Source organism: Streptomyces sp. NPDC029014 (assembly GCF_055564695.1).
On sequence record NZ_JBVHVT010000030.1, the window covers coordinates 1 to 41,127 of the forward strand.

At 73.4% G+C, this 41,127-nt stretch carries 39 protein-coding genes and 7 tRNA genes; 15 read left to right on the forward strand and 31 right to left on the reverse strand.

Going from position 1 to position 41,127, the window contains the following annotated elements:
• Nucleotides 1-110: 110 nt before the first annotated feature.
• The 14 genes from ACZ4VL_RS18115 to pgsA all read right to left on the reverse strand — a co-directional run bounded on the left by ACZ4VL_RS18115 (nucleotide 111) and on the right by pgsA (nucleotide 12,731).
• Entirely contained in the window at nucleotides 111-662 is a 552-nt protein-coding gene (locus tag ACZ4VL_RS18115; protein ID WP_404241439.1) for an adenine phosphoribosyltransferase, read from the reverse strand.
• The gene (gene secF / locus ACZ4VL_RS18120; RefSeq protein WP_468200643.1) at nucleotides 659-1,720 is read right to left on the reverse strand and encodes a protein translocase subunit SecF; all 1,062 of its coding nucleotides are present in this window, start codon (nucleotides 1,718-1,720) and stop codon (nucleotides 659-661) included. Before secF ends, ACZ4VL_RS18115 begins: the two co-directional genes overlap by 4 nt.
• A 1-nt stretch (nucleotide 1,721) precedes the next feature.
• Nucleotides 1,722-3,485 carry a protein translocase subunit SecD gene (gene secD, locus ACZ4VL_RS18125; RefSeq protein ID WP_468200646.1) on the reverse strand — a complete coding sequence of 588 codons (1,764 nt, stop codon included), beginning with the start codon at nucleotides 3,483-3,485 and terminating at the stop codon, nucleotides 1,722-1,724.
• A gap of 157 nt (nucleotides 3,486-3,642) precedes the next feature.
• The gene (gene yajC / locus ACZ4VL_RS18130) at nucleotides 3,643-4,086 is read right to left on the reverse strand and encodes a preprotein translocase subunit YajC (protein WP_468200649.1); all 444 of its coding nucleotides are present in this window, start codon (nucleotides 4,084-4,086) and stop codon (nucleotides 3,643-3,645) included.
• Nucleotides 4,087-4,251: 165 nt separating this feature from the next.
• On the reverse strand, nucleotides 4,252-5,337 hold the full coding sequence (gene ruvB, locus ACZ4VL_RS18135) for a Holliday junction branch migration DNA helicase RuvB (protein WP_468200651.1): 1,086 nt from the start codon (nucleotides 5,335-5,337) through the stop codon (nucleotides 4,252-4,254).
• A gap of 153 nt (nucleotides 5,338-5,490) precedes the next feature.
• On the reverse strand, nucleotides 5,491-6,126 hold the full coding sequence (gene ruvA, locus ACZ4VL_RS18140; protein ID WP_468200653.1) for a Holliday junction branch migration protein RuvA: 636 nt from the start codon (nucleotides 6,124-6,126) through the stop codon (nucleotides 5,491-5,493).
• Nucleotides 6,123-6,725, reverse strand: coding sequence for a crossover junction endodeoxyribonuclease RuvC (ruvC, locus tag ACZ4VL_RS18145; RefSeq protein WP_468200655.1), 603 nt, complete (start codon nucleotides 6,723-6,725; stop codon nucleotides 6,123-6,125). The genes ruvA and ruvC overlap by 4 nt, the downstream gene beginning before the upstream one ends.
• A gap of 123 nt (nucleotides 6,726-6,848) precedes the next feature.
• Nucleotides 6,849-7,601 (reverse strand): YebC/PmpR family DNA-binding transcriptional regulator, encoded by a 753-nt coding sequence (locus tag ACZ4VL_RS18150; RefSeq protein ID WP_179176434.1) that lies wholly within the window; start codon nucleotides 7,599-7,601, stop codon nucleotides 6,849-6,851.
• Between the two features lie 59 nt (nucleotides 7,602-7,660).
• On the reverse strand, nucleotides 7,661-8,254 hold the full coding sequence (gene pdxT, locus ACZ4VL_RS18155; RefSeq protein WP_468200657.1) for a pyridoxal 5'-phosphate synthase glutaminase subunit PdxT: 594 nt from the start codon (nucleotides 8,252-8,254) through the stop codon (nucleotides 7,661-7,663).
• A 13-nt stretch (nucleotides 8,255-8,267) separates the two neighbouring features.
• Nucleotides 8,268-9,179, reverse strand: coding sequence for a pyridoxal 5'-phosphate synthase lyase subunit PdxS (gene pdxS / locus ACZ4VL_RS18160; protein ID WP_361091618.1), 912 nt, complete (start codon nucleotides 9,177-9,179; stop codon nucleotides 8,268-8,270).
• A gap of 128 nt (nucleotides 9,180-9,307) precedes the next feature.
• Entirely contained in the window at nucleotides 9,308-9,847 is a 540-nt protein-coding gene (locus ACZ4VL_RS18165; protein WP_468200660.1) for a LemA family protein, read from the reverse strand.
• Nucleotides 9,848-9,994: 147 nt separating this feature from the next.
• Nucleotides 9,995-11,164 (reverse strand): glycosyltransferase family 4 protein, encoded by a 1,170-nt coding sequence (locus ACZ4VL_RS18170; RefSeq protein ID WP_468200662.1) that lies wholly within the window; start codon nucleotides 11,162-11,164, stop codon nucleotides 9,995-9,997.
• A complete protein-coding gene (locus ACZ4VL_RS18175) occupies nucleotides 11,161-12,066 on the reverse strand; it encodes a phosphatidylinositol mannoside acyltransferase (protein WP_468200665.1) in 906 nt (301 codons plus the stop codon). The genes ACZ4VL_RS18170 and ACZ4VL_RS18175 overlap by 4 nt, the downstream gene beginning before the upstream one ends.
• Nucleotides 12,066-12,731: a phosphatidylinositol phosphate synthase gene (gene pgsA, locus ACZ4VL_RS18180; RefSeq protein WP_468200668.1), complete on the reverse strand. Its 666-nt coding sequence runs from the start codon at nucleotides 12,729-12,731 to the stop codon at nucleotides 12,066-12,068. Before pgsA ends, ACZ4VL_RS18175 begins: the two co-directional genes overlap by 1 nt.
• Nucleotides 12,732-12,984: 253 nt before the next feature.
• Between pgsA and ACZ4VL_RS18185 the strand changes: the two genes are divergently transcribed.
• Nucleotides 12,985-15,189, forward strand: a complete 2,205-nt coding sequence (locus ACZ4VL_RS18185; protein WP_468200671.1) for an elongation factor G-like protein EF-G2 — start codon at nucleotides 12,985-12,987, stop codon at nucleotides 15,187-15,189.
• A 127-nt stretch (nucleotides 15,190-15,316) separates the two neighbouring features.
• Nucleotides 15,317-16,981: a hypothetical protein gene (locus tag ACZ4VL_RS18190; RefSeq protein ID WP_468200673.1), complete on the forward strand. Its 1,665-nt coding sequence runs from the start codon at nucleotides 15,317-15,319 to the stop codon at nucleotides 16,979-16,981.
• A gap of 87 nt (nucleotides 16,982-17,068) precedes the next feature.
• On the opposite strand, the gene ACZ4VL_RS18195 is transcribed toward ACZ4VL_RS18190, so the two are convergent.
• Nucleotides 17,069-17,629 (reverse strand): HIT family protein, encoded by a 561-nt coding sequence (locus tag ACZ4VL_RS18195; RefSeq protein WP_468200676.1) that lies wholly within the window; start codon nucleotides 17,627-17,629, stop codon nucleotides 17,069-17,071.
• A gap of 67 nt (nucleotides 17,630-17,696) precedes the next feature.
• Between ACZ4VL_RS18195 and ACZ4VL_RS18200 the strand changes: the two genes are divergently transcribed.
• Nucleotides 17,697-18,377 carry a potassium channel family protein gene (locus ACZ4VL_RS18200; RefSeq protein ID WP_468200679.1) on the forward strand — a complete coding sequence of 227 codons (681 nt, stop codon included), beginning with the start codon at nucleotides 17,697-17,699 and terminating at the stop codon, nucleotides 18,375-18,377.
• Nucleotides 18,378-18,474: 97 nt separating this feature from the next.
• Here the strand turns inward: ACZ4VL_RS18200 and thrS are convergent, their stop codons facing one another.
• The gene (gene thrS, locus ACZ4VL_RS18205) at nucleotides 18,475-20,451 is read right to left on the reverse strand and encodes a threonine--tRNA ligase (protein WP_468200682.1); all 1,977 of its coding nucleotides are present in this window, start codon (nucleotides 20,449-20,451) and stop codon (nucleotides 18,475-18,477) included.
• 134 nt (nucleotides 20,452-20,585) lie between these two features.
• Between thrS and ACZ4VL_RS18210 the strand changes: the two genes are divergently transcribed.
• Complete coding sequence (locus ACZ4VL_RS18210; protein ID WP_468200684.1) at nucleotides 20,586-21,134, forward strand: GNAT family N-acetyltransferase; 549 nt, start codon at nucleotides 20,586-20,588, stop codon at nucleotides 21,132-21,134.
• Here ACZ4VL_RS18210 and ACZ4VL_RS18215 read toward each other — a convergent pair.
• Together ACZ4VL_RS18215 and ACZ4VL_RS18220 are read right to left on the reverse strand one after the other, a co-directional pair.
• Nucleotides 21,131-22,375, reverse strand: a complete 1,245-nt coding sequence (locus ACZ4VL_RS18215) for a hypothetical protein (protein ID WP_468200686.1) — start codon at nucleotides 22,373-22,375, stop codon at nucleotides 21,131-21,133. The two genes, ACZ4VL_RS18210 and ACZ4VL_RS18215, sit on opposite strands and share 4 nt — an antisense overlap.
• Nucleotides 22,372-22,962: a DUF4365 domain-containing protein gene (locus ACZ4VL_RS18220; protein ID WP_468200689.1), complete on the reverse strand. Its 591-nt coding sequence runs from the start codon at nucleotides 22,960-22,962 to the stop codon at nucleotides 22,372-22,374. Before ACZ4VL_RS18220 ends, ACZ4VL_RS18215 begins: the two co-directional genes overlap by 4 nt.
• A gap of 213 nt (nucleotides 22,963-23,175) precedes the next feature.
• On the opposite strand from ACZ4VL_RS18220, the gene ACZ4VL_RS18225 reads away from it, so the two are divergent.
• Nucleotides 23,176-23,901, forward strand: a complete 726-nt coding sequence (locus tag ACZ4VL_RS18225) for an exonuclease domain-containing protein (protein ID WP_468200691.1) — start codon at nucleotides 23,176-23,178, stop codon at nucleotides 23,899-23,901.
• Between the two features lie 91 nt (nucleotides 23,902-23,992).
• Here ACZ4VL_RS18225 and ACZ4VL_RS18230 read toward each other — a convergent pair.
• Both ACZ4VL_RS18230 and ACZ4VL_RS18235 read right to left on the reverse strand, forming a co-directional pair.
• Nucleotides 23,993-24,064, reverse strand: a tRNA-Val gene (locus ACZ4VL_RS18230).
• A gap of 39 nt (nucleotides 24,065-24,103) precedes the next feature.
• Entirely contained in the window at nucleotides 24,104-24,586 is a 483-nt protein-coding gene (locus ACZ4VL_RS18235) for an SRPBCC family protein (RefSeq protein ID WP_468200694.1), read from the reverse strand.
• Between the two features lie 103 nt (nucleotides 24,587-24,689).
• Between ACZ4VL_RS18235 and ACZ4VL_RS18240 the strand changes: the two genes are divergently transcribed.
• The gene (locus tag ACZ4VL_RS18240; protein WP_468200696.1) at nucleotides 24,690-27,239 is read left to right on the forward strand and encodes an SCO7613 C-terminal domain-containing membrane protein; all 2,550 of its coding nucleotides are present in this window, start codon (nucleotides 24,690-24,692) and stop codon (nucleotides 27,237-27,239) included.
• Between the two features lie 121 nt (nucleotides 27,240-27,360).
• Here ACZ4VL_RS18240 and ACZ4VL_RS18245 read toward each other — a convergent pair.
• A tRNA-Val gene (locus ACZ4VL_RS18245) sits at nucleotides 27,361-27,432 on the reverse strand.
• A 46-nt stretch (nucleotides 27,433-27,478) separates the two neighbouring features.
• Nucleotides 27,479-27,946 (reverse strand): TIGR02611 family protein, encoded by a 468-nt coding sequence (locus ACZ4VL_RS18250; RefSeq protein ID WP_468200698.1) that lies wholly within the window; start codon nucleotides 27,944-27,946, stop codon nucleotides 27,479-27,481.
• 177 nt (nucleotides 27,947-28,123) lie between these two features.
• On the opposite strand from ACZ4VL_RS18250, the gene ACZ4VL_RS18255 reads away from it, so the two are divergent.
• The gene (locus ACZ4VL_RS18255; protein WP_030011909.1) at nucleotides 28,124-28,537 is read left to right on the forward strand and encodes an SsgA family sporulation/cell division regulator; all 414 of its coding nucleotides are present in this window, start codon (nucleotides 28,124-28,126) and stop codon (nucleotides 28,535-28,537) included.
• A gap of 291 nt (nucleotides 28,538-28,828) precedes the next feature.
• Nucleotides 28,829-29,449, forward strand: coding sequence for a CGNR zinc finger domain-containing protein (locus ACZ4VL_RS18260; RefSeq protein WP_468200701.1), 621 nt, complete (start codon nucleotides 28,829-28,831; stop codon nucleotides 29,447-29,449).
• Here ACZ4VL_RS18260 and ACZ4VL_RS18265 read toward each other — a convergent pair.
• Complete coding sequence (locus tag ACZ4VL_RS18265; RefSeq protein WP_256987697.1) at nucleotides 29,390-29,569, reverse strand: hypothetical protein; 180 nt, start codon at nucleotides 29,567-29,569, stop codon at nucleotides 29,390-29,392. The two genes, ACZ4VL_RS18260 and ACZ4VL_RS18265, sit on opposite strands and share 60 nt — an antisense overlap.
• Nucleotides 29,570-29,678: 109 nt before the next feature.
• A complete protein-coding gene (locus ACZ4VL_RS18270; protein ID WP_468200812.1) occupies nucleotides 29,679-30,143 on the reverse strand; it encodes a hypothetical protein in 465 nt (154 codons plus the stop codon).
• Between the two features lie 182 nt (nucleotides 30,144-30,325).
• Between ACZ4VL_RS18270 and ACZ4VL_RS18275 the strand changes: the two genes are divergently transcribed.
• Nucleotides 30,326-30,829, forward strand: a complete 504-nt coding sequence (locus tag ACZ4VL_RS18275) for a DsbA family protein (RefSeq protein WP_468200704.1) — start codon at nucleotides 30,326-30,328, stop codon at nucleotides 30,827-30,829.
• Between the two features lie 50 nt (nucleotides 30,830-30,879).
• Here ACZ4VL_RS18275 and ACZ4VL_RS18280 read toward each other — a convergent pair whose 3' ends face one another.
• The 3 genes from ACZ4VL_RS18280 to ACZ4VL_RS18290 all read right to left on the reverse strand — a co-directional run bounded on the left by ACZ4VL_RS18280 (nucleotide 30,880) and on the right by ACZ4VL_RS18290 (nucleotide 33,693).
• Nucleotides 30,880-31,704 (reverse strand): GNAT family N-acetyltransferase, encoded by an 825-nt coding sequence (locus ACZ4VL_RS18280; protein WP_468200707.1) that lies wholly within the window; start codon nucleotides 31,702-31,704, stop codon nucleotides 30,880-30,882.
• 92 nt (nucleotides 31,705-31,796) lie between these two features.
• A complete protein-coding gene (locus ACZ4VL_RS18285) occupies nucleotides 31,797-32,621 on the reverse strand; it encodes an aminotransferase class IV (RefSeq protein ID WP_468200710.1) in 825 nt (274 codons plus the stop codon).
• 16 nt (nucleotides 32,622-32,637) lie between these two features.
• Complete coding sequence (locus ACZ4VL_RS18290) at nucleotides 32,638-33,693, reverse strand: chorismate-binding protein (RefSeq protein ID WP_468200712.1); 1,056 nt, start codon at nucleotides 33,691-33,693, stop codon at nucleotides 32,638-32,640.
• Between the two features lie 181 nt (nucleotides 33,694-33,874).
• Between ACZ4VL_RS18290 and ACZ4VL_RS18295 the strand changes: the two genes are divergently transcribed.
• From ACZ4VL_RS18295 to ACZ4VL_RS18315, 5 genes are all read left to right on the forward strand, one after another.
• A tRNA-Gly gene (locus ACZ4VL_RS18295) sits at nucleotides 33,875-33,947 on the forward strand.
• A gap of 40 nt (nucleotides 33,948-33,987) precedes the next feature.
• Nucleotides 33,988-34,061 (forward strand) — tRNA-Cys (locus tag ACZ4VL_RS18300).
• A 1-nt stretch (nucleotide 34,062) separates the two neighbouring features.
• Nucleotides 34,063-34,134 (forward strand) — tRNA-Val (locus ACZ4VL_RS18305).
• A 19-nt stretch (nucleotides 34,135-34,153) separates the two neighbouring features.
• A tRNA-Val gene (locus ACZ4VL_RS18310) sits at nucleotides 34,154-34,225 on the forward strand.
• Nucleotides 34,226-34,277: 52 nt separating this feature from the next.
• Nucleotides 34,278-34,349, forward strand: a tRNA-Val gene (locus tag ACZ4VL_RS18315).
• A gap of 83 nt (nucleotides 34,350-34,432) precedes the next feature.
• Here ACZ4VL_RS18315 and ACZ4VL_RS18320 read toward each other — a convergent pair.
• Nucleotides 34,433-35,446 (reverse strand): phosphotransferase family protein, encoded by a 1,014-nt coding sequence (locus tag ACZ4VL_RS18320; RefSeq protein ID WP_468200714.1) that lies wholly within the window; start codon nucleotides 35,444-35,446, stop codon nucleotides 34,433-34,435.
• A gap of 250 nt (nucleotides 35,447-35,696) precedes the next feature.
• A complete protein-coding gene (locus ACZ4VL_RS18325; protein ID WP_468200715.1) occupies nucleotides 35,697-35,882 on the reverse strand; it encodes a hypothetical protein in 186 nt (61 codons plus the stop codon).
• A gap of 600 nt (nucleotides 35,883-36,482) precedes the next feature.
• Here ACZ4VL_RS18325 and ACZ4VL_RS18330 point away from each other — a divergent pair.
• Complete coding sequence (locus tag ACZ4VL_RS18330; protein ID WP_468200718.1) at nucleotides 36,483-37,694, forward strand: serine/threonine-protein kinase; 1,212 nt, start codon at nucleotides 36,483-36,485, stop codon at nucleotides 37,692-37,694.
• A 3-nt stretch (nucleotides 37,695-37,697) separates the two neighbouring features.
• On the opposite strand, the gene ACZ4VL_RS18335 is transcribed toward ACZ4VL_RS18330, so the two are convergent.
• Both ACZ4VL_RS18335 and cobA read right to left on the reverse strand, forming a co-directional pair.
• Nucleotides 37,698-38,516, reverse strand: a complete 819-nt coding sequence (locus ACZ4VL_RS18335; protein ID WP_361091695.1) for a TrmH family RNA methyltransferase — start codon at nucleotides 38,514-38,516, stop codon at nucleotides 37,698-37,700.
• Between the two features lie 58 nt (nucleotides 38,517-38,574).
• Entirely contained in the window at nucleotides 38,575-39,807 is a 1,233-nt protein-coding gene (gene cobA, locus ACZ4VL_RS18340; RefSeq protein ID WP_468200721.1) for a uroporphyrinogen-III C-methyltransferase, read from the reverse strand.
• Between the last annotated feature and the right edge of the window lie 1,320 nt (nucleotides 39,808-41,127).

Genomic DNA, 41,127 nt, shown 5'->3' on the forward strand with positions numbered 1-41,127 from the left:
CCCCCCCCCCCCCCCCCCCCCCCCCCCCCCCCCCCCCCCCCCCCCCCCCCCCCCCCCCCCCCCCCCCCCCCCCCCCCCCCCCCCCCCCCCCCCGCTGCGCCGTTCGGTCGTCAGACGACGATCAGGGCGTCCAGTGGTGCGCCCGCGAGGGCATCGGCCAGGCGCTCGCGTCCCGGCAGGAACGACAGCTCCATGAGCACCGCGACGCCGGCGACCTCGGCACCGGCCCGGCGGATCAGCGACAGCGAGGCGTGGGCCGTGCCGCCGGTGGCCAGGACGTCGTCGATGACCATGACCCGGTCGCCCGTCCGCAGGTCCTCGGCGTGGACCTCGATCTCGGCGGTGCCGTACTCCAGCTCGTACGCCTGGGCGAGGGTCGCCCCGGGCAGCTTGCCGGCCTTGCGGACCGGCACGAAGCCGATGCCCGCCTGGACGGCCACGGGGGCGGCGAGGATGAACCCGCGCGCCTCCAGGCCGACGATCTTGGTCGCGCCGTAGCGGGCGGCCAGTCCGGCGAGGGTGTCCGTCAGCGCGGCGAACGCCGCCGGGTCGGCGAGCAGCGGGGTGATGTCCTTGAACATCACGCCCGGCTTCGGGTAGTCCGGCACGTCCTTGATGCGGCTGAGGAGCAGCTCGCGGACCTCGGGGGACAGAGCGGTCATCGCCGGCGCCCCGCTGCCCGGCCCTGCGCCACGATCTGCGGCGCGTCCTCGGTGTCGTACGCCTCGTCCTCCACGGACTCGCCCTTGGCGGCCGCGGCGGCCCGCTTGGCGAGGACCCGCTTGCGCAGGGCCTTCATCGCCGGCTCGCGCTCCTTGAGGTCCACGACCAGGGGGGTCGCGATGAAGATCGAGGAGTACGCGCCGGCCGCGAGGCCGACGAACAGCGACAGCGAGATGTCGTTCAGCATGCCGGCGCCCAGGAAGCCGCCGCCGATGAACAGCAGGCCGGCGACCGGGAGCAGGGCGACGACCGTGGTGTTGATCGAGCGGACCAGGGTGCCGTTGATGCTGCGGTTGGCGACCTCGCCGAAGGTGTAGCGGGTCTGCTTCGTGATGTCCTTCGAGCTCTCCTTCAGACCGTCGAAGACGACGACGGTGTCGTAGAGGGAGTAGCCGAGGATCGTCAGCAGACCGATCACGGTGCCCGGGGTGACCTCGAAGCCGACGAGCGCGTACACGCCGACGGTGATGGTGAGGTCGTGGATCAGGGCGATCAGCGCGGCGACCGCCATGCGCCACTCGAAGGCGATGGCCAGGTAGATCACCACGAGGATCATGAAGATGCCGAGACCGGTCCAGGCCTTGTTCGCGATCTGCTCGCCCCAGCTGGGGCCGACCAGGTCCGCGTTGATGTCCTGCTCCGGCATCTTCAGGCCGGCCGCCAGCTCCTTCTTCACGTCGTTGGCGGAGTTGGTGTCCAGGCTGGCGATCTGGATGCGCAGGGTGCCGTTGCCGAGCTTCTGGACGATCGCCGCGTGGCCGGAGGCCTCCTTGGCGAGCTCCCGGGCCTTGGTGTCCGAGACGGTCGTCTTGGCGGTGGTGAAGACGGCACCGCCCTTGAACTCGATGCCCATGTTGAGGCCCTGGACGGCCAGGCCCACGATCGCCGTGATGGTGATCAGGATCGAGACGCCGTACCAGATGAAGCGCTTGCCGACGAAGTCGTAGCCGACCTCGCCGCGGTACAGCTTGGCGCCGATGTCTCCGAGCTTCGACATCTCACGCCTCCTTTGCGTCGACGGGGGCGGGGGTGCGGCGGCGGGAGCTCCGCAGCGGCGGGCGGGCGCCCAGGCGCTTCGGGTCCAGGCCGGACCACGGGTGGCCGCTGGAGAAGAACTTCGTCCGGGCCATCAGCGTCATGAGCGGCTTGGTGAAGAGGAACACCACGACCACGTCGAGCAGGGTGGTCAGGCCGAGCGTGAAGGCGAAGCCCTGCACCTTGCCGACGGTGACGACGAACAGCACCGCGGCGGCCAGGAACGACACGAAGTCGGAGACCAGGATGGTGCGCCGGGCGCGCGGCCAGGCCCGCTCGACCGCGGGGCGCAGGGTGCGGCCCTCGCGGATCTCGTCGCGGATGCGCTCGAAGTACACGATGAACGAGTCCGCGGTGATACCGATCGCGACGATGGCACCGCACACGGCGGGCAGGTTCAGGGCGAAGCCGATGCCCTTGCCCATCAGCGCCATGAGCGTGTACGTGAGGACCGCCGAGACCCCGAGGCTGAGGATGGCGATGAACGCCAGGCCCCGGTAGTACACGAGCAGATAGATCACGACGAGCACCAGGCCGATGGCGCCCGCGATGAGGCCGGCCTTGAGCTGCTCGCCGCCGAGGGCGGCGGTGACGGTGGTGACGCTGTCCTCGCTGAAGGAGAGCGGCAGGGCGCCGTACGAGAGCATGTTGCCCAGGTCCTGCGCGGACTGCTGGGTGAAGCCGCCGGAGATCTCGGCGTTGCCGCCGGTCAGGGCCTGGCTGACGGAGGGGTCGGAGATGACCTTGCCGTCGAGGACGATCGCGAACTGGTTCTGCGGGGCCTGCTTGGTGGCCAGCTCACCGGTGATCTTGGCGAACTTGTCGGCGCCCTTGTCGGTGAACTGCATCGTGACGATCCACTGACCGCGCTGCGGGTCGATGACGCCCTTGGCTTCCTTGACGTCCGTACCGGCGACACCGGCCGGACCGAGGATCCACTTGCCCCAGGCGGTGCCGCGCTGGCCGCAGGCGAGCGTCGGCTCCTCGGGCTTGGCGCCCTTGCCGGCGGCGGCGCGCTGCTTCTCGTCGGTGCAGTCGAGGGCGGCGAACTTGGCCTGGAGGTCGGCGGCGGCCGCGTCCGCGCCCGACGGGGTCGGGACGGGGGACGGGGCGGCCTTGTTGTCGTCTGCCTTCTTCGACTCGCTCGCCGAGGGCGAGGGAGAGGCCGTGGCGGCGGGGGCCTTGAGGGCCTCACTGACCGCGCGGCCCTGGGAAGTGGCGCTGGACGACGGGGTGGGCTTGGCGTTGCCCTCGGCCTTGGGGGCACCGGAGGTGCTCGCGGACGGGCTCGGCGTGGCCGCGGGGGCGGCCGGGGCGCCGTCGGCGAACGCCAGGACCGGGCGGAAGTAGAGCTGGGCGGTGGTGCCGACCTGCTCGCGGGCCTGCTGCTCGTTCACTCCCTTGGGGATGTTCACGATGATGTGGTCGCGGCCCTGGGTCTGGACCTCGGCCTCCGAGACGCCGAGACCGTTGACGCGGCGGTCGATGATGCCGACGGCCGTGTTCATGTTGGTCTCGTTGACCGCGTCCGGCTTGCCCGGCTCGCTCTTCGCCTTGAGCGTGATGGTCGTACCGCCCGCGAGGTCGATGCCCAGGCGGGGGGTCGTCTGCTTCGAGAGGAACATCCCCGCGGTGAGCGCCACCATCGCGATCAGGATGATGGCCAGGGCGCGGCCCGGCCTCCCCTGAGCCCCCGTGGGCCGTCGGCCCTTCTTCGGTGCTGCCACCTTGTCGTATCTCCCTGTCCAACCGCCCGGCGGCGCTTCGGTCAGCGCGCGGACGGCCACGAAAATGTGTGGTGGGGACCCCTGCCCCCCGCAGAAGTATCACTGGCGGGGACCGCACGGCGGCCGGTCGGGCGCCGTCGCGGTCCCCGGGCGCGTGCTACTTCGCGCCGGCCTCGCCGTCGCCCTTGTCGTTCTTCGGCTCGTCGCCCTCGGCGGCGTCCTTCTTGCCCAGGTCGAGCTTCGGCTCGGTCTCGTCCTTGGTCAGGGAGGAGATGTCGTCGGGGACGACGGGCGCGTCGTCGTGGTCGGCCGGCTCCTCGGTGCCGTGGACGATGCGGTTGTACTCCGCGTCGTCCAGCACGGCGGCGACCGCCATCTTCGCGTAGATCGCGTGGACGCCGGGGGCCACCTCAAGGGTGACGGTGTCGTCGCCGATCTCCTTGACCGTGGCGTACATGCCGCCGATGGTGCGGATACCGGTGCCGGGCGCCATCTGGTCGCGCATCTGCGCGGCCTGCTGCTGCTTCTTCTTCGCGGAGCGGGTCATCAGGATCATCGCCCCGATGAGCACGATGAACGGGAGGAATGTCACGAGATTCACGGGACGGAGATCCTTCGCACGACCGCCGGGGAGACGGCCTTGTTCTACGGGGGGTGGGCACGCCGACCCGAAGGGTCGGCATCGGCGGAGTCTAGGCGAGTCCGCACCGATGGAACAACGCCCAGCATGGCACCGCAGTTCCCGGCCGGGCGAACCTCCGCGCCGTCACGCCCTGAACAGGCCCTGCTGGCCGGCGGTTCCGGCGCCGCCCTGCTGCGGCGGGACGAGTCCCAGGTGAGCCCATGCCGCGGGGGTCGCGACCCGGCCCCGCGGGGTGCGGGCGAGCAGCCCCTCGCGGACGAGGAAGGGCTCGGCCACCTCCTCGACGGTCTCGCGCTCCTCGCCCACGGCGACGGCCAGGGTGGACAGGCCGACGGGGCCGCCGCCGAACAGCTTGAGGAGGGCCTCCAGCACGGCCCGGTCCAGGCGGTCGAGCCCGCGGGCGTCCACCTCGTAGACCTGGAGGGCGGTGGCGGCCACCTCGCGGGTGATGACCCCGTCGGCGCGGACCTGGGCGTAGTCCCGGACGCGGCGCAGCAGGCGGTTGGCGATGCGCGGGGTGCCGCGGGAGCGGCCGGCGATCTCGGCGGCGCCGGCGGTGTCGATCTCGACGTCGAGGAGGCGGGCGGAGCGCTGGATGACGCGTTCCAGCTCCTCCGGGGCGTAGAACTCCATGTGCCCGGTGAAGCCGAAGCGGTCGCGCAGCGGCGGCGGCAGCAGGCCGGCCCGGGTGGTCGCGCCGACGAGGGTGAACGGGGGCAGTTCCAGCGGGATGGCGGTGGCGCCGGGGCCCTTGCCGACGATCACGTCGACGCGGAAGTCCTCCATCGCCATGTACAGCATCTCCTCGGCGGGCCGGGACATGCGGTGGATCTCGTCGAGGAAGAGGACCTCGCCCTCCTGGAGGGAGGAGAGGATCGCGGCGAGGTCACCGGCGTGCTGGATGGCGGGGCCGGAGGTGATCCGGATGGGTGCCCCCATCTCCGCGGCGATGATCATCGAAAGGGTGGTCTTGCCGAGACCGGGGGCGCCGGAGAGCAGGACGTGGTCGGCGGTGGCGCCGCGCTGCTTGGCGGCCTTGAGGACCAGGTCGAGCTGCTGGCGGACCTTCTCCTGGCCGACGAACTCGCCGAGGTCCTTGGGGCGCAGGGCCGCCTCGACCGTGCTGTCCTCCCCGTCGGCGGCGGCGCCCACGAGGCGCTCGGGCGCTGCGCCGGCGATCTCGGCTGCGGTCTCGTCGTCCCAGTTCACGGATGTGCCTTCTCGGTTCGGTGCGGTGCGGTGCGGGCGGGGGTCGGGGTCACGGGGCGGGGTCGGGGTCACGGGGCGGGGTCGGGGTCACGGGGCGGGTGCCCGAGAGGTCTGCCGGGCGTCGCAACGCGGTGAACCCCTCCGGTCACAGCGCTAGCGTGCGCGGTTCAGGGTCTGCAAGGCCGCTCGCAGCAGCTGCGGGACGGGCGCCGAGCCGCCGTCGGCGATCGCGGCCTCGGCCTGCGGCGTCACCGCCACCACGGCCTCCTCGGCCTCCCGGGCCTGGTAGCCGAGGCCGACGAGGGCGGCGTGCAGCTGTTCGGTCCAGGGGGCCGGCCGGGCGGCGGCCGCACCCCGCTGGGCCCCCACCAGGCCTGGCGTGCCCACGGGCGCGCCCAGTTTGTCCTTGAGCTCCAGCAGGAGCTTCTCGGCGCTCTTCGGTCCCACGCCCGGCACCGCGGTCAGCGCCTTCACGTTCTTCGTCGACACCGCGAGCCGCAGGGCGTCGGGGCTGTGCACCGCAAGGATGTCCTGCGCCATCTTGGGGCCGACCCGGTTGGCGGTCATCAGCGCCTCGAAGACCTGCCGCTCGTCGTCGTCGGCGAAGCCGTACAGGGTGAGCGAATCCTCGCGCACCACCAGGGAGGTGGCCAGGTGCGCCTCTTCCCCCACGCGCAGCTCGGCGAGGGTGCGCGGGGTGCAGCGCACGGCCATGCCCACCCCGCCGACCTGGATCACGGCGGTCGTCGGCGCCAGGGCGGCCACGGGGCCGGTGACGAAGGCGATCATGCGGTACGGCCTTTCTCGGTTCTCGGGTGGCGCGCCGCGGCGGGAGCCCGTCCGGACGGCGGCGCGAGAGGGCCGGCTCCCGGGCGTGCGGAGTGCGCGGCGACCGCCCGCTGGAGGCGGTTCTGGGCGGGGGCGCGCCAGATGTGGCAGATGGCGAGGGCGAGGGCGTCCGCGGCGTCGGCGGGCCTGGGCGGGGCGGAGAGCCGCAGCAGCCGGGTGACCATGGCGCCGACCTGGGCCTTGTCGGCCCGGCCGGTGCCGGTGACGGCGGCCTTGACCTCGCTGGGGGTGTGCAGAGCGACGGGTATGCCGCGGCGGGCGGCGCACAGCATGGCGACGGCGCTGGCCTGGGCGGTGCCCATGACGGTGCTGACGTTGTGCTGGCTGAAGACGCGTTCGACGGCGACGACCTCCGGGCGGTGCTCGTCGAGCCACTGCTCGATGCCCCGCTCGACGGCGACGAGCCGGTCGCCGAGCTCCGCCTCGACCGGCGTGCGGACGACGCCCACGCCGAGCATGGTCAGGGCGCGGCCGGCCACGCCCTCCACCACGCCGACGCCGCAGCGTGTCAGCCCCGGGTCCACGCCGAGTACGCGCACTGCACCCGCCCCTTCTCGGTCCACCTGTGCGTGCAGGCTATCGGGTGGCACCGACAACGCAGCGGGCCGACGGGGTGTGTTCCCCGTCGGCCCGTCTGACCTGCTGTGGAGTGGGGACGCCGGTCAGGCGTCGACCTTCTCCATGACCTCGTCCGAGACGTCGAAGTTGGCGAAGACGTTCTGGACGTCGTCGCTGTCCTCCAGCGCGTCGATCAGCTTGAAGATCTTCCGCGCGCCCTCCTCGTCGAGCTCGACCTGCATGGTCGGGACGAAGCTGGAGTCCGCCGAGTCGTAGTCGATGCCGGCTTCCTGGAGCGCGGTGCGGACCGCGACCAGGTCGGTGGCCTCGCTGATGATCTCGAAGGTGTCGCCGTTGTCGTTGACCTCTTCGGCACCTGCCTCGAGCACCGCGCCGAGGACGTCGTCCTCGCTCAGCTCGCCCTTGGGCAGGATGATGACGCCCTTGCGGTTGAACAGGTACGAGACCGAGCCCGGGTCGGCCATCGAGCCGCCGTTGCGGGTCATGGCGACGCGCACGTCGGACGCGGCACGGTTGCGGTTGTCGGTGAGGCACTCGATGAGCACCGCGACACCGTTGGGACCGTAGCCCTCGTACATGATCGTCTCGTAGTCGGCGCCGCCGGCCTCCAGGCCGCCGCCGCGCTTGACCGCGGAGTCGATGTTCTTGTTCGGGACGGACTGCTTCTTCGCCTTCTGCACGGCGTCGAACAGCGTCGGGTTGCCGTCGATGTCGGGACCGCCCATACGGGCCGCGACCTCGATGTTCTTGATCAGCTTCGCGAAGAGCTTGCCGCGCTTGGCATCGATCACGGCCTTCTTGTGCTTCGTCGTAGCCCATTTAGAGTGGCCGGACATCCGCCTGTCTCCTTCGCGTAACCAACATGGTGTTCGCCTCTGATCCTACCGGGCGTCGATTACAGCCCCGTGCGCACCATGTCGACGAAATAGGCGTGGACGCGGTCGTCTCCGGTCAGCTCCGGGTGGAAGGAGGTGGCCAGGACGTTGCCCTGCCGGACGGCGACGGTGTGGCCGTCGTACGTGGCCAGGACCTCGACCTCGGCGCCGACCGACTCCACCCACGGGGCGCGGATGAAGACGCCCTCGACGGGGCCTCCCTCGATGCCCGCGAAGTCGATCTTCGCTTCGAAGGACTCGTTCTGGCGGCCGAAGGCGTTGCGGCGGACGATCATGTCGATGCCGCCGAGCGTCTCCTGGTCCTCGCGGCCGTCGAGCAGCTTGTCGGCGAGCATGATCATGCCGGCGCAGGTGCCGTACACGGGCATGCCGGCGCGCACGCGCTCGCGCAGCGGCTGGAGCATGCCGAACAGGACGGCGAGCTTCGACATGGTCGTGGACTCACCGCCGGGGATCACCAGGGCGTCGACCTCGGCGAGTTCCTCGGGGCGCCGGACCGGCCTGGCCACGGCGTCCGCCGCGGCCAGGGCGATCAGGTGCTCCCGGACGTCGCCCTGGAGGGCCAGGACGCCGATGACGGGGGGGTTGCTCATCTTCGGGGGTGCCTTACCAGCCGCGGTTGGCGTAGCGCTCGGCCTCGGGCAGCGTGTCGCAGTTGATGCCGACCATGGCCTCGCCCAGGTTGCGGGACGCGTCCGCGATGATCTTCGGGTCGTCGAAGAAGGTGGTGGCCTTCACGATGGCGGCGGCGCGCTTGGCCGGGTCGCCCGACTTGAAGATGCCGGAGCCGACGAAGACGCCCTCGGCGCCGAGCTGGCGCATCAGCGCGGCGTCGGCCGGGGTGGCGACGCCACCGGCGGAGAACAGCACGACCGGGAGCTTGCCGAGCTCGGCGACCTCCTTGACGAGCTCGTACGGGGCGCGCAGCTCCTTGGCGGCGGCGTACAGCTCGTTGTTGTCGAAGCCGCGCAGCTTGGCGATCTCGTTCTTGATCTGGCGCAGGTGGCGGACGGCCTCGACGACGTTGCCGGTGCCGGCCTCGCCCTTGGAGCGGATCATGGCCGCGCCCTCGGCGATGCGGCGCAGGGCCTCGCCCAGGTTGGTGGCGCCGCAGACGAAGGGGGTGGTGAACGCCCACTTGTCGGAGTGGTTGACCTCGTCGGCCGGGGTCAGGACCTCGGACTCGTCGATGTAGTCGACGCCGAGGGACTGCAGCACCTGGGCCTCGACGAAGTGGCCGATGCGGGACTTGGCCATGACCGGGATGGAGACCGCGTCGATGATCTCCTCGATCATGTTCGGGTCGGACATGCGGGCCACGCCGCCGTCCTTGCGGATGTCCGCGGGGACCCGCTCCAGGGCCATGACGGCCACGGCACCGGCGTCCTCGGCGATCTTCGCCTGCTCGGCGTTGACCACGTCCATGATCACGCCGCCCTTGAGCTGCTCGGCCATGCCGCGCTTGACGCGCGCGGTGCCGGTCTCGGGGGTCTGCGGGGTGGAGGAAAGCGTGCTCACGGGTGAACCTCACTCGAAGGGAAGACGACGCTGCAAAGGTGCTTGGCCGAGCAAACCCTTCCCGACCAGGCCACCGCAAGGGCCAATGAGGAGCCGGTGGCTCCTTTCGACTTGGCCAATGGGTACAACTACGGCCGGTCCGCGAGGTACGCCGGCGGCTCGTCGTCCATCTCGAAGGCCAACGGGAACGGGGCGTGGCCGGCCAGCCGGAACCAGCGGACCTTGCGGTGCCGGCGCAGCGCCCGCGCCGCCCGTACGGCGTCGTTGTGGAAGCGGCGGGCCATCGGCACCCGGCGCACGGCCGCGGCGAGGTCCTCGGCGGCGGCCTCGCCGCCGGGCGCGGCCTTGAGCTCCTCCACCTGGGCGGCGTCGGCGAACACCGCGCGCAGGGCCTGGCTGAGCTCGCTCTCGGCGACCTCGCGGTGCTCCTCGTCCGCCTGCCGGGCGGCGTGCGCGGCCTCGTACAGCACGATCGAGGAGGCCGGGTCGAGCGCACCGGAGGTGGCCACCTCCACCACCACCGAGGCGCGGCGGACCAGTTGCGCGTCCAGTGCGGCGCGGGCGGCGTCCATCCGGGTGTGGAGCCGGTCCAGCCGTCCGGCGGTCCAGCTGAGGTAGACCCCGATGACGGCGAGGACCAGGGCGGTCCAGACAAGGGTTTCGATCACGGCCCGCGACTCTACCGTCCGGCCCGCCCCGGGCTCCGCCCCGGCCCCGGGCCCGCCGGCCGGTCCGGCAACGAGAGCCGGACCGGGAACGACGGCCGGACCGGGAACGACGGCCGGACCGGGAACGGATACGGCAGCGGGACCGGATCAGGCCGACGGGTCGCGGGTGAGGCCCAGCCGGGACCGCAGGGACACGCGTTCGTCGGTGGCGACGGCCGAGGCTCCGTCGGTCACGGTCTCGTAGACGGCGAGGATGTCGGCCCCGACCGTCGACCAGTCGAAGCGGCGCACGTGCGCGGAGCCGCGCGCGCTGAGCTCCGCCCGCCGCTCGGGATCGCGCAGCAGCTTCACCGCGGCCGCGGCCAGCGCGTCGGCGTCCTCGTTCGCGAACAGCTCGCCCGCCGCACCCTGGTCCAGGACCTGGGCGAACGCGTCCAGGTCGGAGGCCAGGACGGCGGCCCCGGCCGAAAGGGCCTCGACGAGGATGATGCCGAAGCTCTCGCCGCCGGTGTTGGGGGCGACGTACACGTCGACGCTGCGCAGCAGCCGCGCCTTGTCCTCGTCCGAGACCATGCCGAGGAACTCCACGCGGGAGCGCAGCTCTGCGGGCAGGGAGGCCACTGCCTCCTCCTCGTCGCCGCGCCCCGCGACGAGCAGCCGGACGTCGGGGCACTCCGCAGCGATCCGCGGGAACGCCGCCATCAGCACCGGAAGGCCCTTGCGCGGCTCGTCGATGCGCCCGATGAACCCGAGGGTCCGCCCGGCCCATTCCGCCTTCGGCTCGGCAGAGGCGAAGAAGTCCACGTCGACGCCGTTCGGGATCACCACGGCGTCCCCGCCGAGGTGCTCCACGAGGGTGCGCCGGGCGTACTCGCTGACCGCGATCCGCGCGCTGATCTTCTCCAGCGCCGGCTGGAGGATCGGGTACGCCGCGATCATGGCCCGGGACCGCGGGTTGGAGGTGTGGAAGGTGGCCACGATCGGGCCCTGGGCGGCCCAGCAGGAGAGCAGTCCCAGCGACGGCGAGGCCGGCTCGTGGATGTGGATCACGTCGAAGACGCCGTCGTGCAGCCAGCGCCGCACCCGCGCCGCCGACAGGAACCCGAAGTTCAGCCGGGCCACCGAGCCGTTGTAGGGGACCGGCACCGCCCGCCCGGCCGAGACCACGTACGGCGGGAGGGGGGTCTCGTCGTCCGCCGGGGCGAGCACCGACACCTCGTGGCCGAGGCGGATCAGGTGCTCGGCGAGGTCCCGGATGTGGAACTGGACGCCGCCGGGCACGTCCCACGAGTACGGGCAGACAATGCCGATCTTCACTCGGAGCGCTCCTCCAGGTCGTCCAGCCACAGCCGCTGGAGCATGTGCCAGTCCTGCGGGTGGTCGGCGATGCCCTGCGCGAAGGCGTCGGCCACCGCCTGCGTCATGGCGGCGGTCTTCTCGGTCCGGGTCCCGGTGCCGGGGACCTCCACCTCGGGGTGGATCCGGCCGCACAGCTTGGGCGCGTCCCCGTAGTACAGGGTGACGGGCAGCAGGGCCGCGCCGGTCTGCTGCGCGAGCAGGGCCGGTCCGGCCGGCATCCGGGCGGTCGCACCGAAGAAGTCGACCTCGACCCCGGACGCGGACAGGTCCCGGTCGGCGACGAGGCAGATCAGGCCGCCGGCGCGGAGCCGGCGGGCGAGCGTGCCGAAGGCGGCGCCGCCGCTGTGCGGCAGCACCTCCATGCCGAGGCTCTCGCGGTAGGCGACGAAGCGGTCGTAGAGCGACTCGGGCTTCAGCCGCTCGGCGACGGTGGTGAAGGGGATGCCGAGGTGCCCGGTGACCCAGGCGCCGGCGAGGTCCCAGTTGGCCAGGTGGGGCAGGGCGACGACGACCCCGCGGCCGGAGGCGACGGCCTCCTTGAGGATGTGGTCGTCCTTGATGGACACGTCGGTGCCGAACCGCGCCGGGTCCATCGCCGGCAGCCGGAACGACTCCATCCAGTACCGCATGTACGAGCGCATGCCCGCCTGCGACAGCTCCCGCAGCCGCTCGGGCCCGGCCTCCGGCACGACCCGGGCGAGGTTCGACTCCAGCCGCAGCACGCCCTTGCCGCGGCGCCGCCACGCGAAATCGGCGATCCGCCGGCCGAGGGCCACCGCCGCCGGCTCGGGCAGCTTCTTCACGCCGGCCCAGCCGAGCCCGTACAGCCCGTCGACCAGGCGGTCCTGTGCCGCGCCCATCAGGCCGCACCCGGCCCGGACGCGGCGGCCGCGGCATCGGCCTCGGCGGCCTCCCGGCGCACGGTGACCACGCGCTGGATCAGGGTGACGAGCGAGCCGGCCGCCACCACCCACAGTGCGACGGGCAGCAGCACGCCGAGCCACGAGGGCGCGCCGAAGGTCTGCAGCCCGGACAGCCCGGCCGCGACCAGCGAGATCACCAGCCGCTCGGCGCGCTCGACGAGCCCGTTGACCGCCACCGGCAGGCCGATCGACTCGCCCCGGGCCTTGGTGTACGAGACGACCTGGCCGCTGGCCAGGCAGAAGATCGCCACCGCGCACAGCACGTTGTCGTCGCCCAGACCCGCGTACCAGAGCGCGAGACCACCGAAGATCGCCGCGTCGGCGACCCGGTCGAGGGTGGAGTCGAGGAAGGCGCCCCAGCGGCTGGAGACCCCGGCCTGGCGGGCCATGTTCCCGTCCACCAGGTCGGAGAAGACGAAGAGGGTGATGGTGATCGTGCCCCAGAAGAACTCGCCCCGCGGGAAGAAGACGAGGGCCCCGGCCACCACCCCGGCCGTGCCGATGAGCGTGACCGCGTCCGGGCTCACCCCCCGCCGGAGGAGAAAAGCGGCGAATGGCGTGAGAACACGCGTGAAGAACGCACGCGCGTACTTGTTCAGCATGGCCTTCCCGGAGGGTCGGTGGGCCGTACGGCCCCGTCGGCCACCGGCTGGCCCATCGTAGCCAGCGGCCCGGGGCGACATACCCGCGCACCCACCGGTTTCGTGCCGGGCGATCGGCCGGGACCGGTCCGGCCACGCGCCCGCCGTGCGCCGGACGGCGGCGCGTATTACATATGGACGCAGAGTGACGCCGGTGCAAAGCTCGAAGGACGCCGATCACCTCCTCACCGTCACCCCGGGAGGCACGAGCATCATGGGAGCCACATCACACCAAGCCGGAGCCGCCGGCAGGGCACCGACGGCCGACCGGCCCTCGTCCGTACGGAACGTCGTGCTGGTCGGCCACAGCGGAGCCGGCAAGACCACGCTCGTCGAAGCCCTCGCCCTCACCGCCGGAGCCGTGACCAGGGCGGGCCGGGTCGAGGACGGGGCCACCGTCTCCGACCACGACGAGATCGAGCACCGCCAGCAGCGTTCCGTACAGCTCTCCCTCGTCCCCGTCGAATGGGGCGGGATCAAGGTCAACATCCTGGACACCCCCGGATACGCCGACTTCGTCGGCGAGCTCAGGGCCGGTCTGCGCGCCGCGGACGCGGCCCTCTTCGTCGTCTCCTCCTCTGACGGCATCGACGGCGCCACCCGCATGCTCTGGGAGGAGTGCCAGGCCGTCGGCATGCCCCGCGCCATCGTCGTCACCCATCTGGAGGCGGCCCGCGCCGACTACGCCCAGATGGCCTCGGTCTGCGGGGAGGCCTTCGGCGCCGACGACCCCGACGCCGTCGTCCCCCTCTACCTCCCGCTGTACGGGCCCGCCGGGCCCGACGGGCACGCACCCGTCACCGGCCTGCTCGGCCTGCTCTCCCAACGGGTGTACGAGTACGACAGCGGCTCCCGCGTCGAACGCGACCCCGCCCCCGGCGAACTCGAACAGATCGCGGAGGCCCGCGCCCGCCTGATCGAGGGCATCATCGCCGAGAGCGAGGACGAGACCCTCATGGACCGCTACCTCGGCGGCGAGGACATCGACATCAAGACCCTCGTCGACGACCTGGAGCGCGCCGTCGCCCGCGGGACCTTCCACCCGGTCCTCATGGCCGCGCCCGCCGCGGACGGCGCCCGCCAGGGACTCGGCACCGTCGAACTCCTCGAACTGATCACCGGCGGTTTCCCCACCCCCCTCGAAACCGCCCCCGTCCCCGTCACCACCCCCGACGGCGCCGAACGACCCGCCGCCACCTGCGACCCCGACGGCCCCCTCGTCGCCGAGGTCGTCAAGACCTCCTCCGACCCCTACGTCGGCCGCATCTCCCTCGTCCGGGTCTTCTCCGGCACCCTCCGCCCCGAGCAGACCGTCCACGTCAGCGGCCACGGCCTCACCGACCGCGGCCACGAGGACCACGACGTCGACGAGCGCATCGGCGCCCTCACCTCCCCCTTCGGAAAACAGCAGCGCCCCCTCACCCAGGTCATCGCCGGCGACCTGGCCTGCGTGGCCAAACTGGGCCGCGCCGAAACCGGTGACACCCTCTCCGCCAAGGACGGCCCCCTGCTGATGGAGCCCTGGCGGATGCCCGACCCGCTCCTCCCGATCGCCATCGAGGCCCACAGCAAGGCCGACGAGGACAAGCTCTCCCAGGGCCTGGCCCGTCTCGTCGCCGAGGACCCCACCATGCGGCTGGAGCAGAACCCGGACACCCACCAACTGGTCCTGTGGTGCCTGGGCGAAGCCCACCAGGACGTCGCCCTCGAACGCCTGCGCACCCGCTACGGCGTCCAGGTCGACCCGGTCCCCCACAAGGTCAGCCTGCGCGAGACCTTCGGCGCGAAGGCCGCCGGCCGGGGCCGGCACGTCAAACAGTCCGGCGGCCACGGCCAGTTCGCCATCTGCGAGATCGAGGTCGAGCCCCTCCCGGCGGGCAGCGGCATCGAGTTCGTCGACAAGGTCGTCGGCGGCGCCGTGCCCCGGCAGTTCATCCCTTCCGTCGAGAAGGGCGTACGTCACCAGGCCGCCCGCGGCGTGGCCGCCGGCTACCCCCTCGTCGACATCCGGGTCACCCTCCGCGACGGCAAGGCCCACTCCGTGGACTCCTCCGACGCCGCCTTCCAGACCGCCGGCGCGCTCGCCCTGCGCGAGGCCGCCGCCGAAGTCCCCATCCACCTCCTCGAACCCGTCGCCGAACTCACCGTCCTCGTACCCGACGACTACGTCGGCCCCGTCATGAGCGACCTCGCCGGCCGGCGCGGCCGCGTCGTCGGCACCGAGCAGGCCGCCCTGGGACGCACCCTGGTCCGCGCCGACATCCCCGAGATCGAGATCAGCCGCTACGCGATCGACCTGCGCTCCGTCTCGCACGGCACCGGCAGCTTCACCCGCGCCTACGCCCGGCACGAACCGATGCCCCCTCACATCGCCGACAAGGTGCGCGAACAGCTCGAGAAGGGAAGCACTCTGACGTAGCGCCAGGGAGCCGCCCGACCAACCCGCTTGCGGCGGGCGGCATTTCCCTGTCCCATGACCGTGGGGGCAGATACGCCGATAGGCTCATCCGCGCACGACGGCACGACGCACAGCGATGGGGGCAGCGGTGGCGGACGACGGATTCGACTTCAGGCCGGGGGCGCAGATCCCTCTCCAGGGCGGTGGCGGCCAGACCGCCGCGACCAACGCCCTCGCCTCGGCGGCCTACCGCGACGGGGGGAAGGACACCAAACTGTCCTCCCTGCTCGACGCGAACAACGAGTACCACTCCTCCACCGTCAAGCCGCCGAGAATCTCCCTCTTCGAACCGAACCTCGGCGAGGCCTTCTGCCGCGCCGTGGAGGCCCGGACCCTCCCGGGCGGCCGCAAGCCGATCATCCAGTCCTTCGGCGCCGACCCGCAGACCGTCGTGGAACACTGCCTGGCCGCCTCCCACATCCGCAAGGAACGCGACCGCAAGCTGCGCCTGATCATGCTGGTCGCCGGGGTGGTCTTCCTCCCCGGCCTGCTGCTGTGGCTGGGCCTGTTCCAGCTCCGCAAGAGCCTGCTCGGCAGCGAGAAGTACGCCTCCTGGATGAGCACCCTCGTCCTCGTCGGCATCGGCGTCCTCGCAGCCGTCATGATGTTCCGGCTGCCGTTCGACGGCTTCCTCGGCCTCTACCTGCGCGGCATGATCATCGTCCCCGCGCTCGGCTGGTTCCTCGCCCGCCGCATCTGCGAGTCCACCGCCGCCGACCTGCGCTCCCGCTGGGACGGCCTGCTCTCGGGCGACGGCATCGGCGCCAAGATCCCCGAAGCGGTGCCCGGCAACCCCGACGAGAAGGCCCGCGAGGACCTGCGCCACGCACTGGCCAAGCTCACCGCCGAGAACCGCAGCAACGCGGTCTTCTACGCCGGCCCCAAGGGGATCCTCGGCATGGGCACCCGCTGGGGCAGCTGGCAGCTCGCCGAGGAACTGACCCCGAAGACCGAGGGCGCGGACATCCACCCGTTCCGCAGCTGGGACGTCATAAGGGCCATCGACACCGAACTGCGCAAACTGGAGCGCGGCCCGCTGCACACCGGCGGACTCCCACCCGCGTCCGTCCAGCACTGGATCGTCGCCCCGGTCGGCGAAGGCGCCGCCGAGGTGACCCGCCCCTCGGGCGCGGACGTGGACACCTTCCTCGTCAAGCCCCACGAGATCACCCGCATCTGCAACGAGCAGCAGTTCAGCGGCGGCAACCGGCACTACCTGGGCATCCAGTACCCCCTGTGGGACGGCCAGCTCGTGATCACCATGCTGGTCACCGTCACCGTCCTCTACAAGACGCTGCGCGTGGAGGTCACCGGCCACGCCCTCGGCCCGGTCCACGGCCTGTTCGGCACGAAGTCCAAGGCGCCCGTGGTGGAAGTGCCCAAGTCGATCCGGTTCTGGGAGACCGTGGAACGCCCGCTGCCGCTGATCGACGCCCAGGAAGTGGTCCGGCTCGCCGTCCGGGCCCCGCTGACCTGGTACCCGCCGCTGCTGGAGTACTTCGGCGGCAAGCTGGTGCTGCCCGAGCCCTTCGGCGCCCGCCACGTGTGGGCGGGCCAGCCGTGGCGCAACCGCTTCATGGCCGACGACGCACTGCGCGCCGCGACCCCGGTGCTGCGCGCCGTCCACGCCGCCGCGATGCGGGTCCTGGACGAGAACGGCGTCGACATCGAGCGCTTCGGCAACCGCTCGATGATCGTCAGCGGCCTGGTCCAGGACGCGTCCCCGCGCAAGGCCGACGCCTACGACGCGTAGCGGCGCCCGGCGGGATTCGGGGTACGGGGTCCGGGGCACGGGAGGCGGCCCGCGGCCGGCTCCCGTACCCACCCGAACCGTTTCGCCTCAGTCGTTCGGCCAGGCGTCGGCGAGCATCTGCCGGGTGTCGGCGAGCAGCTGCGGCAGCACCTTTGTGTGGCCGACGACGGGCATGAAGTTCGTGTCCCCGCCCCAGCGGGGCACGATGTGCTGGTGCAGGTGCGCGGCGATGCCCGCGCCCGCCGCCGAGCCCTGGTTCATGCCGATGTTGAAGCCGTGTGCCCCGGACGCCTTGCGCAGCGCGACCATGGCCCGCTTGGTCAGGTCGGCCAGTTCGGCCGTCTCGGCCGCGTCCAGCTCCGTGTAGTCGGCCACGTGCCGGTACGGGACCACCATCAGGTGGCCGCCGTTGTACGGGTAGAGGTTCAGCACGGCGTAGACGTGCTTGCCCCGCGCGACGATCAGGCCGTCCCGGTCGGACATCTCCGGGATCCCACAGAAGGGGCAACCGTCCCCGGCCTCCGGGCCGGTGGGCTTGTTCTCGCCCTGGATGTAGGCCATGCGGTGGGGCGTCCACAGCCGCTGGAACGAGTCCTGCGTCCCGACGCCGTTCTGCTGCTCCGGCTGAGTCGTCATGTCATGCAGCATATGACCTTGTCGTGGCGCGGCGTGTCGTCGGGGCGGAGATCCCCCCGACGCCGGGGATCCTGGCCGGATGCACGAAGTATCGGCCGAGCGCAGGCAGCGCTGGGAGGACCTCACCGAGGTACCCCTGCTGATCGCCTCGATGCTCTACCTCACCGCCTACGCCGTCCACGTCCTCGTCCCATCGGCGGAGGAATGGCTGCACACGCTCGCGCTCGTCGTCATCGGCGGCACCTGGCTGTGCTTCCTCGTGGACTACCTGGTCCGGATGCGGCTGAGCGGCCTGCGCGCGCTGCGCTTCCTGCGGTCGCACTGGCTCGACACCCTGGTCCTGCTGCTGCCGCTGCTGCGCCCGCTGCGGCTGGTGCAGATCTACATGGCCCTGCAGCGCAGGCGGGACAAGCCCCGCATGGACCTGTACCAGCGGGTGGTCGCGTACGCCGGGACGGCTGCCGTGCTCCTGGGCTTCGCCGGCGCCCTGGCGGTGTACCAGCAGGAGCGGTACGCCCCCGGGGCGAGCATCGTCACCTTCGGGGACTCGGTCTGGTGGGTATGCGCGACGCTGACGACGGTCGGGTACGGGGACGTGGTCCCGGTGACGACGATGGGCCGCACGATCGCCGCGTTCATGATGGCCTTCGGCCTGGCACTGCTGGGCGCGGTGACGGGCTCGTTCTCGTCATGGCTGGTCCAGGTCTTCGAACAGGACGAGCAGAGGCCCCCGGGGAACGGGGAAGCCCCCGGGAAGTGAGACTTCCCGGGGGCTTCAGCCCCGCTGGCGCGGGGAACAAGAGGTACCGCGAGATACCGCTTCGCCTAGGGTCACCCCCGCTTACACGGGGAGCAGGTCACACCTGGACTCGACGCTCCACCACGTCAACGAGCTTGGCCAGTGCCTCGTCACGCGCAATGCCATTTTCTTGCGACCCGTCGCGGTAGCGGAAGGAGACGGTGCCCGCGGCCATGTCGTCGTCACCGACGATGATCATGAACGGGACCTTCTGCTTCTGCCAGGTCCGGATCTTCTTCTGCATGCGGTCGGAGGAGGCGTCCACCTCGACCCGCAGGCCCTTCTTCTTCGCTTCGGCAGCGAACTCCTGCAGGTACTCGACGTGCGCGTCGCCGATCGGGATGCCGACGGCCTGGACCGGGGCGAGCCACGGCGGCATGGCGCCCGCGTAGTGCTCCAGCAGGACCGCGAAGAACCGCTCGATGGAGCCGAACAGCGCGCGGTGGATCATGACCGGGCGCTGGCGGGAGCCGTCGGCCGCGGTGTACTCCAGGTCGAAGCGCTCCGGCAGGTTGAAGTCGAGCTGGACGGTCGACATCTGCCAGGTGCGGCCGATGGCGTCGCGCGCCTGCACGGAGATCTTCGGGCCGTAGAAGGCCGCGCCGCCCGGGTCCGGGGTCAGCGGGAGGCCCTGCTTCTCGGCGACCTGCTGGAGGACGGCGGTGGCCTCCTCCCACGCCTCGTCCGAGCCGACGAACTTGGTCTCGTCCTTGGTGGACAGCTCCAGGTAGAAGTCGGTCAGGCCGTAGTCGCGCAGCAGGTTCAGCACGAAGGTGAGAGTGCGGTCCAGCTCCTCCGCCATCTGCTCACGGGTGCAGTAGATGTGCGCGTCGTCCTGGGTGAAGCCGCGGGCGCGGGTCAGGCCGTGGACCACGCCGGACTTCTCGTACCGGTACACGGTGCCGAATTCGAACAACCGCAGGGGCAGTTCCCTGTACGAGCGCCCGCGGGCGTCGAAGATCAGGTTGTGCATCGGGCAGTTCATGGGCTTGAGGTAGTAGTCGGTACCACCGTCGAGCTGCATGGGGGGGTACATGCCCTCCGCGTACCAGTCCAGGTGACCGCTCTTCTCGAACAGCTGCCCCTTGGTGGCGTGCGGCGAGTAGACGAACTCGTAGTCCTCCTCCTCGTGCCGCTTGCGGCTGTAGTCCTCCATGACCCGGCGGATGATGCCGCCCTTGGGGTGGAAGACGGCCAGGCCGGAGCCGATCTCGTCCGGGATGGAGAAGAGGTCCAGCTCGGTGCCGAGGCGGCGGTGATCGCGCTTCTCGGCCTCGGCGAGGAAGTCGAGGTGGGCCTTCAGCTCGTCCTTCGACGGCCAGGCGGTGCCGTAGATGCGCTGCAGCATCGGGTTCTTCTCGCTGCCGCGCCAGTAGGCGGCCGCGTTGCGCATCAGCTTGAACGCCGGGATGTTGCGGGTGGTGGGCAGGTGGGGACCGCGGCACAGGTCCCGCCAGCACAGCTCGCCGGTCTTGGCATCCAGGTTGTCGTAGATGGTCAGCTCGCCGGCGCCCACCTCGACGTTCGCGCCGTCGTCGGTCGACGCGGAGCCCTTGATGCCGATGAGCTCCAGCTTGTAGGGCTCGTCGGCGAGCTCCTCGCGGGCCGCCTCGTCGGTGACCACGCGGCGGGAGAACCTCTGGCCGCGCTTCTGGATCTCCTGCATCTTCTTCTCGATGGCCTTGAGGTCATCGGGGGTGAAGGGCTTCGCGACGTCGAAGTCGTAGTAGAAGCCGTCCCGGACCGGCGGGCCGATGCCCAGCTTGGCCTCGGGGAAGAGCTCCTGCACGGCCTGCGCCATGACGTGGGCGGTGGAGTGGCGCAGGATGTCGAGGCCGTCCGGGGAGGAGATCTCCACGGGCTCGACGGTCTCGCCGTCCTGGACCGCGTAGGAGAGGTCCTTGAGCTCGCCCGCCACGCGCGCGGCGATCACGGTGCGCTCGTCGGCGAAGAGGTCGGCGGCAGTAGTGCCCGTGGCCACCACGCGCTCGTCCCGCTCGGAATCGCGTTGGATGATCACACGGACGTCTGACACCGGTTTCTCCTGACTGAAGGGATGCGGCAGCGAACGCTGCGCGTCTGAATCGTACCGAGAGCGGCGGCCCGCCCGCGAAACGGTTATGCCCGTTCCTGCGCACGGCGTGAACACGCGTTCGCTAGCGTGGGGGCATGGCGACGACGACCTGGCCGGTACGGCCCCTGGACCTGGGCCACGACGCGACCGCGGCCGCCGTGCACCGGATCGGCCGGGCGGCGTACGCGGTGGAGGCGGAGCTGATCGGCTTCGACGGCATCCCGGCACTGGGCGAGGGCCTCGCCGAGCTGCGGGCGCGGCCGCTGCGCTGGCTCGGCGCAGCGAGAGCGGAGGAGGGCGCGCAGGACGGGCCGCTCGCCGGGTTCGTGGCCTGGGAGCGGCAGCCGGACGGCTCGGTGTGCGTGGACCGGCTGTGTGTGGACCCGGCCTTCTTCCGGCAGGGCGTGGCCTCGCTGCTGCTGCGGGCGCTGCTGGCGGAGGCGCCGGCCGAGCGGCCGGTCACGGTGTCGACGGGCGCGGCGAACGCCCCGGCGGTGTCCCTGTACGAGCGCCTCGGCTTCGTCCGCGGGGCGGACTTCTCCCCCGTGCCCGGCCTGGTCATGGCCTCGTTCACCCTCGCTCCGCGCACAAGTTCCGCGGCCGGGGCGTCCTCCGCGCGGCCCTCCGGCCGGTCCTCCGCCTAGTCCTCCGCGGCCAGGACGTCCGACGGGTCGAGGGACTCGTCCATCGACTTGATCAGCCGGTCGCGCTGGGCCTCGTCCAGGGGGACGGCCCGCACGTCGGTGATCTCGGCGACGCGGCGGAAGCCGCCCCGGCGCTGGAGCCAGCCGGTGACCCTGATCGGCACTCCGGCGAGGTGCGCGTGCCCGGCCACCCGGTACGCCCGCTCGTCCAGGGCCATCCGCACCTGCGGCACGTCGGCCCCGGACAGCACCTGGAGGCGGACCGCCCCGCCGACCGCGGGTGTGGTGCGGCGCATGCGGACCACCGTGCCGGTGATCTGTACGGGGACGGAGGGCTCGTCCCGGGTGTAGCGGGCCGAGGCCTCGCGGAGCGCGGGCAGGTCGCCCGGGGAGAACTCCACCGGTTCCGGGCGGGCCGCGCACCCGGCCGGCGCTCCGGCGGCCGGCGCCCAGGCCAGCGCGATCCGGGCCCCCTCCGACCCGCTGACGAGGTCGATGAGAGCGTCGGCGAGCTCCCGGCTGACACCGGCCTGGACCGCCGCGTCGAAGGCCTCCATCCCGCCGGCGGTGCGCCGGTAGTCCACGGCTTCGCGGGCCGCGTGCAGGGCGTGGTGCAGCCGGGTCACGGTGCCGCGGCCACCCGCGACGGGCAGGTAGGCGGTGAGCCGGCCTCCGGCGGAGGACGGCCCGGCGACCACCGCGTCCAGGTCCCGTTCGGCCTGGCGGCGGTGCCGGGCCCCGTAGTAGCCGGCGGTGGACCGGGCCGCGAGCGCCCCGGCGAGCAGGAGGGCGTGGGCGGCCGCGCGCAGGTGGTCCTCCACCGTCAGGGGCCGCTGGTTGCGCCCCGGGGTCCGCGGGACCTGCGGGTTCTGCCGCTCCCAGCGGATCTCGTCGCTGGGGACGCTCAGCCCGTGGAGCACCTCGCGGGCGCAGGGCAGGCCGCCGTGGGCGAGCGCGGCGAGCGCCTCCTCCAGCAGGTCGGTGCAGTCGGGGAAGGTGCGGGACTCCGGGACGAGGATGCTGGTGGCCGTGCGGGCCGCCGGGCTGGGCGCGGGCGGTGTCCAGCGCCCGTAGCGTCCCGCTGCGCCGCCGCGGCGCTGCCAGCCGTTCCGGCGCAGGAGGGCGCCGAAGACGGCCGGGTCGACCCCTGCGGGGTCGGGGAGGGTTCCCGGGCCGGTGCGGTCGCCGAACTCCTGCAGGGCGGCGGGCGGTTCGAGGCGCGGTGGCGGACGGTGCATCAAGGTGTCCCTCCCGACCCGACGCGGGTCATGATCTCGCACAGCGCGCGGTCGTCGAAGATCCGTGTGGTGGGGATCCGGACGGTGGTGCGGCGCCGGCCGGTCACGGGGTGCCCGGCGAGGTTGGTCCAGTAGCAGCAGTGCCGCAGGTCGAGCCGGTCGTGCCCGGCGGACAGCCACCGGTCGCGCTCGCGCGGGACGATCATCACGACGAGGATCTTGTGCACGGCGACCGGGGTGCGGGCCAGCTTCACCAGGTGTTCGTTGTCGAGGGTGAAGGCGAAGGAGGGGCCTGGCGGTTCGGGCTGGACCTGGTAGGTCGCCTTCAGCTGCACCTTGATGGTGACCTCGTCGTCCACGACGTGCTCGGGTGCGCCGTGACTGACCTGCCAGTCGATGCCGTTGTCGGGGAAGGGCTGGGACAGCGAGCAGCCGGCGGCGGCCGCGACGGCGTGCAGGTATCCCACTTGGAGGGTCTCCATGCAGGCGGTGGTGGCGAGTGTGCCGCGCAGTGGTGCGGGGCGCGCCTCGTCGCGCGCACCCGTGCGCCCCTGCAGCATCCCGCCCGGTTCGGGCTGTGTGAGTGCCATGGCCGGATGCTCCCCGTGCCCTTGCGGGCTGTGGCCGGATGAGAGCGGGTGGGGTGACGGCCGGTCATGTGTGCGGTCCCCCAGGAAGGTTGTCTCCCCAGCGGGCGGGCCGCAAACGGCGTACGGCGCAAAGGGGCCGGGTATCACGGATTCGGGCAAGGGTGGCGTGTTCGACGTACGCCCCATCTGCCGATCGGGGACGAGGAGTTCGCCATGACACGCTGGTACGAGGGCCCGCTGGCCGCATTCGACACGGAGACGACCGGGGTGGACGTGGAGCAGGACCGTATCGTGTCCGCCGCTCTCGTCGTGCAGGAGTGCGCGGGCGGCCGGGTCCGCCAGACGCGCTGGCTGGTCAATCCAGGGGTGCCGGTGCCGTCGGGGGCCACGGAAGTGCACGGCCTGACGGACGAGTACCTCCAGCACAACGGCCGGTGGCCGGCGCCGGTCGTGGAGGAGATAGCCCGGGCGCTGGCGGAGCAGCAGGTCGCGGGCCGCCCGGTGGTGGTGATGAACGCGCCGTTCGACCTGACCCTGCTGGACCGGGAGTTGCGCCGGCACCGGGCGTCCTCGCTGGCCCGGTACCTGGACAACCGGCCGCTGACGGTGCTGGACCCGCGGGTGCTGGACAAGCACCTGGACCGGTACCGCAAGGGGCGGCGGACGCTGACGGACCTGTGCGAGCACTACGGGATAGAGCTGGACGGCGCGCACGACGCGGCGGCGGACGCGCTGGCCTCGTTGGAGGTCGTACGGGCGGTGGGCCGGCGGTTCGCGGGCCGGCTGGAGCGGCTCACGCCGGCCGAACTGCACACCTTGCAGGCGGTGTGGCACGCGGCACAGGCGCGCGGGCTGCAGGCGTGGTTCGCCCGGCAGGGCACGCCGGAGGCGGTGGACCCGCACTGGCCGCTGCGGCCGGAGGTGTCGACGGCGGCGTGAGGCGGGCGGAGTGCGGGACGGCCGGGGACGGTCGGAGACGGTCAGGAATGCGGAAGGCCGGTCCGTCGTACGACGGACCGGCCTCTCCCGGTGGGCGATACTGGGATCGAACCAGTGACCCCTTCGGTGTGAACGAAGTGCTCTCCCGCTGAGCTAATCGCCCGGGAACGCACTGAACAATACAAGAGCCCCGGGGTCTGGTTCAAACCGCGTCCGCACCGGGCGCCAGTCGGGCCGCGAGGGCGCGCCGTCCGGCCCGCATCATCAGCGCGTGGTTGAGCCGGAACAGCGGTCGCGCGGGCAGGGACAGCCGGCGCAGCAGCGGCCGCCGCAGCTCGACCTCCTGCTCGTAGAGCACCCGTGTCCCGCCGCCCCGCGGGTGCGGGCGGACGGTCCACCGGACCCAGCCCTCCATGTCGCCGTGCAGGGCGGCCTCCAGGATCCGGTGCCCAGGGTCGCGCAGTAGTTCGGCGGCTGTGATCCGGATCTCGTACGGGAGAACGGAGCGTATGCGCAGGGCGCTGCTGTGCTCGTCGATCCGCTCGACCCCGCGGACCTGCGGCCACCAGGTCCCGTAGTCGTCGGCCTGCTCCAGTACGGCGTAGACGTGGGCGGGCGGGGCGTCGAGGTCCCACCGGCTGCGGAAGCGGTAGCGGCTCCACCGGGCGCGGCTGCTGCGGTCCATGCCCTCAGTCTGGCGTGCGGGGCAGGTGCTCGGGGCGTACTCAGCGCGGAAATGAGTACGTGCACCCATGCCCCGGGGGCGTGACCGGCGCCACACTCCGAGCATGAACATGCCCCTGCCGCCCGCCCAGGAGCTGGCGCTGATCGACCGTGAGCTGGCGCAACTCGATGCCAGGCGCGGGTACTTGCTGGACCGTCGGGCCTGGCTGCTGCAGTTCGCGGTGCCGGCCGTGGCGCCGTCCGGAATGCCGGTCACGCCGCCCGTGCGTGCGGCGGAGGCCTCGGGCCCGGGTGCGCAGAACGTGCTGCTGACGCTGGGTGCGGTGCTGCTGGCGGTGGCCGCTCTGGCGTTCACCCTGGTCAGCTGGGGTTCCCTGGGGATCGGGGGGCGCTCGGCGGTGCTCGGCGTGGTGACCGGGGCGGCCCTGGGCGCGCCGGCGCTGCTGCTGCGGCGCGGGCTGCGGTCGACGGCCGAGTCGGTGGCGGCGGTCGGGCTGCTGCTGACGGTGCTGGACGCGTACGCGGTGCGCGCGGTGGCCCTGCCGGGCACCGGCGGTACGGGGTACGCGGCCGCGGCGTCGGCGGTGCTGGCGGTGGTGTGGGCGGTGTACGCGGTCACGCTGGCGAGGCTGGTGGTCCCGGCCGCGGGGGCGGTGCTCGCCGTGCAGCTCCCGTTGCCGCTGGCGGCGCTCGCCGCGGATCAGGACCCGGTGGGGCTCGGCTGGGCACTGCTGGGGACCGCGGTCCTGGACTGCGTCCTGGCGGTGTGCGGGGGCTTCGCCGCACGGCGGTGGGCACGGGCGGCCCGGACGGTTCCGGCGGTGTGGGTCCTGGCGGCGGTGTGCGGCGCCGGGGCGCTGCTGTGCGCGCTGCCGGAGCTGCTGACCGCGGCGACGGCGGCCGCCGCCGTGGGTCCCGCGCTGCTGGCCGCGGGGTGCGCGGCGCTGGGCGTCGCGGTGGCCTGGCGGGTGCCGGCCGCGTCGGGCGCCGCGCTGGCGGGCGGCCTGGCGGCGGTGGCGGCGCTCGCCGGCCCGGTCCGGCCGGAGCTGGCGACGGGCTGGCCGGTGGCGGTGTGCCTGCTGCTCGCGCTGCCGCTGCTGGGCGCGGCCGCGGTGGGCGCACTGCCGGCGGCGGTGCGGCACGGGCTGGGTCGGGCGGGAGCCGTGGTTTCGGCGGGGGCCGCCGTGTGGGGCCTGGCGTCGACGCTGGGGCCGCTCCTGTCGCGCGTGGACGTGGCCCGGGAGGCGTGGACCCCGGCGGTCCCGGCCGGGGTGGCGGCGTCCGGCCCGGTCACCCCCGCGGTCGCGACCCTGCTGATCGCAGCGCTGGCCGCATGGTGCGCGGCCCGTCTCCTGCCCCCGTCCCGCCCGGGCGGGACGGCCCCGGCCGCTGCAGGCCCGGGCCCGGGCACGGCGGGTACGGGAACGGCCGGCGCGGGTGTGTCTGGGGCTGCGGCCGCGCGGGCGGTCGCGGTGGTGTGCGGCTGGGCCGGGCTGTTCACGGCGCCGATGGGCCGGGGCCTGCCGGTGCCGCTGGTGCTCGGCGCGCAGCTGGCGGTCACAGCGGCGGCCGCCGCGGTCGCGCTGCGGACGGCGACCGCCGCCGGGAACCCGGCCGACACGGGTGTGACGGGTGCGACGGGTGCCGCGGGCCCGGCGAGCTCCGCGGGTGCCGCCGGTGCTGGAGTCGCCGTCGGTGGTGCGGGGCGGGTGGCTGCGGTGTGTGCCGCGGTGGGGGCCGTGGACGTGGCCCTCGCCGCGCTGGACGGGCGCTGGGCCACGTTCGCGGTGTTCGGGCTGCTCGGTGCGGGGGCTGCCGCGGCGGCCCGGCTCCGCAGCGCCCCGGCGGACCTGCGGGCGGGTGCGGCGGTGTGCGCCGTCGGGTTCGCGGCGGCGACGGTGGCGGCGGTGTGCGCGCTGGCGGGGCTCCCGGTGGCCTGGTGGGCGCTGCCGCTGCTGGCGGTGGCCGCGGCTCCGGTGGCCGCGGGGCCGCGGTGGGGCCCGGTGCGTACGGCGGCGGAGGCGGCCGCGGCCGGGGTGGGCGCGGTGGCGCTCGCCGTGGCGGCCCGGGAGCCGGCGGTGCTGTCGCTGGCGTGTGCGCTGGCCGCGGTGGTCTGTGCGGGGGCGGCCGTCCGGCCGGAGCGGCGCCGGCTGGGCTGGGCGGCGGCGGTGCTGGGCGTCGCGGCGGCGTGGCTGCGGCTGTGGGCGTCCGGGGTGACGGTGACGGAGGCGTACACGCTGCCGGTGACGGTGGCGGCCCTGGCGGTGGGTCTGCTGCGCCGCCGCAGGGACCCGGAGGCCTCGTCCTGGACGGCGTACGGGCCGGGGCTGGCGGCGACGCTGCTGCCCGGCCTGGCCGAGGCCTGGCAGGACCCGTACTGGCTGCGGCCGCTGCTGCTCGGCGCGGCGGCGCTCGCGGTGACCCTGGTGGGCGCGCACCGCAGGCTCCAGGCCCCGCTGCTGCTGGGGGGCGGGGTCCTGGCCGCAGTGGCCCTGCACGAGCTGGCCCCGTACGTGGTGCAGGTGGTCGGGGTGCTGCCGCGCTGGCTGCCGCCGGCCCTGGCGGGGCTGCTGCTCCTGGTGGTGGGGGCTACGTACGAGAAGCGGCTGCGGGACGCGCGCCGGCTCCGGGCCGCGCTGGGCCGCTTCCGCTGAGGCCGCCGCCAGGGGCCCGGGCGGGTGGGCGGCCACCGGTGGTGCCGCCGCCGTGCGGCCGTTCCGGTGAAAAACACCGAGGGCCCGGAGACGGTCTACGTCTCCGGGCCCTCGGTCCGGGTGGGCGATACTGGGTTCGAACCAGTGACCCCTTCGGTGTGAACGAAGTGCTCTCCCGCTGAGCTAATCGCCCGGGCACACCGCAAACATTACCCCATGTCAGCGGTGCTCCCTGACCATCACTGGTCCTTGAGGTCCCACGGCATGGTGAGGCCGTACTTCCACAGGTAGAACCCGATCAGCGCGCCGGCGATCACGAGTCCGACCGTGGTCAGGATGATGTTGCGGCGGCGGACCTTCGGGTCGAGGGCCTTCTGCGCGGCTTCGGTGACCTTGCGCTTCGTCCAGGCCAGGACGAGGTGGGCCCAGGCGAACTCGGTGGCCCAGATCGCCAGGCCCGCGAAGATCGCGACCCATCCGGGACCGGGCAGGACGAGCATGGCCACGCCCGCGGCGATCACGGCGAGGCCGACGACGAAGACGCCGACCTGCCAGCTGACGTGCAGCGAGCGGCTGCGCCGGATGAACGCGGGCGCCTTCGACACGTGCGCCTTCTCGGTGGTGGTCACGGCGCTCTCGGCGCCGGCGTCGGTGCCGGGCTGGCCGGCTGCGGACCCTTGGGTCTCGCGGTCACTCCCCGTATTCATGAGCCCGAATCTACCGGAGCCGGAAGCACACGGGTATGGCGGTGTGGATCCGCCGTCCGAGGGACCCAGAGGTCCGCAAAACGGTCAGAGGGGTTTACAACGGCACCGTAGGTGGCATGTCGATTTCGCCGACGTGCGAATCCCCGAGCGCACACTGAGCGAAAGGCCCTGGCGCTTATGAACACCACGGTCAGCTGCGAGCTGCACCTGCGCCTCGTTGTGTCGAGCGAGTCCTCACTGCCTGTTCCCGCGGGCCTGCGGTATGACACGGCCGATCCCTACGCCGTGCACGCCACCTTCCACACCGGCGCCGAGGAGACGGTCGAATGGGTGTTCGCCCGCGACCTCCTCGCGGAGGGTCTCCACCGGCCCACCGGAACCGGGGACGTCCGCGTCTGGCCGTCCCGCAGCCACGGTCAGGGCGTCGTCTGCATCGCCCTGAGCTCACCGGAGGGAGAAGCACTGCTCGAAGCACCCGCCCGGGCGCTCGAGTCATTCCTCAAGCGCACGGACGCCGCGGTCCCGCCCGGGACCGAACACCGGCACTTCGACCTGGACAAGGAGCTCTCGCACATCCTGGCGGAGAGCTGAGCCAGCCCCCGCGGGGAGCGCCCCGGCGGCAGCCGGGGACCACTGCGCACCGTCCGACTCGGGGCGACGGTGCGGGCTGGGGAAAAACCACATAGGCGGTGCCGGCGCTGTTCTCGCGGGAGCCTCCCGCGAGGGCGGCGCCGGTGTGCTTCTCCGCACCGGCCGCCGACTTCTCCGCACCGGCCGCCGACACCGGGGCACCTCCCGGCGGCGACCGGGGGCGGCTAGAGTCGGCCCCCAAGCGGCGGCACCGGCCCGTCGCCGCAGGCCCGGCCACAGGGAGCGAGTTCCGTGCAGATCCCCCACGACACCCGTGGCGCGCTCGACGTCGTCGTCGCGCTGGTGAACACCGCGGCCGAGGCGGACCAGCCCGACGGGCTCGCGGACGTCGGTTCGCTGCGCGAGTTCGTCCGCGAGTACAAGATCAGTGACGTCGGCGACCTGGGCGCCCGCGACCTGGCCGGCGTGCGCGCCGTCCGCGGCAAGTTCGCCCAGATCTTCGCGGCGCCGAACGCCCGCGCCGCGGCCTCACTGGTCAACGAACTGGTCGCCACGGCCGGCACGACCCCCCAGTTGACCAACCACGACGGCTACGACTGGCACGTCCACTACTTCGCCCCCGGCGCCTCGCTCGGCGACCACCTCGCGGCGGACGGCGGCATGGCGCTGGCCTTCATCGTGGTCTCCGGCGAGCAGGAGCGACTGCGCCGCTGCGAGGCCCCCGACTGCCGACGGGCCTTCGTGGACCTGTCCCGCAACCGCTCGCGGCGCTACTGCGACAGCCGGACCTGCGGGAACCGGCTGCACGTGGCGGCGTACCGGGCGCGGCGCAAGGAGGCCGACGCCGGGGCGTCAGAGCAGGAAGAGGTCGTGCACGGCGGCGAGCAGCAGCAGGGTGCCGATCACCCCTAGGAAGATCATCAGGGGTGGCTGGGAAAGCGCGAAGAGGCAGCCTCGCGGCTCCTCGGCAACGGGGGCGGGAGCCGCGGCCGGCGCGGGAACCGTCGGCTCACCCTGCGATGTCTCGAGCATGTCGGGGCGATGATGGCCCAGCGCACCGGGGCCGTGCCCCCAACACGCGTGCGTTCGCTCGGGAGTTCACCCCTTCTCGTCATCCGCGCGGCAAACCGGGTGCGGCGGCTCAGATTCCGTGCTTCTTCAGGATCGCCTCGATGTCCGAGAAGTCGTCGTCGGACGCGGGCTTCGGCCGGGCCGCCGCCTGCCCGAGTGAGGGCGCGGACGCGGTGGGCGCGACGGCGTCCCGCGCGGCGCTCCCCCGGGCCGCCCGCGGGGCCTTCCCGGGCTCGCCGGCGTTCGCGGCCGCCGGTTCCTTCTGCCCCGCCTTGCCGAGGCCGCGGCGCTCGACCGCACGCGTGGCGGCGAACAGCGCCCAGGCGAGCGCGAGGACGCCGAAGCCCGCCCACACGGTCGGCTTGAAGACGATGTCGGAGGCCCACGCCACCGCGCCGGTCAGCACGAGCCCGGCCGGCACCAGGGCGTACGCCGCGATCCGCGCGGCCGTGCGGAAGCGCTTGCGGTAGGCGGTCACCGCGGCGATGCCCAGGCCTGCCGCGGCCAGCGCGGAACATATGGTCTCGGCGAGCATGCGGTCCTCCAGGGCAGTGCCGTCAGGGCGGTTCTCCGTCCCCATCCATCCTGCACCGGGCGCCGCCGGCGGGGCCACGCGCCGGACGGCGCCGCGCCGGATCTCCGGGACATCTCGGGGTCCGCCTCCTCCTCAGGGGGTGGGCGGCGCCACCGGGGGCCGGTGGCTGGGAGACTGTCCGCATGACCGATTCCGTGATCCTCGACGTCTGGTGCGAGCTCCAGTGCTCGGACTGCCACCGCGCTCTGGACGACGTACGCGCCCTGCGGGCCCGCTACGGCGGCCGGCTGGACATCCGGCTGCGCCACTTCCCGCTGGAGAAGCACAAGCACGCCTTCGCCGCGGCGCAGGCCGCCGAGGAGGCGGCCGAGCAGGGGCAGGGCTGGCCGTACGCCGAGGCGGTCCTCGCCCGCACCGCGGAGCTGGGCGAGCGCGGCGAGGCCGTGCTGCTCGATGTGGCGCGTGAACTCGGTCTCGACGCCGAGGAGTTCGACACCGCCCTGATCGACGGGCGGCACATCCTGATCGTCGACGCCGACCACGCCGAGGGCAAGGCGATCGGTGTGACGGGCACGCCCACGTACGTGATCGGCGGCGAGCGCCTGGACGGCGGCAAGAGCCAGGAGGGCCTGCGCGCCCGCATCGAGGAGATCGCGGACCGGCTGCTCGCCGAGAGCGCGAGCTAGCGGAAGCCGGCCGGAGCCGGGAACCGCGGACCGGGGGCCGGGGGCCGGGGCTAGATCAGGTCCTTGGTGTAGTTCAGCCCGGTCGGGCGGTAGCCGAGGGACTCGTAGAGCCGCAGGGCGGGGACGTTCCCCGAGAAGACGTGCAGCCCCATGGTCCGCTCGCCCGCGCCGACGGCGGCGCGTTCGGCGAGCAGCATCAGGGCCCGGCCGTGTCCGCGGCCGCGGTGCTGCTCGCCGACCGCGACGTCGTAGACGTAGGCCCCCTCCTCGTTCCGTCCCACCCAGACCGTGCCGACGGGCGCCCCCGCGGCCTCCAGGACGAGGAGGTGCGTGCCGGGCGTGGCCGGTCCCTGGGGCAGGCCGCGGGCGTGGTCGTCCTCCGACTTGGCCCGGGCGGCCTCGGCCGGCATGCCGCGGCTGATCATGTCCTCGGTGTAGCCCTGGACGGCCCTGGGCAGCCATTGCGCGTACTCGGCGGCCGTCATCGCCCGGCCGAGGACCCCGGCCGGCAGTGCGGGCGGGCCGTCGGGGAGTTCCTTGGCCATGTTGCGGCTGTACTCGACGTACCCGAGGGCCTCGGCCAGGCGGATCCCGCCCGGCGACCCCGCGGGCACCACGGCCCGGATGCGGCGGCACCCCCAGCCGCGCAGGACCTCCTCCGCGGCGAGCGCGGCGACGGTGGCGCGGCCCCGGCCGCGGTCGGGCGGGTCGACGGCCAGGTCGCGGATCTCCCCGACCTCCGGTCCGAAGGGGCTGTCGCAGGCGATGAGCAGGGCACCGACGCGCCTGCTGTTGACCCGGATCTCGTAGGGGCGCGACCGGGCGCCGCCGGCGCCCTGCTGGAGCGGCCCGCTGGGCCGCAGGGTGGTGGTCATCCTTGTGGTTCTACCCGCCCCGCGGGCGCGTGCACAGCGGATTTCCGGGCCGTGCGGCCGCTGCGGGGCGGGGTGCTCCGGGGGCGGGTCGGCTACGGGTCGAGGTCGTCGGCGGCGCGCGCGTCGAAGGTCCGCATGGCCGCGGTCGTGACGGGTCCCGGGGCGGCCGCGGCGAGCGGGCGGCCGTCGATGCGGCGGACGGCCTGCACGTCGCGGAGGGTGGAGGTCAGGAAAACCTCCTCGGCGCGGTCCAGTACGTCGAAGGGCAGGTCGGTCTCCTTGGCACCGGCCCATTCGACGACGAGGGCGCGGGTGATCCCGGCGAGGCAGCCGGAGGACAGGGGCGGGGTGTGCAGTTCCCCGTCCAGGACGACGAACACGTTGGAGCCGGTGCCCTCGCAGAGCCGGCCGAGGGTGTTGGCGAACAGGGCCTCGGAGGCCGCGGCCTTGTTGGCGGCGGCGAGCGCGACGACGTTCTCCGCGTAGGAGGTGCTCTTCAGCCCGGCCACGGCGGAGCGCTCGTTGCGCACCCAGGGCACGGTGATCACTGAGGTGGTGTCCGGCCTGCGGGTGGTCTCGCCGACGGCGACGACCAGGGTGGGTCCGGAGTCGCCGCGGTCGGAGCCGAGCGGCGAGAGCCCCCCGGTGTAGGTGATCCGCAGCCGGCCGAGCGGCATGGGGTTGGCGTCGAGGACGGCCTCGCAGGCCCGGCGGACCTCGTCCGGGTCCGGGTCGGGCAGGCCGAGGCCGCGGGCGGAGCGGGTCAGCCGTTCCACGTGGCGGGTGAGGGCGAAGACCCGGCCCCCTTCCGCCTTCAGGGTCTCGAACACGCCGTCGCCGACGGTCAGCCCGTGGTCGAACACGGACACCCGCGCGCTTTCGGCGTCCCGCAGCGCGCCGTCGAGCCAGATCATCACCGTACGATCCCTCCGCTCAGCCAGGGGTGGATGTCACCGCATGCTGCCCCGACGCTACCCGCAGCAACCGGGCCGCCTTGAGCTCGGTCTCGGCCCATTCGCGGTCCGGGTCGGAGCCCCAGGTGATGCCGGCGCCGGTGCCGAAGAGCAGGCGCGGGCCGCCGGGGGCCTGCCGGTCGATCCAGAAGGTGCGGATGCCGACGGCGAGTTCGGCGGTGCCGTGGTCGGCGTCGACCCAGCCGATGCCGCCGCAGTAGGGGCCGCGCGGGGCGGTCTCCAGGGCTTCGATGATCCGCAGGGCGGAGGACTTGGGCGCGCCGGTGACGGAGCCGGGCGGGAAGGTCGCGGCGAGCAGTTCCGGCCAGCCGGCGCCGTCGGCCAGTTCCCCGCTGACGGTGGAGACGAGGTGGACCAGACCCGGGTGCTCCTCGACGGCGCACAGTTCGGGGACGGTGACGGAGCCGGTGGCGCAGACCCGGCCCAGGTCGTTGCGGACCAGGTCCACGATCATCACGTTCTCGGCGTGGTCCTTGGGCAGCAGGTCCGCCGCGGTGCGGCCGGTGCCCTTGATCGGGCCGGACTCCACGTGGTGCCCGGCCCGGCGCAGGAACAGCTCGGGGGAGGCGGTGGCTATCTCCACGCCGTGCGCCGGGAGGCGGATCGTTCCGGCGTACGGGGCCGGGTTGCCGCGGGCGAGCAGCGCCGTCAGGGCGTCCACGTCGGCGCCGTCCGGATCGGGCAGCGGTGCGGACATCACGCGGCAGAGATTGGCCTGGTAGACCTCGCCGGCGGCTATGTGCGCGCGGATGCGGCGGACGCCGGCCGTGTACGCGTCCCGGTCCAGGGAGGAGGACCACGCGTCGGCGGCGGGGCCGCGCCAGGCGCCCGGGACGGGCTCGGGGACGGGCGCGGGGCGTACGTCGCCGAACCGCGCGCAGACCAGACGGCCCTCGAAGTCTGCGGCGACCGCCCAGAAGCCGGAGGAGTCGAGGGCCGCGGGGTCGCTCGTGACGTCGCGGAGATCGGTCGCGAGGAGGCCGCCGAAGCGGGCCAGGGGAAGCAGGTCGTGCACGGCTGCGAGTCTATGACCGGTGGCGGAAAGCCGCCGTGGAGGTGTCCGGCGGGTGACCGGTGGTGATCGGGTGGCAGCACGCTGCGGAAACGCGTTTTTGAGCTGGCCCGGGAATCCGCTAGAGTTCAACACGTCGCCAGGGAGCGAAGGGGAAGAACCCCGGAGCGAACAGGGTGACAGTGCGGACGTAGCTCAGTTGGTAGAGCACCACCTTGCCAAGGTGGATGTCGCGAGTTCGAGTCTCGTCGTCCGCTCTGAGGTGGGGGATCTTCCCGAGAACCCCCGCAACTCCGAGGTGGAGTGGCCGAGAGGCGAGGCAACGGCCTGCAAAGCCGTCTACACGGGTTCAAATCCCGTCTCCACCTCCAAGGACGATTAGCTCAGCGGGAGAGCGCTTCCCTGACACGGAAGAGGTCACTGGTTCAATCCCAGTATCGTCCACTGGATCTTCGGGTCCCCCGCGCGATTAGCTCAGCGGGAGAGCGCTTCCCTGACACGGAAGAGGTCACTGGTTCAATCCCAGTATCGCGCACGCAGTATCCTGCAACACCTGTTTGACCTGCGGCTTTCGAGCCGTGGAGCCCGCGCGATTAGCTCAGCGGGAGAGCGCTTCCCTGACACGGAAGAGGTCACTGGTTCAATCCCAGTATCGCGCACCGACCGGAAGCCCCGGCCGTCTCGACGGCCGGGGCTTCCGCGTTTCCACCCGGGGATTCCGCCGGAGGGGTGCGCGGCCCGGCTAGTGCGGCGCCGGGGCGCGGGCCGCCGTGTCGGGTGGGAGCGCGGCGATCCGGGCGCAGGACTCCACCATCAGCCGTTCCACGTCGTCGAGTCGGCGGCGGTTCTCGGCCGAACGTGCCAGGGCGAGGGCGGCGGTCTGCACGGTCAGGGCGCGGGCCGCGAGGTCGAGGGCCGGCCGGGGATCGCGGCCGGGCGGCCCGGCGGCCGGCCCCCCGGCGGCCCGGTAGGCGTCGAGGAACCGGCTCCAGGCGGCGGCGCTGAGCACCCCGGCCGCGTACCAGGCGGCGGGCCGGGCCAGGTCCCAGGCCGGTGTCCCGACGCCCAGGTCGTCGACGTCGATGAGCCGCCAGCCGTCGGCGGCGCCGCCCCGCACCAGCTGGCCCAGGTGGAGGTCCCCGTGGCACAGGACCCCGCCCGGCGGCGCCGGGGCCGTCCCGCGCACCCAGGCGGGCAGGGCCCGGGCGGCGTCCCGGACCACTGCGGGGCCGAGGCCCGGTTCGAAACGGTGGCCGTGGTGTTCTGCGGAGGCGGCGCGGGAGAGCCGGCCGAGGGCGCGGGAGAGCTTGGCGGGGCCGCGCATGGGCGGGAGCGGGCCCGGGAGCCCGTCGAGCGGCACCTGGTGCAGGGCGGCCAGCAACCGGGCGGCGGCCTCCCAGGGGGCGGCCTCGGGGAGGCCGGGGTCGACCGGGACCCCGTACGGCCACAGGGAGACCGGGCGGCCGCGCAGCAGGTCCGCCCCGGGGCGGAGCGGGGGCAGCAGGACGCCGGCGAGTGCCCGGTCGGCGGCGATCCGCATCCGGACGGCGAGGTCGTCGCAGTCGCTGTCGGCGGCGTGGGCCTTGGCGACGATGCCGCCGCAGCGGACGACGGTGCCGTCCTCCCGGTCGGCGAGGAGCTCGTACGGGGCCGCGGGCTCGCCGGTGGCGTAGGCGGCCAGCGCGGCGGGCAGCGGCGCCGCGGGGGCGGGCACGGAGCCCTTCCCGAGGCGCCGGGCGGCGTGCTCCTGGTTCATCGCGGCTCCCGAACGGTCGTCACTCGCCCTCTCGGGAGCAGGTTACGAAAAGGCGGCCGGCATGACGCGGTCGTGCGGGGCGTTCGTGGACGTCCTCCGGCGTTCCGGGCATGCGTGAGCGTGCTGCCCGTGCGACTCCCCAGTCGCACGGGCAGCACCCTTCACCTGCCGTCCGCCGCTCCCCCGTCCCCACGGGGTTCGACGGGCCGATGTCCCGGTCCGGGCCGCTCTCCCGGACCCGGGGCGCCGCTCAGCGCCCCAGCATCACGCCCACGGACGACGCCTGTGCCGCCACCTGGTCGAAGCCTCCGAAGAGGAAGAGCAGGAGGGCGGCCAGGGGGATGACCATGGCCGCGGCCACCAGCGGGTGGCGCGTACCGGACTCGTGGGCGTGGAACGCGAAGGCCTTGCGTCCGTGCCGTGCCGTGTCCGCCATGGTCCTCGCCCCTGTCGTCTGGCTGCGGCGGGCCCGGGACCTCGGGGGACGAGAATTCCGCCCGCCGCATGTCCTCAACATAAGGGGGGCGGGGGTGGCGCGGCGTCCTGCCCTCGTACCCATTGGAGGGCCTCCAGGAGGATGACGGGGCGCCTCCGGCGTACTCCGCTGGGTGGAGACTTCACCCGCGGGATGGGGGATCTCCCGGAGGGGGCGGCACGGGGCTGCAGCCGGGCTTGATCGCGAAAGATGACCGGAGGGTAGTGAATTCGCTCACTTCCGTCACTCCCCGCACACGCGTGTCGGCGTACGGGACACCTGGACGGCCGCCCGGCTCACACGCCCCGCGCACGGTCCCGCCGCCCGCCGGGCAGCACTCCCCGCCGAGCACGCGGGAACTCCAACCTCCTTGACCCGAGGGCGGTTTGACGACTCATCCCCTCAGTGGCGACGCACCCCACCCGGTGCTGAGACACCCTCAAGTGGGCGTCGCCGCACAGAGGATCGGTTACGGGGGCGAGGGCGCGGCCTCTGAGCGCTCGTGCCGGATCGTCCGTAAGCTGTGCCACGTCAACAGGACGACCGGGCAGCGGGGTGGACATGGCGATGATGCGGCTCCGGCGCGAGGACCCGCGTGTCGTCGGCTCGTTCAGGCTGCACCGGCGGCTCGGCGCCGGCGGGATGGGTGTGGTCTACCTGGGGTCCGACCGGCGCGGGCAGCGCGTCGCCCTCAAGGTGATCCGGCCCGACCTGGCCGAGGACCAGGAGTTCCGCTCCCGCTTCGCCCGCGAGGTGTCCGCCGCCCGGCGGATCCGCGGCGGGTGCACGGCGCGCCTGGTGGCCGCGGACCTGGAGGCCGAGCGCCCGTGGTTCGCCACCCAGTACGTGCCCGGGCCGTCGCTGCACGACAAGGTGGCCGAGGACGGCCCCCTCACGGCCGCCCAGATCGCCGCGATCGGCGCCGCCCTGTCGGAGGGCCTGGTCGCCGTCCACGAGGCCGGGGTAGTGCACCGGGACCTCAAGCCGTCGAACATCCTGCTGTCGCCCAAGGGGCCGCGGATCATCGACTTCGGCATCGCCTGGGCCACCGGCGCCAGCACCCTCACCCACGTCGGCACCGCCGTGGGCTCCCCCGGTTTCCTCGCGCCGGAGCAGGTGCGCGGCGCGGCCGTCACGCCGGCCACCGACGTCTTCGCGCTGGGCGCCACCCTCGCGTACGCGGCGACCGCCGACTCCCCCTTCGGGCACGGCAGTTCCGAGGTCATGCTCTACCGCGTGGTGCACGAGGAACCCCACCTGGTCGGCGTCCCCGACGCACTCGCACCGCTCGTACGGGCCTGCCTGGCCAAGGACCCGGAGGACCGGCCCACCACGCTGCAGCTGTCGATGCGGCTGAAGGAGATCGCCGCCCGCGAGGCGCAGGGCCTGTCCGACGGGCGCCCGCCGGTGCAGCGGGTGCCGCGGCCCGACCGGCCCACGGGGCGGCTGCCGCAGCCGTATCCGGACGACCGCGGGGAGCGGCGGGAGCGGCGCACGGGCGGCACGCCGACCCCGCAGGCGGCGGGCAGGGCCGCCGTCCGGGGTGCGGTGGAGGGCCCGTCCTCGCGGCCGTCCTCGCCGCGGAACCCGGGCGGGCCGTCGTCCCGGCCGACCGCCGGTCGTACCACGGGTGGCCGTCCGGCCCCGCGTACGACGGGGGCGGGGCGGCGGCCCACCCGGCCGGACCCTCGGCTGATGCGGCAGCGGTTGATCGTGTTCGTCGTGGTGACGTTGATCGTGGCCCTCGGCATCGCCGCGGCCCAGAAGCTCTGACGGTCAGGCCCGGGGGCGGGTCGCGTAGAAGGCCACTGCGGAGGCCGCGGCGACGTTGAGGGAGTCGATGCCCTCGGCCATCGGGATCCGGACCCATTCGTCGGCGGCGCGCAGGGCGTGCGTCGACAGGCCGTGCCCCTCCGAGCCCAGCATGATGGCGCAGCGTTCGAAGCGCTCCGGCGGGATCTGGTCGAGCGGCGTCGCCTTGGGGCTCGGCGTCATGGCCAGCAGGCGGTAGCCCGCCTCGCGCACCTTCTCCAGGTCGGCCGGCCAGGAGTCGAGGCGGGCGTACGGCACCGAGAAGACGGATCCCATGGACACCTTGATGGCCCGCCGGTAGAGCGGGTCGGCGCAGTCCGGGGACAGGAGTATCGCGCTGATGCCGAGGGCGGCGGCGCTGCGGAAGGCGGCGCCCAGGTTGGCGTGGTCGACGAACCCCTCGAAGACCGCGATGCGCTGTCCGGCCCCGTCCCCCGCCAGCAGCTCGGCCGCCTCCGGCAGCGGCTTGCGCTGCATGGAGGCGAGGGCGCCGCGGTGCACGTGGTAGCCGGTCACCCGCTCGGCGAGCTCCGGGCTGACGGCGTACACCGGGGCGGGCAGCTCGTCGATGACGTCCCGCATGACGTCGACCCACTTGGCGGACAGCAGCATCGAGCGCATCTCGAACCCGGCGTCCTTGGCCCGTCTGATGACCTTCTCGCCCTCGGCGATGAACAGGCCCTCCTCGGGTTCGCGGCGGCGCCGCAGCTCCACGTCGGTCAGGCCGGTGTAGTCGCGCAGGCGCGGGTCGTCGGGGTCCTCGACGGTGATGAGATCAGCCACAGGGTGATACTGCCTTGTCCTGGGTGTGGTGCCAACGCCCCTGTCGGGCGGCGGGGGTTCAGTGGGTCGGGGGCGTGGGGCCGGTCTCAGCGACCCGTACGACGTCGCCGACGACGATGACGGCGGGCGGCCGGACGTCCTCGGCCCGCACCCGCTCGCCGACGGTGGCCAGCGTGGCGTCGACCCGCCGCTGGGCGGCGGTGGTGCCCTCCTGGACGACGGCGACAGGGGTGTCGGCCGGGCGGCCGTGACGGACCAGGGCCTCCGCGATCAAGCCGATCTTGTCGACCCCCATGAGGATCACCAGGGTGCCGGTCAGCCGGGCCAGCGCGGCCCAGTCCACCAGGGACCGCGGGTCGTCGGGCCCGACGTGCCCGCTCACCACGGTGAACTCGTGCGCGACGCCCCGGTGCGTGACGGGGATCCCGACGGCCGCGGGCACGGAGATGGAGCTGGAGATCCCGGGAACCACGGTGCACGCGATCCCCGCCTCGGCGAGCGCCTGGAGCTCCTCCATGCCCCGCCCGAAGACGTACGGGTCCCCGCCCTTGAGCCGGACCACGGCCTTGCCTGCCTTGGCGTGCTCGATCAGGGCGTTGTTGATGGCCTCCTGGGCCATGTAGCGCCCGTACGGGATCTTCGCGGCGTCGATCACCTCGACGTGCGGCGGGAGTTCGTCGAGCAGGTCGCGCGGCCCGAGCCGGTCGGCGATGACGACGTCCGCCTCGGCGAGCAGACGCCGACCGCGCACGGTGATCAGGTCCGGGTCCCCCGGCCCGCCCCCGACGAGCGCCACACCGGCCTGCTGCCGGCCGCGGTGCGCCGGGGCGGTGAGGGAGCCGTCGCGGAGCCCCTCGACCACGGCGTCGCGCACGGCGGCCGAACGCCGCGGGTCGTTCCCGGTGAGCACGGCCACGGTGACCCCTTCGACGCGGCCCGTGGCCGGCGTCCAGGCGGTGGCGGCGGAAGCGTCGTCGGCGCGGACGCACCAGACCCGCTCGCGCTCGGCCTCGGCGGAGGCCTGCTCGTTGACCTCGCGGTGCTGGGTGGCGATCAGCGCGTACCAGGCGCCTGCGAGGTCGCCGTCCTGGTAGCGGCGGCGCTCCCAACGGATCTCACCGGTCTCGGCCATCGCGTCGACGGACGGGGTCGCGGACGGCGAGACGAGAACGACGTCGGCACCGGCCGCGAGCAGCGCCGGCAGCCGGCGCTGGGCGACCTGGCCGCCGCCGATGACGACGACGCGCCGGCCGGCGAGGCGGAGTCCTACAGGGTAGGCGGGGTGTGCCATGGCGGTTGCGGCTCCTGATGCGGCGGATCTGCGGGCCGCTGCTGCGCTGGAGCGGCTTGTCTTCGTGACGTGCGGTTTCGTTGTCCGGGTCCACGATAAGGCCCCGGGCCCGCGCGCCAACCCCTGGCCCCGGCGAAGCGCGGCCCGAACCCCGGCCGCGGCCGCCTGCTCGCCGGCCGCCCCGCGCCCCGACATCCGGCACGAGGCCGGAGCGGGCGCCCCGCATCCCTGACGGGGCCGCCTCTCGACCCGTCCCCCTGGCCGTCCTTCGGGGGCTCCCCGGCGGCTCTTTGGCATTCCGGGGCGGGACGGTCGGTCAAGGGTGGCCGAAGGCCATCGCGAAGCGACGCGACGCAGGAGCGCCCTTGAGGGGCCGGCCCGAACCGGGAGGACAATGGGCTGCCGGGGAGCCCCCGTACGGGCTCCGACCCCGCCGGGGGGCGGCAAGCCGAGCGCGGCTGGGCCGCGGGGCGGAGGCGGAGGCCCGTACCGCTGCGCCTCAAACGCCGGCGAGGCTGATTCAGGTCTGGGCGGAGCCGCATGCCGAGGCTCGGCCACGCCGCCGCTGCCGGGGGCCAGCCCCCGGACCCCCGCGCCTCAAACGTCGGCGAGGCTGGAATTGGCGGACCGGATCGCGCCAGCGGGGCAGACAGTCGGACCCGGCAGCAGCGCGACAGCAGCGGCGCAAACCAACGACAGCGGCCGCAAACCGGCCGGTGGGGGAAATGGCCCCAGACCAGCGGCAGCAGAAGCCATCTCAGACCGCGACTGCGGAAGCGGCCCCGGGGCCAGCGGCAGCAAGAGCAGCCCCAAGCAGCATGCCGCAGAAGCGTCCTCGGGACGGCGGCAGCGTCCGCGACGACGCGGACCGGCCCAGGCCGGACGGACCGGCCCAGGCCGGATGGGCCGGACGGGCCGGACGGGCCGGACGGGCCGGACGGGCCGGACGGGCCGGACGGGCCGAGCGGGCCGAGCCGAGCAAGCGAGCCGGCAGGCGACCCGACCGACCAGGCCAAACAGGCCGACCAACCAGGCGAGCGGGCCGGACCGCCGAGCCGAGTCAGGCCGGGCAGGCCAGGCGGGCCAAGCTAGGCAGGGCCAGGCCGAGCTAGGCCGAGCTAGGCCGACCGGACGGGCAGAGTCGGCGGGCGGCCGAGCCGGCCGCCAGGCCGAGTCGCCGGGCCGGGACGGCGCGCAGGCCGGGACGGCGCGCAGGCCGGGACGGCCGACGGGTCCGGACAGCCGACGGGCCGGGACGGCCGACGGGTCCGGACAGCCGACGGGCCGGGACGGCCGACGGGTCCGGACAGCCGACGGGCC

Excerpts from the sequence above, each read along its gene's own strand:
- ACZ4VL_RS18185 (WP_468200671.1), top strand. The coding sequence starts at position 12,985 with ATGGGAGCCACATCACACCAAGCCGGAGCCGCCGGCAGGGCACCGACG.
- ACZ4VL_RS18275 (WP_468200704.1), top strand. The coding sequence starts at position 30,326 with ATGACCGATTCCGTGATCCTCGACGTCTGGTGCGAGCTCCAGTGCTCG.
- ACZ4VL_RS18255 (WP_030011909.1), top strand. The coding sequence starts at position 28,124 with ATGAACACCACGGTCAGCTGCGAGCTGCACCTGCGCCTCGTTGTGTCG.
- ACZ4VL_RS18195 (WP_468200676.1), bottom strand. The coding sequence starts at position 17,629 with ATGCTGCATGACATGACGACTCAGCCGGAGCAGCAGAACGGCGTCGGG.
- ACZ4VL_RS18320 (WP_468200714.1), bottom strand. The coding sequence starts at position 35,446 with ATGAACCAGGAGCACGCCGCCCGGCGCCTCGGGAAGGGCTCCGTGCCC.
- ACZ4VL_RS18115 (WP_404241439.1), bottom strand. The coding sequence starts at position 662 with ATGACCGCTCTGTCCCCCGAGGTCCGCGAGCTGCTCCTCAGCCGCATC.
- ACZ4VL_RS18250 (WP_468200698.1), bottom strand. The coding sequence starts at position 27,946 with ATGAATACGGGGAGTGACCGCGAGACCCAAGGGTCCGCAGCCGGCCAG.
- ACZ4VL_RS18225 (WP_468200691.1), top strand. The coding sequence starts at position 23,176 with ATGACACGCTGGTACGAGGGCCCGCTGGCCGCATTCGACACGGAGACG.
- ACZ4VL_RS18265 (WP_256987697.1), bottom strand. The coding sequence starts at position 29,569 with ATGCTCGAGACATCGCAGGGTGAGCCGACGGTTCCCGCGCCGGCCGCG.
- ACZ4VL_RS18200 (WP_468200679.1), top strand. The coding sequence starts at position 17,697 with ATGCACGAAGTATCGGCCGAGCGCAGGCAGCGCTGGGAGGACCTCACC.
- ACZ4VL_RS18270 (WP_468200812.1), bottom strand. The coding sequence starts at position 30,143 with ATGCTCGCCGAGACCATATGTTCCGCGCTGGCCGCGGCAGGCCTGGGC.
- ACZ4VL_RS18235 (WP_468200694.1), bottom strand. The coding sequence starts at position 24,586 with ATGGACCGCAGCAGCCGCGCCCGGTGGAGCCGCTACCGCTTCCGCAGC.
- pgsA (WP_468200668.1), bottom strand. The coding sequence starts at position 12,731 with ATGCTGAACAAGTACGCGCGTGCGTTCTTCACGCGTGTTCTCACGCCA.
- ACZ4VL_RS18210 (WP_468200684.1), top strand. The coding sequence starts at position 20,586 with ATGGCGACGACGACCTGGCCGGTACGGCCCCTGGACCTGGGCCACGAC.
- ACZ4VL_RS18220 (WP_468200689.1), bottom strand. The coding sequence starts at position 22,962 with ATGGCACTCACACAGCCCGAACCGGGCGGGATGCTGCAGGGGCGCACG.
- secF (WP_468200643.1), bottom strand. The coding sequence starts at position 1,720 with ATGTCGAAGCTCGGAGACATCGGCGCCAAGCTGTACCGCGGCGAGGTC.
- ruvA (WP_468200653.1), bottom strand. The coding sequence starts at position 6,126 with ATGATCGCCTTCGTCACCGGCCCCGTGGCCGCCCTGGCGCCGACGACC.
- ACZ4VL_RS18325 (WP_468200715.1), bottom strand. The coding sequence starts at position 35,882 with ATGGCGGACACGGCACGGCACGGACGCAAGGCCTTCGCGTTCCACGCC.
- ACZ4VL_RS18150 (WP_179176434.1), bottom strand. The coding sequence starts at position 7,601 with ATGTCCGGCCACTCTAAATGGGCTACGACGAAGCACAAGAAGGCCGTG.
- ACZ4VL_RS18240 (WP_468200696.1), top strand. The coding sequence starts at position 24,690 with ATGAACATGCCCCTGCCGCCCGCCCAGGAGCTGGCGCTGATCGACCGT.
- cobA (WP_468200721.1), bottom strand. The coding sequence starts at position 39,807 with ATGGCACACCCCGCCTACCCTGTAGGACTCCGCCTCGCCGGCCGGCGC.
- ACZ4VL_RS18280 (WP_468200707.1), bottom strand. The coding sequence starts at position 31,704 with ATGACCACCACCCTGCGGCCCAGCGGGCCGCTCCAGCAGGGCGCCGGC.
- ACZ4VL_RS18330 (WP_468200718.1), top strand. The coding sequence starts at position 36,483 with ATGGCGATGATGCGGCTCCGGCGCGAGGACCCGCGTGTCGTCGGCTCG.
- ACZ4VL_RS18175 (WP_468200665.1), bottom strand. The coding sequence starts at position 12,066 with ATGGGCGCGGCACAGGACCGCCTGGTCGACGGGCTGTACGGGCTCGGC.
- pdxT (WP_468200657.1), bottom strand. The coding sequence starts at position 8,254 with ATGAGCAACCCCCCCGTCATCGGCGTCCTGGCCCTCCAGGGCGACGTC.